We start from the raw sequence: 53167 nt of genomic DNA on the forward strand, positions 1-53167 counted from the left end.
GCTGGGCGGTCTCGTGTTGGTCGCCGGGTTCACTGAACCACTGGAAACATTGCCGGAACTCGATGGTTTCCTCGCAACTGACGTTGCCGTAGAGCGGGTGGCAACGAGCATTCGGGAACGAACAGTACTTCGCTCTGACACAGATCCTTTCGTGCCGCCGGAAGAATCCGATGACCTGGCCAGACGTCTAAGCGCACGTCTGCAGGTCTACCCGGGAGCAGGACACTTCATGGCAGAAAATGGCGTCACAAGGCTGCCGGCTCTGATTGACCTGATTCGGTCCAAGCCAGGGGCTTCCGGTAAAGAAGCCCCTAGACCGCACTGGTGGTCATGATGGGGCGTTGAGGCGGCGGATCTGCCCGGCCGGCAGCTGGATATGGATTGGCAGAACCATCTGGCCAATTCCGTGCCCCACGGGTTCATCGAGCCGGTATTTTTCGAGGGTTTGATCCACGTTCCGCCGTCCTGACGCCCAAAAACTTAACGGATGACTGCTCGTCGTGGCGCTCGGCATAGTGGCGTCAGCAAGACGGCAGCTAACTCCAAGGCTGGTTTTAGCCCGTTCGGCGAACATCCATTTTCCGGCAGGTAACCTGACAGCCCTAGTTGAAAGCCCAAAACCAGTGACGGCGCCGGCTGGCTTAACAGAATCTTCATTATCGGCGTTTGAGTGGGGCGAGTAGCCCCTTGCAACGCCGGCTTTCCACACCGTCCTCAAGAAACTGGTGCGATCACCTTATTTCTTGCCGTAGCTGCCGGGATTATTCTTTCGCCTGACGCTAGTCACTGATGGCCAAATGATATTGGACGGGGCTCTTCTCAGGGTGTGTTACTGGATGGGAAGGAACGCAAATATCTACCGACCAGGATGCCAATGATGCCCACGTTCACTGACACAGTGATAATCCCGTCTCAACTCCCGCGCATCGCATGGTCAAACGGCGCCGGCTATACGCGGCAAATTGCGATCGGCACACTGGAGGGTTCTAAAGCACCTCCGCACTACAGGTGGCGGTTGAGCCTGGCAGACCTGACACAACCGGCAGCTTTTTCGCTGCTGTCGGGAATCGATCGCGTGTTCACACTCGCCAGTGATGGGCCCATTACGATGACCTCGGACCGCCGCAGCTGTACGTTGCGGCTCGGCCAGACAATCGAGTTTGAGGGGGAATCGCCCATGGCTTTTGAGGGCAGCACGGGCGAGCCGCAACTGGGATTGAACCTCATGACACGCCGTGGCGTTTGCACTGGCTCCGTGCGGATTATGCGGCTAGATGGTCAGATGTTGCTCGACCCCGCTGCCGGGGTGGTAGCCGCTACCGTTCTGCAAGGGATGGGCGCCCTTTCTAACGGCCGGAGGTTGGATAGCCTGGCAACGCTGGTGCTTGATACTGAAGCCGTTCCATTAGAGAGCGAGGGTTGTTTGATGGCCATCACAACGGTGCAGGAAGCGTAGGGCTGCCGTCCAGACAACGAGTCATTTGTCCTCCTTGCACCAAGGCCAGCCCCGAGCCGTGCAGCAGCGGATGTGCCAAGAAAAAAAATAGTGATTTAGGACGAACGAACGGTCCGGGCTGCCGTTCTGCCGGAAAGCAGAGGCGGCAAATCAAAAAGGCTTTGTATGGCTCCCGGATGCCTAGGTCCCTCTCGATTAAGGAAAATGGCGTGTAGGCCTGCGTTTTGCGCTCCTTCGACGTCCACTCGATAGTTGTCGCCCACATATAGCGCCTGCGCTGGCGAGACCTGCATACTCATGCACGGCTTCAGGAAAGCCTCGGGCGCAGGCTTGGCGTAGCCGGTCACATCTGAACTAAAGACCTGACTGACGAACGGCCCAAGCCCTATTTTTCCGATCTTGGCCGATTGCTGATCCAGTATTCCGTTGGTGACAACGGCGACGGGTACCCCAGCGGCATGCAGGGTCCGCAGGGCAACGGCAGCATCAGGGAACGCAGTCCAGGCATCCTCGTAATTCTCAAGGAAGAGTGCGAACATCTCGTCAAGTTGGCGGGATTTTTTAGGTATGGACATCGTTGTCAGGGAAAGGAACTGACGAAGCCGCTCACGGCGGTGCTCCTGAAGTGAAAGTTGTTTCGCCAAGAAGCGGTCGAAAACGCGGTTCTCGATTTCGAACCATGCCCGCGTCAGTTCCTCCGAGCGATTCAGTCCCAACTGGCCGAGAAATGCGTGAACTGCAGCACGGCTGGAGGCTTGATGGTCAAACAAGGTGTTGTCCAAATCGAATAGCACAGCCCGGATTTCCACTTGCCCAGCGTAGCCGTTCTGTCCAGTCCGAATTGACGCTTCGAAGGTTGGTGTCCACTCACGGATACAGGGAATCAGTGGCCGTTCTGCGTTTCTCCAGGCACGAGCCGCCAAGTAACACCCCTACCGATCCCGACCATCGGGATCTGTGACGCGGTGACATGCGATTTGAACAGTCACTGGCCGACACGACTGCATTGAGGCGGCCGGTACCGGCCCAGTCGTCCGGGTCCTTGCCGAGATGTTGCCTTCGGTCCCGGCATCCTTCCGGTGACTCCTTGCGCATGCAACCGGGCTTCAGATGTTCCAGACGAGGATTCGTGAGCGTATCGGACGGCTTCTATACAGCGGAGTACAACGTCCTTTTCGAAAAAAGTCTTGCGTGATATGTGATCACATATTAAAGTGATCATATTGAAAGGTTTACCCAAGGCGCAGGCTTTGGACCACTCGCCGTCGATCCGGTGGAGCCAATATTCGCCAACAATCTAAGGAAGATCTGCCATGAAAAAGATGGCATCATCAAACGCCAAGCGCAGCGCGGCTCTCCTGGAGAAATCCACGGAACGTAGCGTCTCTCCCGTGCAGCAGGTTGGTTGCTGTGGAGCGTTTGCCCTTGACTGCCCATTTTGCTGGAGCTCTGACTGGGAGTCCCCGGCCCAGGACACCAAGTACTTCAACCTTTACTAAGTTCCGGTCCCGCCAGCCTCCATCCGGATGATGAGAACGCTTCCTGAAGGCGTGCCGGTTAGGGCGGCTGCAGACGCACTTTCCGCCTCCTACCTTGAAAGACTTAGGGCCCATGATCAACCTACTCCGATTGAACCTGCGAGAACTTGAGCAGCAGAAGTGGCAGCAGGCCATGTGGAGCACCATTGAACCCAAGGACGTCATTGCAGTAGCTCTCGAGGATGGCGTCGTGGCGGTGGGAACAGTGGACGAGTTCACAGCGGACCGCTCCGTGTTCTGGCTGAGGCTTTCTCGTTCTAATGAGCGCCGATGCTTTCTCACATCTGAAATGTACGGTGCTTGGTTTCCACCCCCTGCCCGGCACACGGCCGACTTAGACATTCCCGGGTCCGGCGCCCGTAGAGCTGGAAAGCCACTCAGCCACTAAGGGAAGCGCTTCGTATGTCGTTTGTGCGTTGAAACGGGCTATAACAGCAAGGCCATGCCGTCGTCCATCGCGGCGTGATGTGAAATGAGCAGGCCGCCGGGCACCCCGTGGCATAACCAGCAGACCTACGATCCCTGAAGAGAAGGCATGAACCGTAACCAAGTCACGACTCCCTGGGTATCCCCCTCAGTTACGACAGGCCATAGGGCTCTCAAAGACCGCACAGTGTTGGTCACCGGGGCAGGCCGGAACATCGGACGTGCCATTGCGCTCCGCTGCGGATCGGAGGGTGCCCGCGTTGCGGTCAATGACATCGATGCAGAAGCGGCGGCAGTTGTTGTTACTGAGTTGCGAAGAGCCGGTGTGGCCGCGTACCTTGCGGGCGGCGATATGTCGGAATTCGCCCAAGTGGACCGGATTTTTGACGAGACGGAGAATGCGCTCGGCATTGTCGACGTGCTGGTCAACAACGCCTACGCCCGCTCTGGCGAGACGGTCTGGCGAAACTTCCTTTCAGTAGAGCCGTCCGATTGGGAACTCTTTGTGGGCAAGAACATGAATATGTTCTACGGTTGCACCCAACGGGCAGCGCGGAGGCTGGCCGCGAACGGGCAGAAGGGCTCCATCGTCAATATCAGCTCCATCGGAGCCGAACGGGCCCACCGGAGGAGCATCCCCTACGACTCCGTCAAAGGTGCGATGGAATCATTTACGCGGGCCGTAGCCATAGATCTCGCCCCCTGGAACATCCGAATCAACGCCATACGTCCCGGGGCCATTGCCGTTGACGGGGAACCGACAATACCGGCACATGCAGAGGATCCCCGCGCTGCCCAAATTCCGCTAGGTCGTCGCGGCGTTCCCGAGGACGTTGCTGCTGCCGTTGTTTTCTTGGCATCTGCAGAATCTGCATATGTCACCGGGCAGGTCTTCAATGTCGACGGTGGCATGATGGCCCAGGCTAGAGCTCCCCAAGTCGAAGCCCAGCCGGTGATACACCCTGGAAATGCGTCGCCGATCCCTCCAACTCTGCTTCACTGATTGGCCTGCTCCCACGGCCGAAAGAACTGCCCTCCCCCGGACACCTCATGAGGGGAAGAAGCGTTTGCTCCTGCTCTTCATGCTTCCGCTGCCCAGGCCTCGTAGAGTTCGGTTATTTCGAACAGCCTCCGGCCTTGCCCTACGGTCTGCAGCCACAGGATCTTTCCGTCGTCCGTCACGGCGTCCACGTGTCCGCTGCAAATGTTCGACCCCTGGTGCCGGATTTCCACGCTGGCGCCGGGCAGGATGGTCCAGTCGGTGACGCGGCGCAGGTTCATGCTTGTGTCCTTTCACGAAAGGGGCCATGCACCCCGGGGTCAAGGGGTGCATGGCCAGGGATGGCACGGGGTTAGCCGCGGTTGTACATGACGTGTTTGGTGCGGGAGAAGTCTTCAAGGGCGTAGATGGAAAGGTCGCGGCCGTAGCCGGATCCCTTAAAGCCGCCCCACGGTACTTCGTTGGCGATGACCAGGTGCGAGTTGACCCAGACGGTGCCGAAGTCCAGCCGACGGGGAACGGACAGCGACCGGGAGGCGTTGCTGGTCCACACCGAGGCAGCCAGGCCGTACTCGGTCTCGTTGGACCGGGCAATGGCTTCCTCGTCGGTGCTGAAGGTTTCCACCGAAACCACCGGTCCGAAAATTTCTGTGCTTGCCACCTTTGCGCCGGCGTGGACGCCGGTCACCACGGTGGGTTCGATGAAGTAGCCCGGACCCGGCAAGGCCTTGCCGCCAACGGCGATGGTAAGGCCGTCGTTGCGGATGTCGTCCAGTGCAGCGAGTACCCGCTGGTAATGGTCCTTGGAGATCATCGAACCGATTTCGACGTCGCCGGCGCCGGGGGTGCCGACAGAGATCTCGCTGACCTCCCGAACCAGAAGCTCCGTAAACTTCTCCGCCACCGACTCGTGCACCAGGACGCGGCAGGCAGCGCCGCATTCCTGCCCGCCGTTCCAGAACCCGGCACTGCGGACACCCTTGGCAGCCGCCTCCAGGTCGGCGTCGTCGAACACGACGACCGGAGCTTTGCCGCCCAGTTCCAGGTGCACCCGCTTGACGGTGGACGCCGCGCTGGCGGCCACCTTCTGGCCGCTGCCCACGCTTCCGGTGATGGCCACGAGGTCAACGTCCGTGTGCTCCGACAGACGGTGGCCCACCACCCGGCCGGCTCCCGTGACGATGTTCAGGACACCTGCCGGGACGTCGGCGGCGACGAGCTCAGCGAGCTTAAGCGTGGTCAACGGCGTCTGCTCGGACGGCTTGAGCACCAGGGTGTTGCCTGCGGCAAGGATGGGAGCGATCTTCCAGGCTGCCATCAGCAGCGGATAGTTCCACGGGGTGATGACACCCACCACGCCCACCGGTTCTCGGAAGATCACTGAGGTGTGGTTCTCGGCATAGTCGTCCGCGCCGAGGGTGGTGAAGGCGCGGGCGGCACCGGCGGAGAACCGGAACGTGTCGATGGCGCTTGAGATGTCGTCCTCGGCCACGGCTGCCGGCTTGCCGGTGTTGGCCGACTCCAGCGTTTCCAGGAGTACCCGGTTTTCCTCGATGATGTCCGCGATGCGGAGGAGGACGGCGGAACGGTCCTTGGGCGTCGTTGCCGCCCATCCCGCCTTGGCCGCTACGGCAGCCCCGACGGCGGCATCCACGTCGGTCACGGAGCCACCGGGTACCTGGGTAAGGACTTCCTCGGTGGCCGGGTTCACCACGTCGACCTTTGCGTCGGTTGCGGGAGCCACGAAGGCACCGTTGATGAACTGGCCAAAGGGCGGAAGGGAGGGTGCCAGCGGGCTCTCTGCCCGGAGGACGGTGAACTGTGCGGTTTCTGTTGCAGTCATGATTTTCCTTTTGTCCTGTCTTGGCTATGCGTTGTCCGTTATTTGGCGGCCGGGACGGGTTTCTCGCTGGGCTCTTCCCAGAAGTCCGCGCCTTCGATGCCCAGGGTCTTCGGGTTGAAGGTGGGGTCCAGGCCCAGTTTTCGCTGGCGTTCGTAGTCCTTGTAGATCTTGCGGACGAGCGGGAACAGGAAAACCAGGCAGATCAGGTTGACCCAGGCGATCAGGCCGAGCCCTATGTCGCCTGCGGCCCACACGACCTGGGCGTTCACCACGGATCCGAAGAATACGATTGCCATGGTTCCCACCTTGAGGATGGTCTTCCAGGCGTGCCCGGGCTTTCCGTCCAGAAGGTAGAGGAGGTTCGAGTTCGCGACGTAGAAGTAGGCAAGGAGGCAGGTGAATCCGAAGAGGAGCACGGCGACGGCCACAAACCCGGCGCCCCATCCGGGGATCAGGGTGTCGATGGATTCCTGGACCCAGTTTGCGCCGACCGGGACTCCCGGGAGGTTGTTGACCAGGTAGCCGCCTGAACCGTCGGAGACGTTGTACTTGCCGGATACCACCATCATGAGGCCGGTGGCCATGCAGATCAGCAGCACATCGATGTAGATGCTGAATGTCTGGACCAGGCCCTGCTTGCCGGGGTGGGAGGTGCGGGCTGCGGCAGCCGCGAACGTTGCTTCACCCAGGCCGTTGGAGGATGCAAAGACTGCACGGCGCACGCCCCAGGCGACGGCAGCGCCAGCGATGCCGCCCAAGACGGGGTGGATACCGAGCGCAGATTGGAAGATGAGGGCCACGGCGGCAGGGATGCTGCCGATGTTGATGCCGATGACGGCGAGGGCCAGGAGCAGGTAGCCGATCGCCAGGACCGGGACCAGGGCCTGGGTGACCTTCACCAGGCGGGTGGTCCCACCGAAAATGACCAGGGCGATGAGGATGGTGACAAAGACGGCGGGGATCCAGCTGTCCAGCCCGAATGCCAGCTTGGCGCTGGCCGCGATGGTGTTGACCTGCAGGCCGGGAAAGACGAACCCGTAGCCAATGACACCGAGTACGGCGACGAGGGCGCCCACCTTGGGCAGCTTCAGACCGTACTTGATGTAGTAGGGCATGCCGCCGACATCCTCGTTCGCGCTGCGCCGGTCCTCGTCCTGGACCTGGCGCTTGAACGTCTGGGACAGGGCAGCTTCGGCGTAGCCCACGGTGCATCCCACCAGGCCGGTGACGGCCATCCAGACCAGTGCACCCGGCCCGCCGGCGCCGACGGCCGTGGCAACGCCGGCAATGCTGCCCACTCCCACGCGGCTGGCCAGGGCCAGCACCAGGGCCTGGAAGGATGACAGGCCGCCTTCGCCGCCTTCGCTGTCCTTCAGCTGCCGGAGCATGTCCGGAATGCGGCGGAACTGGATGCCCTTGGTGGCGATGGAGTAGGCCACGCCGAGGCCCAGGACCACGTAGGCCATGGGCGCCCAGATGACGTCCGAGACATGTGACAGGAAGGCTCCGAAATCGGTACCCATGCTTTAACCGACGGTCTGGTACAGGGCGGCCAGGGCCTGCTCAACGCGGGCCCGGTCCTCGGCACCCAGGTCTGCCGTGGGGCGCCGCGGGGAACCTGCGGGGATGCCCTGCAGTCCAAGGCCGGTCTTGACGGCGGGGATGAACGGGACGGAGAGGAGGGCGTCGATGACCGGATAGACCTTCTTCCACTGGCTAAGTGCGCCGGCGAGGTCGCCTTCGGCGATGTTGCGGCTGACGGCGACGATCTCGTTGGGGACAACGTTCGCCGTGCCGGCCATCACGCCGGCCGCACCTTCGACTAGGGCGCTGTAGAGGTAGACGTCCCAGCCGATGAAGGTTCCGATGACGTCGCTGTGGTGGTGAATGAGCTGCAGTGCCTGTTCCCAGTTGGCGCTGGAGTCCTTGATGTAGCGGATGTTCTCCACTTCCTCGGCCAGGGCCCGGACCGTGGCCGGATCCAGGTTGACGCCGGTGACGGGCGGGATGTTGTAGAGCATCACCGGGATCGTGACGGAGTTGGCGACGTCCTTGATGTAGGTGACCGTCTCCTCCAGGCTCAGCGGCTCGTAGTACGGAGTGATCAGCATGAGCACGTCCGCGCCCAGCTTCTCGGCGGCCTGCGAGAGCCGGATGGCCTCGGCCGTGGTGGTGGCTCCGGTGTTGGCGATCACGGGGACGCGACCCTTGGCCTGCTGGATGACGGTTTCGATCAGGAGCAGGCGCTCCTCGGAGGACAGGGCACCGACCTCGCCGGTGGAGCCTGCGGCGACGACGCCGTCGACGCCGGCGTCGATGGAGCGGTCCACAATGCGGCGGAGGGTTTCGACGTCGATGGTCTCGTCCTGGTCGAAGGGGGTGGAGAGTGCGGTCAGGACGCCGCGGAGGTTGGTGGTCATGGGGGTTTCCTCTTCTAGGAATGTGGGGTTTTGGGTCAGATAGTCGCTGATCAGGCGACGATGGACAGGCCAGAGGCCGGCGGGGCCTGGCGGTGCGTGGCGAGCCGGCTGGCGGCTTCCTGGGCCGCGGAGAACCCTGTGGTGATGGAGCTTTCGGTGTACAGGGTTCCGAGGTAGTCGCCGGCCAGGAAAACGCGGTCGGCTCCGCGCATCAGCGTGGACTGGATCTTGGCCCGGCCGGGGAAGCAGTAGGGGGAGGCATTCTTCCAGCGGTCGATCTTGGCCTCGACGACGCTGTCGGCGAAGCCGTGTCCCAGCACCTGGTCGAGGTCCGTGAGGTGGGTCTTAATGACGTCTTCCTCGCTCTTTTCCAGCAGGGCGCGGCCCAGGCTTGCGGGCGAGAACGTCATGAAGCTGCCGCCGGGCTTGCGCAGGGACTCCGTGCCGCGGACGATGCTCGCCTGGTTCAGGGCGATCGCGAAGGAGCGCTTGGGGGCGGCGATGGCGTAGATGTCGTCCCAGGGACGCGCTGAGGTTTCGTTGGTCAGGAAGGCGGTGCTGACGTGCGGACCGTACTTGATCTGGCTGAGCGCGCCACGCAGGTCCTCGGGCAGGTCCACGCCGACCTTGTGGGAGACGTCGGCGGTGGTGGCCAGGACCACCGTGCGGGCCTCCTCTTCCCGGTCGATGCCGTCCTGCCGGTACCGGACCACGACAGAGTCCTTCTTGTGCACTACTTCGTACACAAAGGCCCCAAGCTGGACGCGGTCACCAAGTGCCGCTGCGATGGATTCCGTAAGGGTGGACGGGCCGCCCACGATGCCCTGGCTCAGTCCCTGCCCGAACCCAAGAACCAGGCTGAAGTAGCCGATGCCTGCGCCTGCCGAGATTTCGTCCATATCTCCGGCGGACCGTGTGACAGTTGTCTTGAACAGCGCGGCCGCGTCCTCGGAGAGGTTTCCAATGAAGTCATGAAAGGAAGTGTTGTTCTCGAAGTCGTAGATGCGCTGCTGCCGCATGGCGCCGGACTCCCCCGGACGCTTCCGGACCACGCCGGTGTACTTGGCGACTCCGCTGACCACCTTCATGCCGGCCTTAAGCGTATGGATGCGGGAAGAAAGCGACATCGGGATGCGGAAAGGGTAGGTGGCGATGTGCCCCTTCTTGATGAACTTTCCGTTCATGGACAGGGCCTGCAGGGAACCGGGGATCTGGACGGCCATGACCCCCACCTCACTCAGCAAGGCATCCGTGGAGGAGCCAGCACCGGCGAAGACGTGCCCGCCCCAGTTCAGCCAGTAATCACCCCGGCGTTCTGAGCGGATTCGTCCACCAACCCGGCTGCCGGACTCCAGGACCACCGTGTCCCAGTGCCGCAGCCGCCAGGCTGCTGAAAGGCCGGCGAGTCCAGCACCGACGATGACAACATCTTTCATGAGTTTGAACTTCCTTTGAGGGACCAATGCCCCGGTCACTGCAGATCAGCAGCGGTAGAGGTGACGGATCAAAATGACGCGCTGGTTTCTAGCAAGGACATCAAGACCCTTCGGAGGCCACGTCCTGCCACGGGCCTCATGTGCCTGGCGTCACAAACAAAGATACATCATTGTATGATTAATGCAATAGGTAAGGCGTTCAGAGGCCGGACGCTAAATATGTAAAGCTTTAAGGAAATAATTGATTCTGGTCGTCGGCCAGGCTTGGGCATGGAAATTTAGGGAAGGTCCAATGGAGAGCGCGGCAATTTCATCGCGGGCCCTGGATCTGCTGCTGCTGTTGCGGGGAAGTGAACCGGATGGTTTGGGCCGCGCAGACCAAGTGTCGTATCAGATTGAGACGGCGATCCTGATGGGGATCCTGACCGAAGGCGACAGGCTCCCCACCGAGTCCGCCCTTGCCTCTGAGCTTGGTATCTCCCCCATCACCCTGCGCCAGTCCCTTGCCGCGCTCCGGACCAAGGGCTTGATCGAAACCAGCCGCGGCCGCAGCGGCGGCAGCGTCATCCGACGGCAGATCGAACTCACAGATTCGGAACTGCGGCACAAACTACGAGACACCAGCACCGAAGCCCTGCGGGATCTGGGCGACCTGAGAATAGCGGTCGCGTCGATGTCCGCCCGACTGGCCGCCGCCCGGGCCGACCGGCAGAACGTTCAGCATCTAGAGGATTTGGCAAGACGCCATCGCGAAACCACCGATGAAAGAGCGCGTCGGCGAGTGGACAGCCGGTTCCACGTGGCCATCAGCGTTGGCGCACAATCCAGTCGGCTGACCTCGGCAACCCTGCAACTGGAGGCCGAACTGATGACACTCTGGTGGAGCGTTCCCGCCGACGCCGGCCGCAAGGACATAGCGGTGGACCAACACCGGGCGATCGTTCAGGCAATCAGCGACCGGGATGACGACGCGGCAGCCAGCGCCGCCGAACAGCACAGCCGCAGTGACATGGAATTTCTAATTGAGCAGCATCTGCGGTTAACGATGCAACCCGACGAAGGAGCCTGACATGGAGCCCCTCACGGAAATCCTTGAGCGGACCGCTAAGGCTCTCTCCACCAGCATCAACGCGGTTTTCACGGATCTGGAAAAGATCGGTGGCGCCGTCTCGGCGGCCGCGGATGCGGCTGCGCAGACTCCCCGGCGCAGCGACTTCCTGTTCCTGAAGCAGGAACTCGCCAGCTTCATCAGGCTGCATACCGAACTCATTGTCGGCGCCGGGATCGCCTACGCCCCGGGGAGCCTGCGTGAGGCACCGAACTGGCTGGAATGGTGGCGGGCACAGCCCAAAGGCGAGCCAAAGTTCGTCACCCACGATCTCAACCCGGAGTCACTGAATTACTACGACTACACAAGCCGGGAGTGGTTTACGCTGCCTTCCTCCACCGGGCAGCCGGTTGCGGTGGGGCCCTATGTAGATTTTGGCGGAATTAACTCCAGCATCATTACGCTGTGCGTCCCTGCCCCCACTGCCCAGGGGACACACATCCTCGGATGCGATCTTCCACTGGCAAAGCTTGAAGGCATCTTCCTGCGGACGCTACAAATCCGTCAGCCTGCGGTCGTCCTCATTGGCCCTAACGGCAGAGTTATTTCCTCCAACCACGCCACCATTGCAACAGGCACCCTGTTGCCCGCGCAGGACGTAGCGCGGGCCGCTGTCGCACTGGACGTCACTGCGGGCAATCCCAGCCGTCTCCCATGGAAGTTAATAAGCCTCGATCGGTAGGCGTGCTGTCCCCGAAGCCCCTAAGACTGGCAGAGCCGCCGGTTTGCTACGGCTGAATCTGACACCGGCTAGCACGGAAAAAGCGACAAAGCATTCGAGGACCACGGGTCCCCGAACGCTTTGCCGCTCCTAATTCCAGCTCGAACCTGCCATAGGGCTATCTAAGCGGGCGATCTGAAGTTGCTAGTCAGCGTCGTAGGTGTTGGCTATGTAAACGTCGCAGGGTGCATTGTGCGCCACGCTGTTGGCCACGCTGCCCAGGACGCGTCCAATGCCTTGCATCCTGCGGTTGCCCACAACGATAACGCGGGCCTCCTTGCGGATAGCTTCCCGGATCAGGGCATCTGCCGGCCGCCCTGAAGCCGCGGAGTAGGTGATTTTGATGTCCCCGCCCAGGGTGTCTGCCACGGTTTTGGCAACGTGTTCGGCCTTGTCGGCGTCGGATACGAGCCATTTGTCGCTACCGGTTCCGAATAGCTCCGACCGGTCACCGTCGAACGCTGACACCACGTGGAGAGTTGCGCCAAGGGCGGCGGCAAGGTCCCTGGCTGACTCCGCTGCTTTTCTGGCCGTCGCACTGCCGTCAACACCTACAACAATGATTCCGCTCATGTGTGTATGCTCCTTTGCTTGGTTTGAGGCACCGTTCAGATTTACGCTGCCTCGCGTCATTCGTTTTATTGCTTCAGCCCCGAAGTCCTCAGGGCTCCTGCGCGTTCCCGCAGTCATCAAGAGCTTGAAAATCCCGCAAAATGACGGGCCCTGGTCGCATCCCGGCGGCGACGTGCCTAGACCGCGGCGGGAAGGCGGTCACCCACCGTCGGAGCGGCGCCCGCTGCCATGTCTATATCGACCGGTTCCAGGGCAGGAGCTGCTGCAGGCGCGCGGTCGATAGTGGCGGCCCACCGCTCGCCCAGGTGGGCAATCTCGACGGCGGTGCCCACCGATGCAATTTCAGGGTCTACCCATGCAAAAGCGAGGAAGTAGCCTGTTGCGGGTTCCTCCGCCGCGCTGCTCACGTAACCGGCCACCATGCCGTCCTTCGAGACCGGCTCGCCCGGCACGACGGCGTGAAGATTGCTGTCCATCCGAAGCCGCACCAGGAGCCGGTGGCCGGGGCGGGCAGCCCCACCGCCGGCAGCCGCGGAGAGCCCCGCCTCGGCAGCGTTGTCCTGCGGGCCGTAGTCGGCACCAAAAGCGGGGATGCCGTTGGCAATTGCAAGGGCGGTAACGGCTTCATCACCCACCGGGGCGATCCCGTGCCCTGCTCCCGCTTCCAGGAGGAGGTCCCAGAGGTACAGGCCATGCTCGGTGGCGGCGTACAGTGTCCAGCCGCCAACACCGGTGGTAGTTTCCTCAATGGCACGGACCGGGACGCCGCCGATATCGAGCACCGGCGCCTGCGAGGATCCGGCCGCGGGCAGGGCGCCGCGTGTCACTGAGGCAAGGACCGCAACGGCCTTTGGTCCGATCAGCGCCAGGCCGGTAGTGGCAGAGGAGACATCGGAGACTGTGACAGAGTAGGGTGTTTCCCGCCGAAAGTGCCAGATGTCTTCGGGGCTGCTGCCCACTATCAGGTAGGCGTCCTTCGCCGTCCGCACCAGAGTCACGTCGGCGGCAATACCGCCGGAGGGGCTCGCCACCAGCGCGGGGGTCCCCTCGTTGACCTTGAGGAAAGCGCCCGCGCCGGTGATTTCCTGCAGGTGCTGCGCCGCGCCGTCACCCCTTACCTCGAACACGCTGGCCGCTCCCCTGTCGGCCAGCCCGACGCCGCTGGCCGCCTTGCGCGCCTCTGCCGAGATGCTGGGTGACCAGCCGTAGGTGCCCCAGGCGTCCCGGGCCACGGACAGCGCGGATCCGTCCGGGGCGCCGTACCAACGTGGCCGCTCCCAGCCGCCCTGGGCTGAGCCGAACTCAGCCTTCAACGCTTCCTGGCGGGCGTAGAACGGGGTGGTGGCGAACTTGCGCAGGGAATTGCTCTGCTTCCGCGGGTGGGCGATGTCGTAGACCTCGTCGTAGTTTTCGCCGGCTTTTGCGAGGCTGACGGTCCGGGTCAGGTGAGTCTGGTCAAAGCGGCGGAAGTCAAGGCCGGTGGTGTCCACTCCGGGGTCCCCAGTAACAATCCAGTCGGCCAGGACGCCGGCGACGCCTGCGGATTGGGTCAGCCAGACGGACTCACCCAGCCACAGCCCGCGGATGCCCGGAACCTCGCCCAGGAGAGGATTGCCGTCGGGGGTGAAGGAGAAGATGCCGTTGTAGCCGTCGTCAGGCTCGCACGCGTTCGTGTCCGGGAACAGGTGCTGGAGCGCTTTCCAGCCGTCTTGAAGATCGGGCCAGGTGAGCGGGTGGATGGCGGGCTCGACGCGGGTCTGAGCAAACTCTTCGGGGGAGGCGATCTCTTCCTGTTCCACGGGGATGACGCGGTGTTCGTAGCTGCCCCACAGGAGCCGCTCGCCGTACTGGCGGAAGTAGGAGCCGGTTGCCTGGTGCCGCACCATGGGCAGGCTGACTTCCTCCTCCTCACTGGAGCCGGCAAGCGACGGGACAGCACTCGTTGAGGAGGAGCAGTGCTCCATTGGCACCATGGGCAGTTCCAGACCAAGCATCTTGCCCAGACCGGGGCCCCACAGGCCGGCGCATACGACGACGACATCGGCCTCGAGCACCGACGTCCCCTCGGGCAGCCGCTCACCCTTGGAAGGGTTGCCTGGCACAGGCGGCGTGGGGCGGACGTCGACGCCCGTGACCCGGCCGCCCTCGATCCGGAAGCCCGTCACCTGCGTGTGGCCGTAGAACTTTGCGCCGTTCGAGATGGCGCGGCGGGCCTGCCACTCAACGGCGCGGACGGCCTTAACGACGCCATCCGTCGGCGTGTGCAAGCCGCCCAACACAACGGACGCGTCCAGACCGGGGAACAGTTCAGCGCACTCCTCCGGCGCGACCAGTCTCGCCGGGACGCCCCACGACTGGGCAAGGTTGTGCCGGCGGTGCAGGTACTCCATCCGTTCCTCATCGCAGGCCAGTTCCAGGCCACCCACCCGTTTGAGGATCCACTGCCCGTCCAGTGTCAGCCCGTCCAGCTTGTCCAGCGTCCTTCGTGCGAGCTCAGTCATGACCGGAGAACCGGTGGTCTGGAAGGCGAAGCCGGGTGCATGGGAGCTGGAACCGCCAGTCCGGTACAGCGGCCCCTGGTCCACCACGGTCACCGACGCCATACCCTGGCGGGTAAGGTCGTCGGCCAGAGCGGCACCGACCACCCCGGCGCCAATGATGAGGATGCGGGTGTCTGCGTCAATTCGGGCGGAGGCCACGTTATCTCCCTTGCGGTCAGAGACGTCCACGTCTCGTATGGAAATTGTCAGGTCGGTTCCGGTGTCGCAGTGACACCCTTTCCGGCCAAGCAATGATGGGACATGCTGAGGCTGCAGCGTCCCGAAGCTGTCGGCTGAATCACACTATAGATGAGATATGTGATCACAACCAGCCCCGTGCGGGTTGTGATGCGAAATCCAGAAAAAGTTGCAGAAAGGCGGTAGGGCAGCGCCCTATCGAGACTGCCCTACAAGCGGGTGTTTGCTTCGGACTTCGCTGGCTACATCAAGGCCGGTTCCCCAGAAGCTCCCGCCACAACTCCTCCTGCAAGTTCTTTCCGCAGGAGCAGCGCCACTCTGCCGGCCTCTTGGTACGCGCCGTGGGAACCGGCTGTTTCGGCGGTGTAGTCTCCGGCGAAATGAAGGTTTCCGATGCTGCGCTGGAGTTCGGGCAACGCTTCATTGCGCTTGGGAGACAGCACGGAGAAGCAGTGCTGCCAGGTTCCAGCCACGGCTCCAACGATCCTGCCCCGAAGCTCAGGGGCGACACACAGGAAGTCCTCCACCCACTCCTGGATCTGTTGCTCGTCGTTTTCGATGCCTGGGATAAAGCCTGCGGAGTTCCCGTAGCAGGTGAACCTGGCAATGCCATCGTCGGGAACGGCGCCCGGCTGCGGATTGATGATGCAGTCGAACTTTCGTCCCACCGTGGAGACGAAGGACCATTTTCCAAATTCGGGGAGGCCCCTGATGTCCGCGGCGATGCTCACTGTGGTGCTGCCCGGAGTCTCAGCTGCCTGCAGGGCATCACGCTTCCAGCCGGGCAGGCCGCTGCATAGGGCAGGCACCTGCGGCGCCGGAACTGTCATCACCACGTGCCGGGCGAGCAGCACGCGCTCCCGGCCGTTGTCCTCGACCGTTACCTGCAGGAGCCCGCGCTCCTGAACCACGGAGCGGACACGCACCCCGGTTTGGACCGTCGTCGAGTGCCCTAACTTTCCTGCCAGTGCATACGGAAGAGCCTGCATCCCGTTTACGGGGTACAGCCGGTTGTTTTGTTCGTGGGCAATGTAGCTGGCAAGGTAACGCAGGGCGTACTTGGCCGACAGCTGGGCAGCATCGCCTACGGATCCGCCACGGACGGCGGCTTCGATGACACTCCGGGCCGGCTGGGGAAGACCTTCGAGCCTGGCAGCGACGGTTTCCTGTTCCAGGCCGGCGGCCTTGTCCGTGATGGCGCCGTTGGACACTGCCTCCCGGTATTCGCTGACGAGCCCGTCCATGAAAGCGACCAGCGCAGTCTTGGACTCCTCGGGCAGCGGCAACTGGCTGACAACGCCGAGGGTAGATGGCGCAACGGAAGTGACACCGTCTATATGCACGCCATACGTTTCCGGATGAAATGGTGTGGTTTCCAGTCCAAGTTCCCGGGCAAGGGCTTCGGCGCGGGTCCCTTGGTAGATAAACATTGCACCAGTGTTGACGGCTGCACCAGCAAGCTGAACGCTTCGCGTCCGGCCGCCGATCTCCTCTTCGGCCTCCAACACCTGGACGTGCAGGTTGAGATCGCGGAGGTCGTATGCGACGACCAGGCCGGCGGGGCCGGCACCAACCACAACGATGTCTAATATTTCGCTCATGCCTGGCGCAACTTTCTGCTTGAGTTTGCGGCGCGCGGCACACTGGTACCGCGGAAGGAAGTCCGCTCAGGCTACGACTGAGATGTGTGATCACACAATAGGTTCGAGAGATATTTCTCCCCTGAGACAGCGCACAAATTCACCAGCTGCCGGCGACAGAGATAGGGGCCGTGCCACGTGGAGTTCCGTCTGGGGCCGGCCGGCCAGCGGTCGCGTGGTCACACCGGGCATCTGGAACCGCTCCACGGATGCAGGCAGCACGGACATGCCCAGCCCCGCGGCCACCAGGCCAAGGACCGTTTCCTGGTGGATGGCCTGCTGCACGACGGCGGGAGGCACCGCGAGCGGCTCGAATACCCGCAGCACCCGGGACACGAAGCCTGGCATCAGGCGGTACGGGAAAAGGATCATGGGCTCGCCCTCAAGGTCCTCCGGCCGGACCTCCTCCTGCCCGGCAAGGGGGTGCGTTTCCGGAAGGACTACCACCAGGTCCTCGGTGCTGAGCAGTTCGAGGTGAAGGCCGGGCACGTCCCCCGGGTCCCGGACCAGACCCACGTCGAGCTCGCCGTCGAGCAGTTGTTCAATCTGTTCGCCGCTGGTGAGCGGGTTCAGCACCAGGTCCACCCGCGGCCGGTGCTGGCGGAAGGCGCGGATCGCCTCCGGGACCGTGGTGTAGCTCGCGGAGCTGACGAAGCCCACCTTGATCCTGCCACTCTTGCCCGCCGCGACGTCGGCAACATCACCGGCGGCGCTGTCCAGATCGGTGACCGCGGCGGAGACGCGATCCCGGAACGCCTGGCCGGCTGGCGTCAGGGTGACGCGGCGGGTGGTGCGCTCGAACAACTGGACGCCAAGCTCACGTTCCAGGCCCTTGATGGCGACGGTCAGGGGCGGCTGGGTGATGTGCAGGACTTCGGCCGCCCTGCCGAAGTGCAGCTCGTCCGCGACGACGAGGAAATACCGCAGCTGCCGGAGCTCCATGGGAATTCTTTCGATTGACGCCAATAATTGCTAGTCAAATGATATTGGACCTAGGGCATTTGTGCGTGCGTAACTGGATACAACAAAGTCCCTCACCACCAGAAAGCACAAGGAGCGATCATGGATTCGATCGAGTACGCCGTCGTTGGGGCAGGGCTGTCCGGAGCCGCGACCGCCTGGCACCTCGCCGCGCGCGGCCACGGGGTTGCCCTGCTGGAACGCACCACTCCCGCCAACGACGCCGGAAGTTCCCACGGCTCGGCCCGGATCTTCCGCTATGCCTACCCCGAGGAGTTTTACACCGGCCTGGTCCAGGAGGCCAAGGCTGGCTGGGACGAGCTGGCGCGCCTCAGCGGCAAGCAGCTCATCACCCCTACGGGGGCCGTGGACTACGGTGCGATCCGGCAGCCGGAGCGCCTTGCTGCTGTGTTGGCCGCCCGCGGTATCGAGCACGAACTCCTCACCCCCGCGGAAGCGAGCCGCCGCTGGCCGCAGATCGCCTTCGACACGCCCGTGCTGTGGCACCCGGACGCCGGCGTGATCGACGCCCACGAATCCGTCGCCGCCATGGTCGACCAGGCAGTGGTTAAGGGCGCGGCACTGCACACCAGCTGGGCTGTTGCCTCCATCACCGGCTCAGCCGGCGCCTATGTCCTGACCTCGGAGGACGGACGGACCCTGCGCGCCGCGAACGTCATCGTCGCCGCCGGCGGCTGGCTGCCCCAGCTGCTCGGATCGCTCGCGCTGCCGTCATCCTTCCTTGCCGGCATGCCGCCCATCCAAGTGCGCCAGGAACAGGCCTACCACTTTCCCTACGCCGACGGCACAGACCGCTCAACGTGGCCCACCTTCATCCACAAGCGCGAGGGCTGGCAAGCTTACGGCCTTCCCGGCGGCCGCGACGCCGGCTTCCGCGGACAAAAGGTCGCCGAATACAACGGCGGAAAAATCCTGCCCTCCGCCGCCGAACAGGACGGCCGGATCAGCCCGGACAACCGCCAGCGGGTCATCGACTACGTCGCACAATACCTCCCCGGCCTGGTGCCCGAACCCTACGCCGAAACCACCTGCCTGTTCACCAACACACCCACCGAGGACTTCATCCTGGACCGGGCCGAGGGCATCACCATCCTCTCCCCCTGCTCCGGCCACGGCGCCAAATTCGCCCCGCTGATCGGGCAACTTGCGGCAGACCTCGCCACAGGGGCAGGACCCGTCCCGGACCAGTTCCGGCTCGCGGCCCAGGCCCACGGCGCAGCGGCGGCCCACTGATGACCAGTACTAACACCACCCGTCTGGCCCCCGCTGCCACGGTTACGGGGCTGATGTCTGAAATCGCAAAGGTGGGGGCTGACTCGCTCCGCGGCGGGTACACCCGCCCGGTGTACTCCACCGCCGAACTGGACCTGCGCAGCTGGTTCATCGAGCAGGCCCGGAAGCGGGGCCTGTCCGTGGAAACGGACCGCAACGGCGCCATCTGGGCCTGGTGGGACGTGCCTGGCGGGGACCGCAGCAACAGCCTGGTCACCGGCAGCCACCTTGACTCCGTCCCCGGCGGCGGGCCCTTCGACGGTCCGCTCGGCGTCGCCTCCGCCCTGGTCGCCGTGGACATCCTCAAAGCCCGGATCGCAACCCCGCCGCGCCCGCTCGCCGTCGTGGTGTTCCCCGAAGAGGAAGGCTCCCGCTTCGGCGTTGCCTGCCTCGGCTCCCGGCTCATGACCGGCGCCATCGACCCGGACAAAGCCCGGAACCTGCGGGACCCCGACGGCTCAACCTTCGCCGACGTTGCACGCGCCAACGGACTTGACCCCCGCCACGTCGGCAAAGACGAACAACTCTTGGGCCAGATCGGCGCCTTCGTGGAACTGCACGTCGAACAGGGCCGCGGACTGATCGACCTGGACCAGCCCGTAGCCATCGCCTCGTCCATCCTGGGGCACGGACGCTGGCGCCTAAGCGTCCACGGCCAGGGCAACCACGCCGGCACCACCCTCATGGCCGACCGGCACGACCCTATGGTCTCAGCCTCCCGCATGGTCGTAGCCGTCCGCGACATCGCCCGGAAACAGCCCCACGCCCGGGCCACAGTCGGCAGGCTGCAGCCCGTCCCCGGCGGAACCAACGTCATCGCCTCCCGCGTGGACTTCTGGCTGGACGTCCGCCATCCCAACGACGCCGTCACCGCAGCCCTCGTGGAAAGCATCCACCTCCAAGCCCAGGTCATCGCCGCCGAGGAAGGTTGCCGCGTCGAGCTCCGCGAAGAATCGCTGAGCCCCACCGTCCACTTCGACCCCGCGCTGCAAAAGAAACTCCAGCTCGTCCTGCCGGACGCCCCCGTCCTGGACACTGGGGCAGGGCACGACGCCGGCGTCCTGGCACCCTACGTGCCCACCGCGATGGTCTTCGTCCGCAACCCCAGCGGCGTATCCCACTCCCCCGAAGAACACGTAGAAGACGAAGATGCCGAAACCGGGGCCCAAACCTTGGCGGACGCCCTCCACGGGCTCATGGCCTAACGACATATAGCCTGCACCCGCGCCGGTTTGACGGCGCGGGTGCTTTCCTGTGGCCGCAAGGCTACCCAACAACTTCCCTGCCAGACAGAAAAATCACGGACTCCGGGCGCCGCATTGTCGACGGAGACACCGCTGTCAAAGACGACATCGGCACAGGAGTTCTTCGAAGAAAAGGACAAACACGTGAATCCGGCCGCATCAGACCTTTACGCCGTGGATGGCGCCAGTGACGCTGCCACCTCCAATGTGTGGCGAACGCGCGAGGACCTCTGGGAGTACCTCACCCATACTGCGGAGAAAATTGGCGGTGACCTTTCTGCAGAGACGAACCTGCGGCTTACCGGGGACATCATCGAGGTCCTTGACCGCTTGGCACTTGTGGAGGGGCACTGGGCCCATCCCGGGCTCGCCGCCGTCGACGAACTTAGGGCCTTCGCAATTGCTGGTGACGTCGCAGGCCTGGGCGAGGCAGTGGAACGGATCAAGCACCGCCGTCGCCTGCCCGCACCGGCGGCGGGAGCAGCGCTTTCCGAAGGGGAAGCCGGATCGAACGGCAGACCCCGGTTCGAAGTCCTGCTGGTGGACGACTGCACGGCGGCTGACGGAGCAGCATTCGTCCACGAAATGTTGCGGCAGCGCCGCCCTCAGGATCCTTTCGTCTACGAGATCAACATCGTCCCCAGCTACGAGGACGCCGTGGCCGCCCTCTTGCTCAACACGGACATCCAGGCTTGTGTCATCCGGCCGGGTTTCAAAACCCGCTCGCGCCGTCCCCTGGAGCAGGATATCCGTGATTTCCTTGCTGCCAGCGCCACACGGGACCTCCAAAATGGGCGGGTGCTCGACCCTGCCAGGCCTATTCAGCGGATTCTTCGGCTTGCCGAGAAGGCAGCCGAGTTGCGCCCGAGCCTGGACTTGTACTTGGTGGCAGGGGTGTCAATCGAAAAGCTGGGCGGCTCCCTCACCAGTCGTTTCAGCAGAATTTTTCTCCGGGCAGACAGCCTGGAACTTCACCTGTCCATCCTCCGCGGCGTCGGTGAACGCTATGAGTCCCCCTTCTTCACAGCGATCCAGAACCACAGCCGCCGGCCGGGCGGGGTGTTTCACGCGTTACCGGTGTCCCGGGGCGGTTCCGTCTCCAACTCCAAGTGGATCAAGGACATGGAGGAGTTTTACGGACTGAATCTGCTGCTCGCTGAAACCTCTGCCACCTCCGGGGGGCTGGACTCGCTCCTGGATCCGCACGGCTCCATCCGGGAGGCCCAGCGCCTGGCGGCTCGGGCGTTTGGTGCACGGCAAACGTTCTTCGTCACCAACGGCACGTCCACCGCCAACAAGATCGTCCATCAGGCCATGCTGGCTCCCGGCGATGTGGTCCTGGTTGACCGGAACTGCCACAAGTCCCATCACTATGCGCTGCTGTTGGCGGGTGCCAAAGTGGCCTACCTTGAGGCGTACCCGATGAATGAGTTCTCCCTGTACGGGGGCGTCCCGCTGTCATCCATCAAGAAGATGCTGCTGGACTACCGCGCGGCCGGGCGCCTTCATGAGGTCAAGATGTTGGCGTTGACCAACTGCACCTTCGACGGAATCGTCTACGACGTTGAGCGCGTGATGGAAGAATGCCTGGCCATAAAGCCCGACCTTATCTTCCTGTGGGATGAGGCCTGGTTTGCCTTTGCCGGATTCCACCCGATCTACCGGCGCCGCACGGCCATGGCGGCTACCCAGGCGCTGGAAGAGCGCTTCCGCAGTTCGGCGGCCCAGGAGAAGTTCGCGGCGCAGGCCGTGGAGCTCTTCGAAGCCGAATCCGGTAAGCCGAAGGATGATGCCGTCTGGCTCAGCACCCGGTTGGTCCCTGACCCTCAAAAGGCCCGGCTTCGGGTCTACGCCACACAGTCCACCCACAAGACCCTTACCTCGCTGCGCCAAGGTTCGATGATTCACGTCTACGACCAGGACTTTGCAGGGCTCAGCGAGGAGGCGTTCCGGGAAGCGTACATGACGCACACCTCCACCTCCCCCAACTACCAAATCCTTGCGTCGCTGGATGTCGGGCGGCGGCAGGCCGAGCTGGAAGGGTGCGAACTGGTACAGAAGCAGGCGGATCTGGCTACCAGCGTGGCCAGTGCGATCGACCAGCATCCCCTGCTACGGAAATACTTCCGCATCCTCAACACCTCAGACCTGATTCCACAGGAGTTTCGTTCCACCATGTCGCCGATGCCGCTTATGGACGGGCTGGCGGCAATGGACGAGGCTTGGCACAACGACGAGTTCGTTGTGGACCCCAGCCGGCTGACAATGTACATCGGCGCCACCGGAGTAGATGGCGACACCTTCAGGCACCACTACCTGATGGATGGCCACGGGATCCAGGTCAATAAAACCTCTCGAAACAGCGTCCTGTTCATGACGAATATCGGCACCTCGAGAAGTTCCGTCGCGTACCTGATCGAGGTGCTGGTCAAGCTGGCCGAGGCCTTCGAATCTGCGGCGGAGACCCGGAGCCCGCGGGCCAAAATGGCACACAGCCTGATGGTCTCCCGGCTCACCAAGGGCGCACCACCGTTGCCGGACTTCAGCAGCTTCGCCACCCGATTCCGGACCGACGACGTCCTGCCGGACGGCTGTATCAGGACGGCCTACTTCGAGACCTACAGGCCTGACGCCTGCGAATACCTCACGGACCACGGCGTACGGCAACGGATTAAATCAGGACAGGAGGTGGTCTCGGCAGCATTCGTTACGCCATACCCGCCCGGATTTCCGGTCCTCGTTCCCGGGCAGCTTATCTCGGCCAACGTTCTGGACTTCATGGCCGCGCTGGATACCCGGGAGATTCACGGCTACGACAAGGACCACGGCTACCGAGTGCTGCGGACCGGGAAAACCGGCTAACAGGCAGGAAAACATGAAGGGGCGGCTGGATCAAAAACTCCAGCCGCCCCTTCATTTTGTTTTATTCTGTCCGGCCGCGGGTCAAAGCGCGCTCGGTGCGCCCGGCTCGCCGACGGCGGGATCCAGCCCGTACTTTTCGAGGATCTTCTTGATGGTCCCGTCTTCCCGGAGCTTCTCGATGTCCTCATCCAAGGCCTTGCCAAGGGCCTCATTGTCGAGGCTGGACGGCAGCATGACCTGGCCGACCGCGGCGAACTCGGGAACGTTCGGGTTCGGAGTCACGTCAATTACTTGGGCGCCTTCAATGGGGGCGTCCTCGAACCGGCCCTTGGCGGACGCGGCTGAGGCAACAATGGCGTCGATGCGGCCTGCCTTAAGGTCACCGTAGATGGACTCGTCGTCCTGGTAGATCTTGAAGTTGTCGCCCAGCCACTGCTGCAGGCTGTTGTTGTAAAGGTTGCCGGCCACCGAACCGACCACTTTGCCTTCCAGGTCGTCGCTCTTGATGCCCTTAGTGGAGATGATTGCCTGGGGATCGTTCCACAGCGGCGTGCTCATGTAGACGATCTTTGCCCGTTCCTTGGTGCGCAGCCAGCTGCCCGATCCGATGTCGACGCGCTTGGACTGCACGTTCGGGATGACCGCCCCGGCGCCGCCGGAGGTGCTGACCGTGAGCTTGAGGCATTCCATCTTGGCGATCTCATTGATCAGGTCGCCCTCCAGGCCGGTAAGATTATCGCCCTCCACTTTCGTGGCGGGGTAGTAGTCGTAGCTGGCCACTGTGAGCTCACCTTCGGTGACGGTCTGGAGGCCCTCATGTGCCGGGGTACAGTCGGCAGCGGTGCCGGCGGTGTCGCTGCCGCCGCAGGCGGTGAGGGAGATGGCGAGCAGCCCGGCGGCGGTGCCGGCTGAAAGCGTGCGCATCAGGATGCGGGAATTCCTGGTCATGGTTGTTCCTTTGCTGTGGTGGTAGGGCTGACCGCCCCAGAGTTAGTGGGACGGGCTGCCCCGGTGGGTGGGGTGGAGCGTAGGTTCAGTTGCGTTGCAGGTGGCGGCCGAGGCGCTGTTCAAGCACACGGACGGCGCCGAGGAAAATGAGGGTGAGGGTTCCGTAGATGACTGCGGTGAGGGTGTAAACACTGAGGTATTCGAAGGTGATGGATCCGATTTCGAAGGCTTTGGACATCAGTTCGGGTACGGCGATCACGAATGCGAGTGCGCTGCCCTGGAAGACGAGGACGGCGAGGCCTGCCAGGGGCGGGGTGGAGATCCGAAGGGCTTGGGGCAGGATGATGAGCCGGAACCCTGCCCAGCCGCGAAGCCCGGAGGTCAGGGCTGCTTCTTTCTGGCCCAGTGGTACGGCGGCGATCCCGGCGCGGAAGTATTCGGAGGCGTAGGCTCCGGTGTTCCAGGACAGGGCGATGATCGCTGTGGTCATCGATGTCAGGGTGATCCCGGCGTCGGGGAGGCTGAAATACAGCAGGTAGAGCAGCACCAGTGCCGGCAGGCCGCGGCCGATCTCAACGAAGAAGAACGAGATCCATTGCAGGGGGACGAGTTTCGAGGCTGCCATCACGGCGAACAGCAGGCCGAGCGGAAAGCCGAAGAACAGTGCCAGTCCTGTGAGCTGGAGGCTGATCATCAGGCCCGGGACCAGGTTTGGCATCCATCCGAGCCATTGGGTGAACATATCCATCACGCCACTCCGATCTTTTTGCGCAGCGTCAGGTCTACCCGTCTGGCGACGACGGCGACGATGAGGCTGATCACGATGTACAGGGCACCAGCAACCACGAACGAGAGCAGGCCCTCGTGCGTTTGCTTCGCAGCCTGCTGGGCGTAATAGGTGATCTCACGAACGCCGATGGTGGAGGCCAGGGCGGAGTCCTTCAGCAGGCCGATGCCGTACGTGGCGATAGCAGGAAGTGCAACGCGGAAGGCCTGCGGGGTGATGATGTGCCCGACGGTGGTGACCGTGCTCAGACCGAGTGCGTGGGCGGCTTCGCGCTGGCCCTCGGGGATGCTGAGGAGCCCGGAGCGGTAGATTTCGGCCATGAATGCCGAGGCGATGATGGAGAACCCGATGATCGCAGCCTGGATCGTGGTCAGCCGCAGCGCGAACTGGGGCAAGCCGAAATAGATCAGGAACAGCCACGTGATGGGCGGGATGACCCGAATCACGTTGATGTACAAGGTGGCGGCGGTCCGGACGATCGCGAAGGGCGAGCGGGCAGCCCCGACGAGCACCAGGCCGATGATGCCTCCGAAGAGGAGAGAGGCGCCAGTGACGTAGAGCGTGAGGCCGACGCCGCGGGCTATAGCGGGCAGGAGTTCTGCAATCATCGGATGCTCACCTGTCCAGGACTGCTTTGAGGAACTGGCGGGTGCGTTCGTTCTGGGGGTCCGACATGACCTGTTCGCTCGGGCCGATTTCCAGGACTCCGCCGTTGCCCATCACCATGATGCGGTCCGAGACATCCCGTGCGAAGTGCATTTCGTGGGTGACCACGAGCATGGTCATGCCCTCGTCGGCGAGATCGCGCATGACCGCGAGGACCTCCAGGCCAATCTCGGGATCCAAGGCAGACGTTGGTTCGTCGAAGAGCATGACTTTCGGTGAAAGAGCCAGCGCACGGGCGATGGCGATGCGCTGCTGCTGCCCTCCAGAGAGGCGGGCGGGATAGGCCTTGGCCTTGTCAGGCAGCCCGACCCGCTTCAACAACTTTTCCGCGACCTCCTGCGCCTGCTCCTTGCTCGCACCCAATACTTTGCGCTGCGGCAACGTGATGTTCTCCATCACGGTCAGGTGCGGGAACAGGTTGAAGCTCTGGAAAACCATCCCGGTGACGCGCCGCAGGTGGTCAAGGCTCGCCTTGTCCGGCAGCTTGCCGCCAGCTACAACGCGGGCCCCGCCGATTTCGATGGTGCCCTCTGTGGGGGTCTCGAGGTAGTTGAGGCATCGCAGGAACGTGCTCTTGCCCGCCCCCGACGGCCCGATGATCGAGACGACCTCGCCTTCGTTCATCGCCAGATTCACGTCCGACAACACACGGCTCGCGCCGTAACTCTTACCAAGCCCAGATACTGCGACCTCACCCGAAAGGGCGGTCGCGGGAGCTTTCGTGCCAAAACTTAGGCCCATTTTCGTTTTCCTTCAGGTAGCGGACTCATATAACCCTGAAATGGGTCCGCGCAAGGTTGGATGATCTGCAAGGGCCGGGCGGAAGCCCGGCGTCTGTACAAGCTGAGGGATGTCCCCTCAGAACATTGCATCGGCCCTTGGAGGAGCCGGAGCGTATGTGGTTGACGTCACATGCAAACTGTAATCTGTGATCACATATCAGGTCAATGGGTTTGTGTAACACGGCCGTATATTCATTCCAACCGTGCGGAGTGGCCGAATGGCTAGTCCGTCTCAGGCCCGGTGCAGTAGAAGCAGCCGTCGGCACACACGTCACCCTCGTCGGACGGGGCGACAGTCGCGGGCATTGTATTCATGGGGCAGTCCTTTCGAATGGGAGAGAAAATTCTCGCTCGCATCTTGTGTGATTTGTGATCACAACATAGTGTGGTCTACACAACACTCGCAAGGGGGTTGGGCAAAAAAGATCGCCGGACCTAATCCAGGGGACGGCCGGGAACCGCGGTTAGTCCGCGGCGACTTTTAGGAAGTACACAATGCCGAACAGACTGCTCCTGCATGTCGCAGAGAACAAGAAGCTTGAAGCCATTGCCACGCGCAACCGGCTGACCCGCCCCATCGTGGACCGGTATGTAGCAGGCCGCGGGCTCGATGAGGCCTGGACCGCCACAAAGGCTCTCAACGGGGCCGGTATCGATGTGAGCCTTGACCTGCTGGGCGAATCCGTCCACCAGCTGGCCCAGTCGAAGGCCGCCACCCAGGAGTACCAGGGGGCGATCGAAAAGATTCAGGAGCATGCTCCCGGCTCCACCGTGTCGGTCAAGCTCTCCCAGCTCGGGATCATGATCGACCCCCAGGAGTGCGCCAACAACCTGAAAACCCTTCTCGATGCCGCCGATAAGCACGGGGCAACGGTGGAGGTGGACATGGAACACAGCTCCGTGGGCAGGGAGACCCTGGCCATCTTCAAGAGCATTCTGCCGGACCACCCCAAGACCCGCGTCGCTATCCAGGCGAACATGCGGCAGACCCCCGAAGACCTGTTGTCCTTTACGGACATCAAGCCCCGCATCCGGCTGGTCAAGGGCGCCTTCGACGAATCCTCCTCGGCGGCCCTCTGCGATGCCAGTGAGGTGACTGAACAGTACAAGTACCTGTCGCGCTGGGCGCTGCAGCACCTTCCGGACCCGGCGTTTGGAACCCACGATGACACCTGCATTGATGTCATCAAGGAAACGGCGGCGCAGCTTGGACTGGGAAAACGGGATTTTGAGTTCCAGATGCTCTACGGCGTCCGCAGGAAACTGCAGGATGAACTGGTGCGCGACGGTTACCGCGTCCGTGTTTACCTCCCCTACGGAACGCAGTGGTATCCCTACCTCATGCGGCGCATGGCGGAGAAGCCGGCAAACCTCCTGCTCTTCCTCCGCTCCCTCGTTGGCGGATGAGTCAGCTTCCGGGCTAGCCTGTAATGTGATCAAATATCACTAACCCATTGCAGTTCCCGAAAGGCAGACAGCATGAGCCAACAGGTCGCCAATCCCGTGACGCCAACTCTCGTGGCCGACCAGGTCTACGAGGTTCTGGAAAAAGCGATCCTGACCGGCTCGCTGCAATCGGGGTCACCGCTGCGGGTCCGGGGACTGGCCGCCATGGTGGGCACGAGCGTCATGCCGGTCCGGGAGGCAATCCGCCGGCTGGAAGAAGCCGGCCTGGCAACCCGCATCCCCCACAAGGGTGCAATGGTCCGGACCTTCACGGTTACGGAACTGATCCACATCTACGACGTCAGGACGATTCTTGAGGTTCAGGCCGCCACCCAGGGAGCCCCCAAAGTCACCGCACGGGACCTCCAGAACATGGCGACCGCCTGTAGCAGAATGCAGGAGGCGGTCGCGGACGGACGAATTGTCGACGCCCTTGATTTGGACGAGGAAGTAATTGGAACCCTCTACCGGGCCTCAGGGAACCCGGTCCTGATCAGCACCATCGAACAGCTATGGCTCCAGTGCCGGCCCTATAAGGTCATTGGCGCAACGGAGGCAGTGGCGAAGAACGACAACACTCTCTGGACCCCGCAGCCCGCACTGGTCCAGGCCCTTACAGACGGCGACACCGCCGCCGCAACCACCATCACCGCAGACTCACTGGCCAGCGCCCTGCGCAGGCTGGAACTTCGGCTGGAAACCCAATAACCAACCCCGCGGGCCTCGGGCCCCGGCAACAAGCAACAGGAGACAACAGGACAATGTCACCCCAGACCGTCAGCGTCACTGGCAACTTCAGGGTCCCCACGCCCTTCAACGAACCGTCCCGCGAGTTCCGCCCCGGCTCCCCGGAAGCAGCCTCCGTCAAGAAAAAGATCGCCGAAGTCACCGCCACGGTGCGCGACCTTCCGCACGTCATCAACGGCGTACGGTCAATGACCGGCGAACTGCGCGACGTCACCGCCCCGCACCGCCACGCCCAGGTGCTGGCCCGCATCCCCACCGCCGATGAAGCAGTGGTGCAGTCGGCGATCGAGGCCGCCCTGGCCGCCCAGCACGACTGGTCCCGGACACCTTGGTGGGAACGGGCCGCCATCTTCCTGCGCGCCGGAGAGCTCGCCGCTGGAAAGTACCGTGACGAACTGGTAGCCACCACCATCCTTGGCCAGTCCAAGACCTTCCACCAGGCCGAGATCGACGCCGCCAGCGAGGTAGCCGATTTCTTCCGCTACAACGCCCACCTGGCCCAGCAGATCTTCGCCGACCAGCCCGCCTCCCTGCAGGGTGAAGGCAACTCGCTGGACCAGCGCGGCCTCGAAGGCTTCGTCCTGGCCATCACACCCTTCAACTTCACCGCCATCGGCAGCAACCTGCCCACCACCCCGGCCCTGATGGGCAACACAGTGGTGTGGAAGTGCTCCGAAAAGTCGGCACTGAGCAACGACGTTCTGATGCGGATGTTCGAGGAAGCCGGGCTTCCACCAGGCGTTATCAACCTGGTGCACGGCTCGGGCCGCGCCATTTCCGACCAGGCTATGAGCCACCCGGACTTTGCTGGCCTGAACTTCACCGGCTCCACCGAGGTCTTCCGCAGCCTCTGGAAGAAGGCCGGGGATAACATCGAAAACTACCGCTCCTTCCCCCGCCTGGTCGGTGAAACCGGCGGCAAGAACGCGGTGGTGGCACACCCGTCAGCAGACCCGGATGCCCTCCGGGCGGCCCTGATCCGCAGTTCCTTCGAGTACTCGGGCCAGAAGTGCTCCGCTTCCTCACGCGCTTACATCCCCCGCAGCATCTGGACACAGATCAAGGACGAACTGGTCGAAACCACCAAGTCGCTCCGCTTGGGCGATCCTGCCGAGCACGAGACCTTCACCAGCGCCGTTATCGACGAAACCTCGTTCCGCAAGCTCGACGAGGCGATCGGGAAGGCCAAGGCCCTCCCGAGCCATACCCTCCTGGCTGGCGGTAACGTCCACGGTGAAGAGGGCTGGTTCGTCGAGCCCACGATCTTCGAGACGACCGATCCCCACGCCTTCACTATGAGCGAGGAATTCTTCGGTCCCATCCTGACGGTCTACGTATACGAGGACGCCGATTGGGATTCCGTGCTGGATCTGGTGGACAAGACCAGCTACTACGCGCTCACCCAGTCGATCTTCGCCAACGACCGACGCGCGGTCTCGCACGCATTGGATAAGCTGCGCAACTCCTCGGGGATGACATACATCAACGACAAGCCCACCGGCGCCCTCATGGGCCAGGTCTCATTCGGCGGCGGCCGGGCCTCCGGCACCAACGACAAGACCGGTTCCCGCCTGGCCCTGCAGCGCTGGCTCAGCGGCCGGTTCATCCACGAGAACTTCTCGCCCTCCAGCGAATGGCGCCAGCCGTACCTCGCCCAGTAAAACCTACCCATTAACAAGGCCCGGCAACGCCAGGCCTCCAGAGCGGCCGGGTGCGCATCCGCGCACTTGGCCTTCCAACCGCCGTCGGACTCCTCGCAACGTACCCGAACGGCACCCAACAGCCGCCGCCTGGACCTCCAGACGGCGGCTGTTGCCCTCCTCGGCCTGACACAGTGGAAGTTTTCCGATGAAGAAACGAAATATGTCCCGGACGGCATCCGGGCCTGCAACGGCAGCAAGGCCACAAAAGAAGCGGGACGAACGAGGGACCGCGATGTCCATCCTGCTCCTGTTCGCCCGCCACCGTAGCCTCAGCAGCTCCCAAATCTGCGGCCTTCTCCGGCTGCCGGCGTCAACGGTCCACCGGCATCTGCAGACCCTGCTGCAGTCCGGGTTCCTTGTCGAAAGCCAGATCATGGGACGCTACTCAGCCGGACCGGAGGTGATCCGCCTGGCCGACAACTACCGCAAGGAAGCTCTTGCCCAAGGTGCAGTGGCCCAGCGGCTGGAACAACTTTCCAGGGAAACCGGGGAGCTGGCCGCATTCCTGGTGCAGAGCGGTGATGAAGCCCTCTGCGTGGAATCGGTTGAGAGCGAACACATCCTCAGCTGCAGCTACGCTGCCGGAAGGTCGCGCCCACTCCTTCACGGCGCCAGCGCACGTGCCATTCTCGCCCACCTTCCGCAAGAGGAGGCCGAGGCGATCCTCGCCAGCCATTTTCTTATCTGGGAAGAAGAAGCCGCCATCCGCGCCGACCTCGAAGCCATCAGGGAGCGCGGCTACGCCACCAGCTCCGGCGCCCTGGCACCGGGAATCTGGGGCGTCAGCGCCCCCGTCTTCACCGGAGACGGGAACTTGGCCGGCGTCGTCACCACCATGGTCCCCCTCGAACGGGCACCAGAAGATGCCCGGGATGGGTTCATTGAACACACCTGCCGGGCCGCTGCAGAGCTTGGGCAGGTGGCAGTACCGGCCTAGCCAATAGTTGCGCAGCAAGTAGGAGTTGCCCCCGGATCGTCAATGAAACGGGGACAACTCCTTTTTCGCGTCCGGGAATTGCCTGTACCCGAGATCCTGGCCTGGCGGGCAATCCGAGGGCGCGACCCATAGGATCGTTTCCATGCCAGGAAAAAAAGGTGAAGCTGCTCAACAACCGGAAACGCTAAAGGCCATGCCGGAGACGGCCCCGGCATCCGCTCCGGCTTTCTCCATCACCCCCACCCTCGTCGCCGACCAGGTTTATGAGGCACTCCGCACCGCGATCCTGACGGGCAAACTGGCCGGCGGGTCCCCGCTGCGGGTACGGGATGTCGCAGCGATGGTTGGCACAAGTGTCATGCCGGTGCGGGAGGCCATACGCCGGCTCGAAGAGACGGGCCTGGCTACACGCGTCGCCGCCCACCGGGGCGCGGTGGTCCGTGAGTTTACCGTGGGCGAGCTGATCCACATCTATGAGGTCCGCGCCATCCTGGAGATCGAAGCAGCAGGCCGGGGAGCTGTCAATGTCACGGACGCTGACGTCGCCCGGATGGATGCTGCCTGCACCAGGATGCAGAAAGCCGTAGCGGACGGCAGGGTGTGGGATGCGCTGGATGACGACGAGGATCTACTCCGGACCCTTTACTCTGCCAGCGGGAATCCGGTCCTCCTGGACGTCATAGAAAACCTGTGGCTGCAGTGCCGCCCCTACAAGGTCATCGGTGCCACCGAAGCCATTGAGCACCAGGATGCCAGTCTCTGGACACCCCAGCCAGCCATACTGGCGGCGGCACGTTCCCGAGACGCGAAAGCGGCTGCCAAACTTACCAAGCAGTCCCTGGCAAGTGCACGCAAGCGACTGGAGAAGCGGCTCGAGGCCCAATGAACGCCGCAGCCCGCTGAACAACCGGTTTAAGCCAAAGGAACGGGCGCCGCAGCTGCGGCGCCCGTTCCTTGCGATTGCTGAAGCCGTCAGTGCGAGTATCCGGCCGCCGTTTCCGTCAGGCTCTTGCCCTTGGTCTCTGGCGCCAGCCACTGCGAGAGGGCGGCGCCAACGAGGGTGAGCCCGGCGGCCATCAGCATGGTGACCTGCGCGCCGTAAGCCTCCATCGACCAAGGCAACAAGAATGTGCCGGCACCGGCTCCCACGCGGCTGACGGCGGTGGCAAAACCGGTTCCGATGCCGCGGATTTCGGTGGGAAAGACTTCGCCCGGGTAGACGCCGGTCAGCGTGTTGTACCCGGCATTGAAGAAGGAGAAAGCAAGGAAGCAGGCCAGTACCACCCACGCCGGTGCGCCGGCCCACAAGCCGATGACCAGCAGAAGCACGAAACACAGCCACTGCGGCGGGACGGTCAGGGCACGCCGGCCCAGCCGGTCGATCAGGACCACAGTAAGGACAACCCCGGCGGTTGCCACAGCCGAGAGGCCCACGCCGCCGGCGAGCCCCTGGCTAAGTCCATAGCCTTCCAGGACACTTTCTGCAAAGGTAGCGATGGCGAAGTAGGGGGTCACTGCGCAGAGCCAGAACATGGAGCAGAACAGGGTGGCACGCCAGTACTGGCGGGAGAACAGCATGCTGAACCTGCCCTGGGGCCGGTCGTGCTCATGCTCCACGTCGTTCAGGTCGCCCGCGTTCTCCAAGTACTTGTGTGCCACGGCCCGGGCTTCGTCACGGCGGCCCTTGCTCCACAGCCAGCGTGGAGATTCCGGCAGGCCAAAGCGGGCGAAGAAAAGGATGACAGCCGGAATGGTGCTGGAGCCGAGGATAATCCGCCAGTCCATCGAAGTGGTTGTGGTGAGCAGATACCCAACGATGAAAGCAAACATGAAGCCGACGTAGAAGGCGACCAGGGTCAGTCCCATCAACCGCCCGCGGAGCCGTGCCGGAGAAAATTCAGACATCAGCGGCCAACCCACGGAGTACTCGACACCGATCGCAACGCCCATCAGCAAGCGGACCAGGAACAGTTGCCACGGTTCGTGGACGAAGAACTGGAGGACCGAAGCGAGGACGAAAATCCCCATGTCGATCATGAACAGCGGCTTGCGCCCGAATTTGTCGCCTAGCCACCCGCCAACCGGCGATCCAACCAGGATGCCCAGCAGCGATGACGCCACAATCAAGCCCTCCCACAACGGAGTGAAGCTCAGCTCGATGGTGATGGCGCCGATCACGGTGCCGATGATTCCGAGGATGTAGCCATCCAGGAACATGCCCCCCACCAGGACGGCGGTCAGCTTGGTCAGGAAACGGCGTTTGAAGGCCGCGGTTGGGGCGTCGTCTGTTGCAGGTCTTGCATTTTTCAGGGAAGGCACCGGTGGCTCCTTGTGCTCTGGGATGGTGTCATGGGCCCCTCGTTCATCCTTGAGGGAGGTTCGCCCGGAAGGGTCCGGGCTTGCGAAGTTTCGCGGGCCTTCAGCTTGTCGCTTCACTCATGTGGCTCCGATCACCATCAAATGTAATCTGTGATCACATCTAGGTCAATGTGGGGGTGTAACGCTCATGTAAATTAATCCCTAGCATCCCACCACCGAGATCCGGCGTCTGCCCCCAGATCGCGCCCTTTTTCGAGTGCGTCCTACCTCACCGAAAGGCGGTCTCTGCGACGGCATGAGCGCAGTCGGATATCTCGCCGCCTCGATTCTTCCCAGGACGGCGTCAGCCGGTTCGGCGGTTGCCCTTCCTATTCTTGCCGTGCAGCAACTGGACAACGTGGGCATTGGTGGAGCCCTGGTGGCCGCCTCATTGGGACCGAGCGTACTGGCAGCCCCGGCAGCGGGTGCTGCGCTGGACAGGGCGCGGCGCCCCGGGATTCTGGTTGCCGCAGCAGGCCTGCTGACCGCGGCAGCCCTCGCGGTCACAGCATTTTTGGGGCAGGCTCCGTTGCCGCTGATCGTCATATCCCTGGCACTTGCCGGAGCAGCGTCCCCGTTTTACATGGGCGGCCTCTCCAGTTTTGTATCCGGTTCCATTCCGGACGTGCGCAGGGCCTTTGCCTATGATTCCCTCTCCTACAACTTTTCCGCGGTTGCGGGGCCGGCTTTCGTCGCAGTGATGGCAACCTTCCTTCCGGCGGCGGCGGCAGTGGGAGCCTTATCGATCGCGGCAGTAGTGGGAGCGCTCATCGTCGGCGGGATTGGCCTCAAGCCGCACCGGGCAACCGAAGTGTCGCCTTGGCATGCGATCAAGGCCGGACTGCACCGGATCTTCCGCCACCGCCCGCTGGCGGTGGTTACTGCTTCATCCACCCTCACGCAACTTGGCCAGGGCGGCCTGGCGATTGCCGCTGTCGCCCTTTCGATCGAAAGGACCGGCACGCCAGGCGAAGGGGCGGTAATTGTGACGGCATTTGCCATCGGCAGCCTGCTGGGCGCATTGCTCGAAACCATCCGGCCAAGCCGGCGGCCGCCGCACAGGGTCATGATGGTCGGGTTCTTTGTCACCGGCCTGTTCACTGTGGCTGCCGCACTCAACCTCGGCATAACCTGGACGGTCCTTGCCATCGGCACTTCCGGCGTTTGCACGGCAGCCAGCGCCGCGGCCATGCTCACGCTGCGCAGCCGCCTCAGCCCACCTCACCTCCGATCCCAGATTTTCACCGTGGGAGCCGGTCTCAGGACCAGCGCCTCCGCGGCCGGCGCTGGCCTCGCCGCGTCGGCCACTGGACTAGGAGGCGCGGTGGCGGTGGCGGCGATCGGAATCATTTGGATCCTGTCCGCGGCAACAATAAGGACTTATCCTGAGGAAACTTCTTGACCTCGAATGTGATCACAGATTACATTTCTTGTGAGGGTGACCACATCTTTCACCGCGCCGGCTTTTATGCACCTGTGAAGGTGGCCGGGAGCGCCCGGATCGGGGCCCACCCTGGACCGGGAGCTCCCATGAGAGGAACGTAAGACCAATGAGCACCATAGAACGCGAAGAACTGCTTTCCCTGTGCGACCGGGCGCTGCTGACAGCAGGTGCGGGCCAGGAGAACGCGAGGGTCCTCGCAGAAGCAACCGTCGAGGCGGAGCAGGTGGGCAACCGCGCGGTAGGCGTGGCACACCTTTTCGACTACCTCGACGGCTACCGGAAGGGCCGCATCGCAGCCGATGCCCAGCCAAGTGTCCGCCGCCCGGCGCCTGCTGTCATCGATGTCGACGCCGGCAACGGCCTCGCGCAGGCAGCCTACGAAGCTGCGTTCCAGGACTTCACGGACGCCATCAGCCAAGCCGGTGTGGCGGCGCTCTGGATCCGCCGGTCCTACACGTGCGGAGAGCTCGGCTACTATCCACGCCGACTGGCGCAACAGGGCTTCGTCGCTGTGGCTTCCGCAAACAGCCCGGCCCTGATGTCCATTGGCGGATCCCCTAAGCGCGTTTTGGGGACAAACCCCCTGGCCTATGGAATTCCCCGCCCGGGCAATTTGCCCCTGGTCATCGACCAGGCCTCGTCTTCCACGGCCTTCGTCAACATTCGGCGCGCAGCCGAGGCTGGGGACCCGATTCCGGAAGGCTGGGCACTTAACACCGAAGGCAAGCCAACAACGGACCCCAATGAAGCCGTCCAGGGAACCCTTTTGCCCTTCGGCAGCCACCGCGGCGGCAACGTTGCCCTGCTCATCGAAATACTGGCTACCCTGTCCGGAGCATCCTTCTCCGTAGACGCCGCCCCCTTCGACAGCGGCACTGTGTCCCCTGATATCGGAGTGTTCGTGCTGGGGATCGATCCGGGCAACTTCACCGGTTCAATCGAACGCCTCGCCAAACAGTTCGGAACGTTGAAGGACGAGCACCAGGTCCGGCTCCCCGCACTGGAACTCACCGAACTTCCAGACCACGTCAAGGTGGATCCGGATGTCCTTCAGCGCCTGCGGGAAGCCGCAGGCGCCTCCTGACTAAAGACTTACAAATACATACCGGCTGTGCCTCAATGATGCAGCGCATGGCCACGACACAGACAGGAAGATTTTCAAAATGTCCTTTAAGCGGATGATCCAGGCCGTGGAGACCCACTCCGGGGAACCAATGCGCGTAATCACGGGCGGAGTACCGCACATCCCCGGCAATAGCGTTTACGAGCAGATGAAGTGGCTCGAGCACAACGATGACCAGATCCGGATGCTAATGCTCCGTGAGCCGCGCGGCTATCCCCCGCTGTGCTGCAACCTGATCGTTCCGCCCAAGCACCCTGAGGCGGCTGCCGGCTTCATCATCATGGAACAGGTGGAATACCCCGTAATGAGCGGCGGGAATACCATCGCCGTCGCCACCGTCCTGTTGGAAACCGGCATGATTCCCATGCAGGAACCCTTCACGGAGTTCAAGCTCGAGGCCCCCGCCGGCCTCATCGACATCAAGGCACGGTGCGAAAACGGCAAAGTCAAGGAAGTAACGTTCCAGAACGTGCCTTCCTTCGCCGTCTACCTGGACGCTGAGATCGACGTGCCGGAACTGGGCAAAGTGACAGTCGACGTGGCCTGGGGCGGCATGTTCTACGTCATCGCCGACGCAGCACAGTTCCCGTCCCTGGAACTGGTCCCGGACCGCGGCCGAGACATCACCCGCATCTCCTCCCTCATCCTCCGCGCCGCGCAGGACCAGCTGCCGGTAGAGCACCCGGACTACCCCGGAATCGGCATCACCATCTCGCAGCTCTCCGGTGTGACGGACAACCCGAACGCTGACCGCAGGAACGCCGTCACCGTGGCCAGCGGACCGGTGGACTTCAACAATCCGGCAACCTGGACCGGCGGCGTGGACCGCTGCCCCTGCGGAACAGGCACCTGCGCAAAGATGGCCGCCCTGCACGCCAAGGGCGAGCTTCCCCTCAACCAGCCGTTCCGGCACGAAGGTGTCCTGGGCACCGTCTACACCGGGGAACTGGTCGAAGAAGTGGAAATTGCGGGTCGCACTGGCGTGGTTCCGAAAATCAGCGGCCAGGCTTGGATCACCGGATTCAGCAACTGGGTCCTTGACCCCGAGGATCCCTTCCCCAACGGCTACACCCTCGGCGATATCTGGGCACCCGCGGCCAAAGAGAACGCTGCTGCCGATGACGCACCCGTCAGCGCAAGTGACACTGACCGCACCCAGGTGGAAGCACCAGTCTAATAACCGCTCATCCGTAGGAAGGGAACCCTCTCCCGCCGCTGTCCGGGGCGGGCTTGATCTGATTCCCTGCTGGGACCCGCGTTCGAGGCAGAAGGCCGAGGATGAGGCCCGGTGGCAGAAGCGTTTTCAGCAGGTGAAGGACCTCCGGGAAGCTGGTGGTGACTGGCCGCGTCATCAGAAGACCCCGGATGGTACCGAACGCGTCCTGGGGGTGTGGCTGCACGGCCAGCGGATCAGCTACAGCCATGGGAAGCTGGCCCCGGAGAACGGAATCGCGGCTGAACGACGTCCTGCCGGGTGGCGCGAAGGCAGGCGCCGCACCGGCGGCCGACGACGGAAACCGCAAATCCCGGTGACAGGTAGACCGCAAAGACAAGGGGACCTGTGTTCCTGCAGCCCCTCGCCTGTAGTCCCTGGGTTGCCTGCTGGGGCCGCTCTTGGACCTTTCGACTCCGACGGCTGCCCCTGCAGAGGTCTTTCTGGCCTTGGCAGCACCTTTACCGATTGTGCCGGCTCGGGTGTGCCTTCACTGCGTTCCGCGGCTGCCCGCCGTCGAACTAGCGCTTCGTTAGCGCCGGTAGTGGCCAGGGATGCGGCGAACGCGTCTTGGCGTTCCGCTGATCCGTAGTCCGCAGCGGATGTGCTTCCGGCTTTCAGACCCTGGTCTTTGAGCTGGCTACTGTCGCTGCCGGTGACACGGTTCTCGATCGCGCGGCCGACGCCTTCAAGACTGGCGAAGAGTTCCTTTTCAGCCCGTTCGTACCGCTTTCAGTCCGTTCGTACCGCTGTTCCAGTGAAATCCATTGGGAGCCTTTGAATCCGCCCTCGGCCAGCAGCTTGGCTTCGTGCTTTCTTTGGCTGCTTTGACTAACTCGGGATCTTTGAAGTGGGAGTCGTTGGCGCCGTGGACGTTGGCGTGGTTTCTCTGCGCAGCTGCCGGGCGGCTTGTGCATGCAGCAGATTCAGCGGTTTCCAATCGGCTTCGCGCCGTCCTGCTGGGGCGGTGCAGGAGCGTCTGAGGATTCCCAGAAGGACGCACCCTTGATGCCAGCCATTGCCGGGTTAAAAACAGGGTCAAGACCAAGTTTTTTCTGGCGTTCATAGTCCCGAAGAGCACGCACGGCGATAGGGCAGAGAAAGGCAATGGCGATCATGTTGAACCAAGCGATGAGGCCGTAACCGATGTCCCCGAGTGTCCAGGCAAGTTCCGTGCTGCGGACAGTGCCGAGGTAGACGGACAGCAGCACACCGACCTGGACAATGCGTGCGAGGATGCCCCGGGAGGTACCTGTCAGGTACACAATGTTCGTCACGCCGTAGTAGAAATACGACAGGATTGAGGTAAAGGCGAAAAAGAAGATGGCCACGGCCACAATGCCGGCACCGAAGTTTACCCCAGGGAGGATCGTATCCACGGCGACCTGGGTAAACTCTGCACCTGGTTTCACTCCAGGGAGGTTCTCGACAATCGCGGCCCGGCCTTCAGGCAGTATGTTGTACGCGCCGGTGGACAGGATCATGACGCCGGTTGCTGTGCAGACCAGCACGGTGTCGATGTACACGGAGAATGACTGGACCAGCCCTTGCTTGACCGGGTGGGAAACCGAAGCCGCTGCACCGGCAAAGCCGCCTTCTCCTACCCCGGCAACATTGGAATACAGGGAGCGCCTGACGCCCCAGGACACGGCCGCGCCGATCATGCCGCCGTAAAGAGCGTCGGCCCCGAACGCGGAGGCCAGCACCAGCCGGATGACTTCCGGGATGGCATGAAAATTCACGACCAGGACGACGAGGGCAAGCAGCACGTAGACGGCGGCCATCGCCGGCACGGCCTTTTCAGCAAACGCGGCGATGCGCCGGGTTCCAACAAAGACAACTAAAGCAGTGAGGACGACCAGGATCAGGCCGGAAATCCATGTTGGAATACCGAAGGCTGTATCCAGCGAGGTCACGATGGTGGAGGACTGCACTCCCGGGATCAGGAAGGTATAGCAAATGACCGCCACGACAGCGGCAGTGACCGCAAGCCATTTGAGGCGAAGACCTTTCTCGATGTACCAGGGAATACCGCCCCGGTACTCGCCGTCCGACTTAACCTTGTAGATCTGGCCGAGCGTGGCCTCGATGAATGCACTGGATGCGGTAAGTGCGGCGGTGGCGATCATCCAAAACACCGCACCAGGACCGCCGAAAGCGATGGCGGTTGCAACGCCTGCGATATTTCCAACGCCAACCCGTCCGCCCAGAGCCATCGCAAATGCCTGGAAAGACGACGTGCCGGTCTTCGAACTGGCCCGCCCGAAGAGGCACTTGACCATTCCCTTAAAGTGCCGCACCTGCACGGCCCGCGTCGCAATCGTGTAAGCCAGCCCGCTGATGAGAGTGACGCATACGAGCGGGTCCCAGATGAAGTCGTAGATAGTGCTGAGGAGGTTTTCCAAGTGATGCTCCTTCTGCATAAGAGACATCCATGTCCCTTGAGCAAAGCTCTATGCCCTGCGGTGTGATCTGTTGGCCAATTCGTGGGGTGCTTTTAGAGCAAATCCGGCGGGCGGCCCGGTCAGCTCCTGCATCACCCGCCGTTTGCCAGATTGTCAGACAATACGAAAAAGCCCAGGGTGTGACTTGGGCCATGTCAAGGTGTAACGTGCTGCCCACGCCTCGGTCCGGACTGAGAGCTTTCGCTGCCAGGGCCGAAGCCCTGATGGCCGGGCATCGATACCGGCCTGAGAAGGAACTGCCGCCGGCAGTTGCCGCACCTCAGTGCCACTGGAGTCTGATTCGAGCGTCACCTCTGAACCATTGGATTCTTCCGGGATCAGACGCCTGGCAGATGAAATCCCCGCCTTGGCTGATGCCCAGGCGGGGCTTCATCAGTTTGATCCTTTGGCTTCGTCCCCCAGCGCAGAACCGGAGGCTGTTCGAAAAAGCTGAGTTCTACGAGGCCTGGGCAACAGAGGAGCGGACAGGCTTCCACTATGAGATTACAAAAGCTCTCGGAGGGCCCTCTTTGTCTAAGTAGGGCGCACCCCAACCGGACAAACGGGTCCGCGTGCCGTGACCTCCGTCTGTTACGAACTAAAAACCTTGCCTGACAGGATTCAGGTGGGATGCGCCGGTGAATGGTCAGCGAATTGGGTTGAGCTCCGTCACGGTGTCCGTTTCAGCTGCGGCATGACTGCCAGTCAGGCAAGGGTGGGGAGAGCCCTAGCCCAGCTGGGTGTGGCGCGTACTAATTATGCCGATCAGAGCGACAGCGCGAGGATGGTCCAGCCCGTGCTGTGCCTCTCCCCCGGTTCGAGGATCACGAGGTCCTCACCGGTGTTGAAGGCCTCCGGCGGGCATGTCATGGGCTCGACGGCAAGCCCGAGCCGGGTGCGCTCTGGTTGTCTCGGAAGGTCTGCTGTGTGGATCTGCACCCAGGGGCAGCTCGAGTCCCATACCATCGCTGTGCCGGTCCCGTGCGCGGGATCGATGACGCGGACTATGGCGCGCCCGTCGCGATCCAAGGTGAGGTTCGTGAAGGCGTGGTCGATTTGCGTGTCACCGATGGCACGGGCCGAGCGGAAGTCGAAGGGAGTACCGGCGACTGATTCCTTGGCCACGGGCAGGAGACGGTCGGGAGTTACTGTCAGGACCGTTGAGGCGGGCAGCTCGAGCACCCACTCGTCGAGCGGCGACGGCCCGGCCACGAGGTACGGGTGGGGGCAGACGCCGTAGGGAGCGCGCCGGGCGCCGACATTACATGCTGCTACGTCTGTCCTGAAGCCCTGCCCGTCGAGGCTGAACCGCGCTTGGAGGTAGAGCTTGAAGGGGTAGCCTTCCGTGGGCTCAATGGTGCATGCGAGGGTAAGGGTGCTCCCGGTGTGCTCCACCAGTGTCCAAGGGACATCGAACACGAGCCCGTGCAGCGCAGCGGCCCGGTCTGGCTCGTTAATTGCAAGCTGGTAGTTCGCCCCGTCGAACATGTAGCGCCCGTCGGCGATGCGGTTGGGCCAGGGAGCCACGAAGGCGCCACGGTAGTTGGGCATCTCTTCGTCGGAGCCGAAGCCCACTACGAGCGGCCGCCCCTGGTAAATCAGTTCGCGGACGGTGGCCCCGAAGCCGAGGACGACGGCCGTGTAGCCGCCGCCCTCGATCCTGTATTCGCGGTGGTTCATGCGAGGGAAACGGCCGTCCATGACACGGGAGGAAGGGTAATAGTGACTGCACCACCGTCCAGGGTGGCGGAGGTGTTGGCCTTCATGGTCACGCGCTCGGGCTCCTGGAGGGTGTTCTTCGCATATACGTCCGTATCGAACAGCGACTGCGCCTCGACAGAGCTGAACCCGTTGAGTGCCGCGATATCGATGGTTACGGTGGTCTCCTCGGTTTGTGAGCGGTTGACGAGGAAGACGGCGGTCGCACCCGTTTCGTCGTCGTGCGTGGCCACAGCGTCGACGAGCGGCACAGTACCGTACTCGCTGGTCTCGTACGTCCCGGCGTCGAGCTTGAGTTCAAGTACCGAGCCCTGCGCGAGCTTCGACGTGATCGAGAACGGGAAAAACGTCGTCTGGCGCCATGCCGGGCCGCCCGGCTCCGTCATAATGGGCGCAATAACATTGACGAGCTGCGCCAGTGACGCGGAGGTGACGCGGTCAGCGTGCTTCAGCAGCGAGATCATGAGGTTACCGAACACGACGGCGTCCGCCACCGAGTAGCAGTCCTCGAGCAGGCGCGGAGCCACCGGCCAATTGTCCAGGCCCTCAATCTTGTCGACGTTCTCGAAGCGGCTGATGTACCAGACGTTCCACTCGTCGAAGGAGATGTTGATCGTCTTCGAGCTCCCGCGTACGGCCTTCACATGATCGGCCGTGGCCACGACGGACTCGATGAAGTGGTCCATGTCGACGGCGGATGCGAGGAAGGACCCGAGGTCGCCGTTCTTCTCCTCGTAGTAAGCGTGGCAGGAGATGTAGTCGACGACGTCGTAGGTGTGGGTGAGCACCACGCGTTCCCACTCGCCGAAGGTTGGCATGTGGGCGCTGGAGGAACCGCAGGCCACGAGTTCGATCGACGGGTCCAACTGGCGCATGGCCCGCCCCGTAATGGCCGCGAGCTTACCGTAGTCCTCGGCGGAGCGGTGCCCGATCTGCCAGGGGCCGTCCATCTCATTGCCCAGGCACCAGATCTTGACGCCGAACGGGTCGGGGCGTCCGTTGGCCATGCGCTGGTTGGCGAGCGTCGTTCCCTTGGGCAGGTTGGAGTACTCAAGAAGCTGGAGCGCTTCGGTCGTGCCCCTCGTTCCGAGGTTAACGGCCATCATGAGATCGCTGTCCACCTTCTGCAGCCAGGAGGCAAACTCGTGCATGCCCACCTGGTTCGTTTCGGTGGAATGCCAGGCGAGATCCAGGCGGGTCGGGCGCTCCTCGCGCGGTCCCACGCTGTCTTCCCAGCAGAACCCGGAGACGAAGTTGCCGCCGGGATAGCGGATGGTGGAGACACCCATCTCCTTCACGAGTTCGATGACGTCCTGGCGGAACCCTTCGTTATCGGCGCTCTCGTGGCCGGGCTCGTAGATGCCGTCGTAGACGTGGCGGCCAAGGTGTTCGACGAACCCGCCGAAGATGTTGCGGTTGATTCGCCCGACCGTGAAGTGGGGGTCGAGCGTGAGGCGTGCGTTTTGCATCAAACTACTTTCTGTACGTGGTGGCGTGGGCCGGCAGCGGTTTGGAGGTTATTTGAGCGAGCCCAGCGACAACCCGCCCTGCCAGTACTTCTGGAGGGAGAGGAACGCGATGATCAGCGGGATGATCGAGAGGAAGGCACCAGTGGTGATCAGGTTCCATAGGGCCTCGCCGCCGCTGCCGGCGTTGGACAGGGCCTGCCATCCGTTGAGCCCCACCGTGACGGGGAGCAACAGAGGGTCACTGAGCACCGCCAGCGGCAGGAAGAAGTTGTTCCAGGTCCCGACGACGGACAACAGCAGTACCGTCACGATCGCCGGGCGCAGAAGGGGCAGTGCAATCTGGACGAACGTGCGGAACTCTCCCGCGCCGTCAATCCGGGCGGCGTCGAGTAATTCATCCGGAACCGCTTCCTGGGCGAAGACCCTCATGAGGTACACACCGAACGGACTGAGCAGCGAGGGCAGGATCACGGCCCAGATGGTGTTCACCAGCCCCACCGAGCTCAGGAGCACGAAGGTCGGGATGACCAGGGCCGTCAGGGGCACCATGACTGCACCCAGCAGGAGCCCAAAGAAGGGCCCCCGCCCGCGGAAGTTGTACTTGGCGAAGCCGTAGCCTGCAAACACGGCGAGGATGGTTGCCCCGACGCCACCCGAAATGGCGTAGAGGAATGAGTTCCCGAGCCAACGCCAGTAGATGCCGTCCTGGCGTTCGAACAAGCCTTGGATGTTGCTGAAGAAGTGGAACTCGTCGTCGAACCAAAGGGGTCCGCCCGAGCCGCCGAAGAGGCCGGCGGTGTCCTTGGTGCTGGCGACAGTCAACCACCAAATGGGGGTGATGAAGTAGATAACGAGGATAAGCAGGAAGATATGCGAGCCGATGCGGGGGCCGCCATTGCGGGCCCTGTTGCGGCCTGCAGCGCTGCGGCCTTTCCGGCCGCCCTCGAGTTGGGGGGTTTCGGTGACGAGTGCCATGGCTTATTTCAGTCCGCTCTGCTTGCGGGTCAGGAAGAGGAAGAGGAAGGAGAAAACGAACACGACGATGCCGAGCGCGAAGGAGATGGCGGAGGCATAGTTGAACTGGCTGTAGGAGAAGGCCAGCGAGAAGGCATACATATTGGGGGTATACGACGTCGGAATGGCACCCTGCGCCACACCACGGAGCACTTGCGGTTCAGTGAAGAACTGCAGGGTGCCGATGAGAGCAAAGATGACCACCATCACGAGTGAGGAAGAGATCATGGGGACCTTAATCCGCCATGCGATCTGCCGGTCGGAGGCGCCGTCGAGCACGGCTGCCTCGTAGATGCCGGGATCGATACCGCGCAGTGCGGCATAGATGATGATCATGTAGTAGCCGGCCCACTGCCACGTCACGATGTTGACGAGGCTGCCGAAAATACTGTCCTGCGCCAGGAACTCCGGCGCGGCCATGCCGAAAATGCCGAAGATGGAGCCGGCCGGCCCGAAGCGGGGGCTGTACAGGAAGCCCCACATGAGGGCGCCGATGACCACGGGAACCGCGTACGGGACGAAGATCATCAAACGGGAGAACTTGGACGCCCAGGTGGCAAGGTTGTCGAGGACGAGGGCTGCGAGCAGGGCTACGATCATTTGCGCGGGAATCATGATCAATGCGAACTTCGCTACCGTCGCCAGTCCCTGCAGGAAGATCGGGTCGGAGAACGCCTTGAGGTAGTTGTCCGCGCCGACGAACTTGGTGCCAGTGGCCAAGGTGCTCGTGAAAAGGCTCATCCTGAAGGCGTAGACCAGGGGGAGGATGAGGAAGGTCAGGAAGATTGCCGCGAAGGGCGCAACGAAGACCCATCCCCAGCGCTGCCGGCGCCGGTAGTTCTTGTCGGGGCGGTGCTTTGCGGGGGCCGGTGTCCCGGCCTGCGGGGCCGAACTCGGCGCGGTGGTCGTAGCCATGATGGTCTTTCCTCAAGCAATGGGACGGATGGCGCGGTGGAGGTGTCCACGAGGGCCGGACGGGTGGGTGCCCGCGATGGACGCGGGCACCTACCCCAGGCGGTTACTTCAGGGTGAATCCCTGCTCGGTCGCGTACTGCTCGAGGGACGCCTGAAGATCGTCGAGGGCCTTGCCCGCGTCCTTCTCGCCCTGGACCATCGAGTAGAGCTGCACGGTCAACTGGTCGTAGGCGTAGTTCTGGAACGGACTGAAGGTCGCGCCCTGGTAGCCCTCAGCAGCCTTGAGGAAGACGTCCTTGTTGATCTGCTGCCCGCCGAAGAACGGGTATTCCTTGTTGGCAAATTCCTCGGAATCGAGGACCGGCGCGTACGACGGGAAGAGCGCTCCCTTGTCAACGCCGAGGTTCATAGCCTCCTTGTTACCGAAGATGCCCATGGCCACCTTCGCTGCAAGTTTCTTGTCCTTAGCCTGCTTGGTCACTGCGAAGGTGGAACCGCCCCAGTTGACGTGGACGGGGTTGGCCGCGTCCCACTGCGGGAGTGGTGCTGCACGCCAGACTGCGTCCGGGTCGGCGTCGGACAGGCCTTGAAGGTAGCCGGGGCCCCAGGCTGCGGCGAGATAGACAGCGTATGAGCCGTCGACGAGTTTGGTGTTGTAGTCCGCGGTAAAAGCGTCATCGGTGGCAACGAGCCCCTTCTTGACGAGTCCGTCCCAGTACTCAAGGACGTCCTTGGCACCCTGGTCGTTAACCTTGATCCCGATTTCCTGCGGGTTGACGGAATCGTATTCGAACGGAACCGAACCAGCCTGCGCGAAAAGTGCCTGGTTGAACGCACGTCCGTTGGTCGGGAAGTCAGCGATGACAGCACCGTTGCCGGACTCCTTCAACTTTTGGGCTGCGGCTTCGAACTCTTTCCAGGTTGTCGGTACCTGGATGCCCGCCGCGTCGAAGATATCCTGGCGGTAGAGCATCCCCATGGGGCCGCCGTCGACCGGGATGGCATACACGGCGTCACCGCTTGAGGCATCCTCCCAGGCGCCTTCGGCGTACTGGTCCTTGACGTCATTGGCGCCGAACTCGGTGAGGTCCACAAGCGCGTCGCGGATGGTAAAGCTGGCGAGCACCTCCGACTCGAGCTGGATCACGTCGGGGGCGCCGGAACCGGATTCGATCGAGGTCGAGAACTTCGTGTACTCATCGTTGCCCTGGCCAGCGTTGGTCCAGCAGATCTGCACGTCGCTGTTGGTTTTGTTGAAGTTGTCGACAACCTCGTTGAACGCGGGGTACCAGGCCCAAACGGTGACTTGGGGTGCCTCCGCGTTAACTATGGTGTTGGTACAGGACGCGGCCGCCGAGCCGCCTCCCCCGCCGCTTCCGTTTCCTCCGGAGCAGCCTGTCAGTACTACGGCAGTGGCGGCTACGATGCCAGCCGATGCCAGGAACTTGGCTTTCATATCTCTTGCTTCCTCTCGCGGTGGCATTCCACCGTGGTCCGCCCGTAGGCGGCCGGTCCGGGCGATGCTTGAAGGAGGATCGCCGGGCACCAAGTGCTGTGCCGCTCGATCTTCCTTGATCCGGGTCCGTCATCCTGCAAGTACGCCTCGCGGCGAGGCTTTCGCAAGTGCCTGGTCGGTTATTGCATCGTTGTAAGTAAACGTTGTAGAAAAAGCATGCCGAGTGAGGCCCGTCACTGTCAAGCTGTTGTTCGAAAAATTTTGCTCCTCAGCGTTTTCAGCTGGTGGGCAGCTGCGAGGACTCGCGCTCAATGACTTGGAACCGCGCCTCGAACTCCCGGGGAGCCGCATCATGTCCTGAGATCCGCTCCTGCAGGATACGCACGGCCGTCTCGGCGATTTCGCCCCTACCCGGATCGATAGTCGACAGCGTGGGTAACGAATACCTGCCCTCGTCGAGATCGTCAAAACCGATGACAGCGACGTCGTCGGGAATTCGAAGGCCTGCCTCCTGCAGCACGCGCATGGCACCGAGTGCCAACGTGTCATTCAAGCCGAACATCGCGTCGAACTTGACGCCGGTCTTGAGCAATTCCCGCATTGAGGTGGCGCCGTTGGAGCGGTGCCATAAAGTGGTGTAAGCCACGAGCCTGGGGTCGAACGGGATGCCGGCTTCCTCCAGCGCCTCCTGGTAACCGCGCAGGCGGAGCCCGGCAGAACCAATGACCTCCCCTTCGTGTCCTCCGACGACGGCGATGCGTTTCCGGCCTTTCGAGATCAGGTGTGCCGTTGCGGCCCGTGCCGACTCCACGTTGCTCATGGTCACGTGATCGGTGGGACCACCGAAAATCCGCTCGCCGAGGAGGACGAGCGGGAAGTTGACGTTGAGGTGGTGGGCGTCTTCGTTGGACACACCTAATGGGCTGAACAACAACCCGTCAGTCATCTGCAGCCGCGGGCTGGCGAGTATCTCGAGTTCGCGGGCGCGGTCGCCGCCGGTTTGTTCGATCAGGACCTTGAGGCCGCGCCCTTCGGCGGCCTTGATGATGGAATCCGCCAGCTCGGCGAAATAGCTGAGCGAGAGTTCGGGAACAGCGAGTCCAATCACGCCGGTCTTGCCCGAGCGCAAGCTCCGAGCCGACAGATTGGGGCTATAGCCTAGGCTGGCGATAGCCTCCATAACCCGCTGCTTGGTGTCCGCGCGGATGTACTGGTAATCGTTGATTACATTGGACACAGTCTTAATCGAGACTCCGGCCGCCAGCGCAACGTCCTTAATTGTGACCGCCATGCCGCTCCCCGGTATATCCCCGCCGTGATGCCCGATACGTCACGTGCAATTTAGTCTATAACGTTGTAGGACGCCGGGCATCATTAAAAGGTATCGGCCGCCACAAGCGAGCTGGGTGGTTAGATGATGCCATAACGGCGCCTAAGTTGAAACCGGGTTTCACCGGGAACGGGACGCTAAATCCCGTCCCGGTGGCGCAGGGGTGCACTAGCCGGAGTTTCGGTGGCGGGCATACTCCCTCAAAGGGATATGCGCGGTCACAGTCCTCCTGCCAGCCTGTAGTAGGCAGCGTTCCAGTTCTTTTTTGAACTGGCGGATGGCGGTGCCTTCGTCGATGGTGAGGAGCCCGGTTTTGTTGATTTCGGTGAAGTCTTCGAACACTTCCATGCCCACTTGGGTGGAGGCACGGTGTGGTGCGCGGCGCCGGCGGCGAGCCAGGCGGCGGCGGAGGTGACGAAGTCCGGCTTGGGCTGCCACAGCGCCCGGGCGACGGGCAGGTTGGGCAGTGGATGGTCCATGGGGACCACGTCGACGGCGTTGGCCGCCAGGCGGAAGCGGTCCCGCATATCTGACAGCGCGACCACCACGCCGGGGGAGGCATCGGCGTCGAAGACCAAGCCAGACCATCAAGCCGATCCTGGATCCAGACAACAACGACGAGTCTGTGGTCACAACCCCTAACATGGGCGGACTGGTTATCCCGAGCAATAAACAGGAGCCGCTTGCAAGAGTTCCCGACCGATCCGCTCGCCTGCGAGCAGTGCCCGGAAGCTTCTCCTCTTGAACAAGTGTTCAATCGGCCTATTGAACACTTGTTCAAAATGCACTAATCTCATCGTATGACCCGCGCCACACACTCCAACTATCAGCGGAACGCTGCCTTGGAGGTTTCTTGCCGCAACTGGCCGGATGTAGAAAATATGCCGCGGAGACCCCGCGCAGTAGTGGCAACGTAGATCATCAATTTGTCCTCGTCTTTGTCAGGCTTTCATCTCGCGGACCCGATCTGTAAGTAAACCCCGCCAGTCCAACCCCCCGCAGATCGGACGGCTCCGGTTCCGCCTGTAAGCCAAGCGACCGGTCGGTGCCATCGTGTGGCGGTTGCACATCAAAAGATGTGTCAGGAGTTGCTGCACCAACACGCTGGTACAGCGGACGCATCACTTTTGGCCTCCCGCTCAGACCACCGGATTGCCTGAGTCCTTGGACGAATAAGACGTCGTCAACTTTTGGAAGAGAACACGGCCCCGCAGGTCAGCGGCTGGTTGCTGACCATTCAAGGAGAACTACATGCATACAGACAACATTGAAAACCTCAAAGATTGCGGGTTTGATTACGTCGTGGTAGGCGGCGGGTCCGCGGGCGCCGCGGTGGCCGCCCGGCTGAGCGAGGACCCGGAGGTGACCGTGGCCCTCGTCGAGGCGGGCCCGGATGACCGCAACCTGCCCGAAATCCTGCAGTTGGACCGCTGGATGGAACTGCTGGAATCCGGCTACGACTGGGACTACCCGATCGAACCGCAGGAAAACGGCAACTCGTGTATGCGGCACGCTCGCGCCAAGGTAATGGGCGGCTGCTCCAGCCACAACTCCTGTATCGCTTTCTGGGCACCACGGGAAGACCTGGACGAATGGGAATCCAAGTACGGAGTCACGGGCTGGAACGCCGATAACGCCTGGCCGCTGTACAAGCGGCTGGAAACCAACGAGGACGCCGGCCCGGACGCACCCCACCACGGCGACTCCGGCCCCGTGCACCTGATGAACGTGCCCCCGGCCGATCCTGCCGGCGTCGCGCTCCTGGACGCCTGCGAACAGTCCGGCATCCCCCGCGCCAGATTCAACACCGGCACCACCGTGGTCAACGGCGCCAACTTCTTCCAGATCAACCGCCGCGCAGACGGAACCCGCTCCTCCAGCTCCGTCTCCTACATCCACCCCATCATCGACCGCGACAACTTCACGCTGCTGACCGGCCTGCGGGCCCGCCAGCTGGTGTTCGACGCGGACAAGCGCTGCATCGGGGTGGATGTGGTTGACTCGGCGTTCGGCCGGACCCACAGGCTCTCCGCCAGCTGCGAGGTCATCGTGTCCACCGGCGCCATCGACACGCCCAAGCTGCTGATGCTCTCCGGCATCGGCCCGGCAAAACACCCGCCGGACACGGCATCGAGGTGCTGGTGGACTCTCCCGGCGTGGGCGAGAACCTGCAGGACCACCCCGAAGGCGTGGTCCAGTTCGAAGCGAAGCAACCCATGGTGCAAACCTCGACGCAATGGTGGGAAATCGGTATCTTCACCCCCACGGAGGAGGGCCTGGACCGCCCGGACCTGATGATGCACTACGGATCTGTCCCGTTCGATATGAACACCCTGCGGCACGGCTACCCCACAACGGTGAACGGCTTCAGCCTCACCCCCAACGTCACCCACGCCCGCTCCCGCGGCACCGTCCGCCTCCGCAGCCGGGACTTCCGCGACAAGCCCATGGTGGATCCGCGCTACTTCACGGACCCTGAGGGCCACGACATGCGCGTGATGGTGGCGGGCATCCGCAAGGCGCGGGAAATTGCCGCGCAGCCTGCCATGGCAGAGTGGACCGGCCGCGAACTATCGCCCGGCATCGAGGCACAGACTGACGAGGAACTGCAGGACTACATCCGCAAAACGCACAACACCGTCTACCACCCCGTCGGCACAGTCCGCATGGGGCCAGTGGACGACGACATGTCCCCGCTCGATCCCGAACTGAGGGTCAAAGGCGTCACCGGCCTGCGTGTTGCAGACGCCTCTGTTATGCCTGAACACGTCACCGTTAACCCCAACATCACCGTGATGATGATCGGGGAACGCTGCGCCGACCTTATCCGCTCCAACCGAAGCGGCGAAACAATGACCCTGGAGACGGAGCTCAGCGCGTCCCTCGCCTGACCGGCAGCACCAACGACCAAATTAGACCGTATTCAGGCGCCCGATGGAGTAGGCACCCAACTCCTCCACCGACGCCTTTCCCATGTCTTAATCACCCGATGAAGCCATGATTGATGAACCTAAAAAGGAGAAATAATGACCGCCACCGTTGAGCAAATCGGCGACGCCGGAAAAACGCAGGATGTGGTCAGGGGCCTGTACGTTGACGGCGCCTGGCAGGAGGCGTCCGACGGCGGCACAACTGTCGTGCGCTGCCCTGCGGACGGCAGCGAGGTCGCCGTTGTCGCCTCGGCAACGGTGGAGGATGCCGAGCGGGCAATCGCCAGTGCACGGGCAGCCTTCGACGACGGTCCCTGGCGGCGGCTTTCCGACATCGAGCGGGGGGCGGTCATGCTCCGCGTTGCGGACCTGCTGGAGCGAGACAAGGCCGCCTACGCACTGGCCGAGGCCCTGGACACCGGCAAGCGCCTCGTCGAGGCCGAATACGACATTGACGACATTGCCGCCTGCTTCCGCTACTACGGGAAGATCGCTGGGCTCGATGCCGGCAGGGTCATCGACACGGGCCGGAAGGATGCCATCAGCCGCGTGGTCTACGAACCACTCGGCGTCTGTGCCCTGATCGCGCCATGGAACTACCCGCTTCTCCAGGCCGCCTGGAAGGTGGCCCCGGCACTCGCCGCGGGAAACTCCTTCGTACTCAAGCCCAGTGAACTCACTCCGTCGACGTCCATCCTGCTCATGGAGACCCTTGCAGAGGCGGGGGTACCCGCCGGCGTCGCAAACCTCGTCACAGGAAAGGGATCGAAGGTGGGCGGCCCGCTCAGCTCGGACCCGCGCGTCGACCTCGTCTCCCTCACCGGCAGCCTGGCCACCGGCCAGACAATCATGGCCGCCGCCGCGGAAACCGTGAAGCGCGTCGCCTTCGAACTCGGCGGAAAAAACCCCAACGTCGTCTTTGCCGACGCGGACTGGGACGCCGCCGTCGACAACGCCCTGACCGCCGTGTTCCTGCACTCTGGCCAGGTCTGCTCGGCAGGAGCACGGCTCGTCGTGGAAGAGTCCATCGCGGAACGGTTCGTGGCTGAGGTGGTGGAACGGGCGAAAAAGATCCGGATGGGCGGGCCGTTCGATCCCGACGCCGAGACCGGGCCGCTGATCTCCGCCAAACACCGCGACCAGGTCCACGCCTACGTCCAGGCCGGCATCGCCGAAGGTGCCGAACTGTTGTGCGGCGGCTACATCCCGGACGAGGGCCCACTTGCCGACGGCTTCTTTTACCCGCCCACGGTGCTGGGCAACTGCCACTCCGGCATGAGCGTGCTGCGGGAGGAGTCATTCGGCCCGGTGCTGACCGTGGAAACATTCCGGACCGAGGACGAGGCCGTGGCCATCGCCAACGACACGGAGTACGGTCTGGCAGGCGCGGTGTGGACCTCGGACGGGTCAAAGGCGCAACGTGTTGCGGGGGGCCTCCGGCACGGAACAGTATGGATCAACGACTATCACCCGTACGTCCCGCAGGCGGAATGGGGCGGTTTCGGCAAGTCCGGCATCGGCCGCGAGCTTTGCCACGCCGGACTGAACGAGTACCGCGAAGCAAAACACATCTGGCAGAACATCCAGCCCGCACCCAGCGGCTGGTTCGGTTCGGCTCCGCAGGAACCGGGGGTTGCCGCTGCCGAGTAGGCACCAAACAGCAACGGGGGAACGGCCGGGGCGCCGCGCACGGCGGCGCCTGGCCGGTTGCATCACCTGCGTCCAATGGCGGCCGCGGGGCATCACCATCGTGCTTTTCTCATCTAGGAGTTCGGATGTTGGAACCCAGCAAGAGTACTGATTCAAGTGGCATGGACGAGTTCGGCTATGCCCAGACCCTGGACCGCAGCATCGGCAAGTTTGCCAGCTTCGCGGCCGGCGTCAGCTATATCTCCATCCTCACCGGCGTCTTTCAATTGTTCTACTTTGGTTTCTCCATGGCCGGGCCGGCCTACGCATGGTCTTGGCCCATCGTCTTCGCCGGCCAGCTCATGGTGGCCCTCTGTTTCGCCGAGCTGGCCGGCCGGTATCCGGTGGCCGGATCGGTCTACAACTGGGCCAAACAGCTTTCGTCGGGGACGTTCGCGTGGCTGGCGGGCTGGCTGCTGCTCATTTCCTCGATCGTGGCGCTCGGGGCCGTGGCCTTGGCACTCCAGCTCACCCTGCCCCAGATCTGGTCCGGTTTCCAGATCATCGGAGACGGCACCGGGACATACGATTTCGCCCTTAACGGCGTGCTGCTCGCCAGCATCATGATCTCCATCTCCACGCTCATCAACGCGTTCGGCGTGAAGCTGATGACCAAGATCAACAGCATCGGCGTCTTCGTGGAGCTCGCCGCCGCCGTGCTCCTCATCCTTGCCCTTGCCTGGCACGTGGTGCGGGGCCCGGAAGTCCTCTTCAGCACCGAGGGCTACGGCATGGACCACGACCTTGGCTTCTTCGGGGTGTTCCTGATCGGCGCCATGGCTTCCGGGT

General features: G+C 62.9%; 41 protein-coding genes and 2 pseudogenes. 20 read left to right on the top strand and 23 right to left on the bottom strand.

All coding sequences use genetic code 11. The annotated features are described in order from the left end of the window. Nucleotides 1-334, top strand: a 334-nt coding sequence (locus AC5RU7_RS18730) for an alpha/beta hydrolase (protein ID WP_494053500.1), incomplete at its 5' end; no start/stop codon positions are given. Between the two features lie 540 nt (nucleotides 335-874). Beyond that, the gene (locus tag AC5RU7_RS18735) at nucleotides 875-1456 is read left to right on the top strand and encodes a HutD/Ves family protein (RefSeq protein ID WP_494053501.1); all 582 of its coding nucleotides are present in this window, start codon (nucleotides 875-877) and stop codon (nucleotides 1454-1456) included. Nucleotides 1457-1551: 95 nt separating this feature from the next. Here the strand turns inward: AC5RU7_RS18735 and AC5RU7_RS18740 are convergent, their stop codons facing one another. Continuing rightward, complete coding sequence (locus tag AC5RU7_RS18740; RefSeq protein WP_494053502.1) at nucleotides 1552-2265, bottom strand: HAD family hydrolase; 714 nt, start codon at nucleotides 2263-2265, stop codon at nucleotides 1552-1554. A gap of 1342 nt (nucleotides 2266-3607) precedes the next feature. Between AC5RU7_RS18740 and AC5RU7_RS18745 the strand changes: the two genes are divergently transcribed. After that, nucleotides 3608-4423, top strand: coding sequence for an SDR family NAD(P)-dependent oxidoreductase (locus AC5RU7_RS18745; protein ID WP_494053503.1), 816 nt, complete (start codon nucleotides 3608-3610; stop codon nucleotides 4421-4423). Between the two features lie 77 nt (nucleotides 4424-4500). On the opposite strand, the gene AC5RU7_RS18750 is transcribed toward AC5RU7_RS18745, so the two are convergent. From AC5RU7_RS18750 to AC5RU7_RS18770, 5 genes are all read right to left on the bottom strand, one after another. Continuing rightward, nucleotides 4501-4701 carry a hypothetical protein gene (locus tag AC5RU7_RS18750; RefSeq protein WP_494053504.1) on the bottom strand — a complete coding sequence of 67 codons (201 nt, stop codon included), beginning with the start codon at nucleotides 4699-4701 and terminating at the stop codon, nucleotides 4501-4503. 71 nt (nucleotides 4702-4772) lie between these two features. Further along, nucleotides 4773-6263, bottom strand: a complete 1491-nt coding sequence (locus AC5RU7_RS18755) for an aldehyde dehydrogenase family protein (RefSeq protein ID WP_494053505.1) — start codon at nucleotides 6261-6263, stop codon at nucleotides 4773-4775. 38 nt (nucleotides 6264-6301) lie between these two features. Further along, nucleotides 6302-7786: an alanine/glycine:cation symporter family protein gene (locus tag AC5RU7_RS18760; RefSeq protein ID WP_494053506.1), complete on the bottom strand. Its 1485-nt coding sequence runs from the start codon at nucleotides 7784-7786 to the stop codon at nucleotides 6302-6304. Nucleotides 7787-7789: 3 nt separating this feature from the next. Further along, the gene (dapA, locus tag AC5RU7_RS18765) at nucleotides 7790-8683 is read right to left on the bottom strand and encodes a 4-hydroxy-tetrahydrodipicolinate synthase (RefSeq protein WP_494053507.1); all 894 of its coding nucleotides are present in this window, start codon (nucleotides 8681-8683) and stop codon (nucleotides 7790-7792) included. 50 nt (nucleotides 8684-8733) lie between these two features. Then, entirely contained in the window at nucleotides 8734-10119 is a 1386-nt protein-coding gene (locus tag AC5RU7_RS18770) for a protoporphyrinogen/coproporphyrinogen oxidase (RefSeq protein WP_494053508.1), read from the bottom strand. A gap of 292 nt (nucleotides 10120-10411) precedes the next feature. Here AC5RU7_RS18770 and AC5RU7_RS18775 point away from each other — a divergent pair, with 292 nt between their 5' ends. Next, nucleotides 10412-11188, top strand: coding sequence for a FadR/GntR family transcriptional regulator (locus AC5RU7_RS18775; protein WP_494053509.1), 777 nt, complete (start codon nucleotides 10412-10414; stop codon nucleotides 11186-11188). Nucleotide 11189: 1 nt separating this feature from the next. Continuing rightward, complete coding sequence (locus AC5RU7_RS18780) at nucleotides 11190-11909, top strand: PDC sensor domain-containing protein (protein WP_494053510.1); 720 nt, start codon at nucleotides 11190-11192, stop codon at nucleotides 11907-11909. Nucleotides 11910-12092: 183 nt separating this feature from the next. Here the strand turns inward: AC5RU7_RS18780 and AC5RU7_RS18785 are convergent, their stop codons facing one another. The 4 genes from AC5RU7_RS18785 to AC5RU7_RS18800 all read right to left on the bottom strand — a co-directional run bounded on the left by AC5RU7_RS18785 (nucleotide 12093) and on the right by AC5RU7_RS18800 (nucleotide 17841). Further along, nucleotides 12093-12521 carry a universal stress protein gene (locus tag AC5RU7_RS18785; protein WP_494053511.1) on the bottom strand — a complete coding sequence of 143 codons (429 nt, stop codon included), beginning with the start codon at nucleotides 12519-12521 and terminating at the stop codon, nucleotides 12093-12095. A 176-nt stretch (nucleotides 12522-12697) separates the two neighbouring features. Continuing rightward, nucleotides 12698-15250 (bottom strand): FAD-dependent oxidoreductase, encoded by a 2553-nt coding sequence (locus tag AC5RU7_RS18790; protein ID WP_494053512.1) that lies wholly within the window; start codon nucleotides 15248-15250, stop codon nucleotides 12698-12700. A gap of 251 nt (nucleotides 15251-15501) precedes the next feature. Further along, a complete protein-coding gene (locus AC5RU7_RS18795) occupies nucleotides 15502-16860 on the bottom strand; it encodes a flavin monoamine oxidase family protein (protein WP_494053513.1) in 1359 nt (452 codons plus the stop codon). A 90-nt stretch (nucleotides 16861-16950) separates the two neighbouring features. Beyond that, nucleotides 16951-17841, bottom strand: coding sequence for a LysR family transcriptional regulator (locus tag AC5RU7_RS18800; RefSeq protein ID WP_494053514.1), 891 nt, complete (start codon nucleotides 17839-17841; stop codon nucleotides 16951-16953). 120 nt (nucleotides 17842-17961) lie between these two features. Here AC5RU7_RS18800 and AC5RU7_RS18805 point away from each other — a divergent pair, with 120 nt between their 5' ends. The 3 genes from AC5RU7_RS18805 (at nucleotide 17962) to AC5RU7_RS18815 (ending at nucleotide 23258) form a co-directional block, all read left to right on the top strand. Next, a complete protein-coding gene (locus tag AC5RU7_RS18805; RefSeq protein WP_494053515.1) occupies nucleotides 17962-19113 on the top strand; it encodes an FAD-dependent oxidoreductase in 1152 nt (383 codons plus the stop codon). Beyond that, nucleotides 19113-20357 (top strand): allantoate amidohydrolase, encoded by a 1245-nt coding sequence (locus AC5RU7_RS18810; protein WP_494053516.1) that lies wholly within the window; start codon nucleotides 19113-19115, stop codon nucleotides 20355-20357. Before AC5RU7_RS18805 ends, AC5RU7_RS18810 begins: the two co-directional genes overlap by 1 nt. A 183-nt stretch (nucleotides 20358-20540) precedes the next feature. After that, complete coding sequence (locus tag AC5RU7_RS18815) at nucleotides 20541-23258, top strand: aminotransferase class I/II-fold pyridoxal phosphate-dependent enzyme (RefSeq protein WP_494053517.1); 2718 nt, start codon at nucleotides 20541-20543, stop codon at nucleotides 23256-23258. A gap of 81 nt (nucleotides 23259-23339) precedes the next feature. Here AC5RU7_RS18815 and AC5RU7_RS18820 read toward each other — a convergent pair whose 3' ends face one another. The 4 genes from AC5RU7_RS18820 to AC5RU7_RS18835 all read right to left on the bottom strand — a co-directional run bounded on the left by AC5RU7_RS18820 (nucleotide 23340) and on the right by AC5RU7_RS18835 (nucleotide 26400). Continuing rightward, nucleotides 23340-24206 (bottom strand): substrate-binding periplasmic protein, encoded by an 867-nt coding sequence (locus tag AC5RU7_RS18820; RefSeq protein WP_494053518.1) that lies wholly within the window; start codon nucleotides 24204-24206, stop codon nucleotides 23340-23342. Nucleotides 24207-24291: 85 nt separating this feature from the next. Further along, nucleotides 24292-24924 (bottom strand): amino acid ABC transporter permease, encoded by a 633-nt coding sequence (locus AC5RU7_RS18825; protein ID WP_494053519.1) that lies wholly within the window; start codon nucleotides 24922-24924, stop codon nucleotides 24292-24294. 29 nt (nucleotides 24925-24953) lie between these two features. Next, nucleotides 24954-25601, bottom strand: a complete 648-nt coding sequence (locus AC5RU7_RS18830) for an amino acid ABC transporter permease (protein ID WP_494053520.1) — start codon at nucleotides 25599-25601, stop codon at nucleotides 24954-24956. A 7-nt stretch (nucleotides 25602-25608) separates the two neighbouring features. Beyond that, nucleotides 25609-26400 carry an amino acid ABC transporter ATP-binding protein gene (locus AC5RU7_RS18835; RefSeq protein WP_494053521.1) on the bottom strand — a complete coding sequence of 264 codons (792 nt, stop codon included), beginning with the start codon at nucleotides 26398-26400 and terminating at the stop codon, nucleotides 25609-25611. Between the two features lie 536 nt (nucleotides 26401-26936). On the opposite strand from AC5RU7_RS18835, the gene AC5RU7_RS18840 reads away from it, so the two are divergent. From AC5RU7_RS18840 to AC5RU7_RS18860, 5 genes are all read left to right on the top strand, one after another. Then, a complete protein-coding gene (locus AC5RU7_RS18840) occupies nucleotides 26937-27848 on the top strand; it encodes a proline dehydrogenase family protein (protein WP_494053522.1) in 912 nt (303 codons plus the stop codon). Nucleotides 27849-27920: 72 nt separating this feature from the next. After that, complete coding sequence (locus tag AC5RU7_RS18845; RefSeq protein ID WP_494053523.1) at nucleotides 27921-28595, top strand: GntR family transcriptional regulator; 675 nt, start codon at nucleotides 27921-27923, stop codon at nucleotides 28593-28595. Nucleotides 28596-28648: 53 nt separating this feature from the next. After that, nucleotides 28649-30295, top strand: coding sequence for an L-glutamate gamma-semialdehyde dehydrogenase (pruA, locus tag AC5RU7_RS18850; RefSeq protein ID WP_494053524.1), 1647 nt, complete (start codon nucleotides 28649-28651; stop codon nucleotides 30293-30295). A gap of 274 nt (nucleotides 30296-30569) precedes the next feature. Further along, entirely contained in the window at nucleotides 30570-31274 is a 705-nt protein-coding gene (locus tag AC5RU7_RS18855) for an IclR family transcriptional regulator (RefSeq protein ID WP_494053525.1), read from the top strand. A gap of 142 nt (nucleotides 31275-31416) precedes the next feature. Further along, a complete protein-coding gene (locus tag AC5RU7_RS18860) occupies nucleotides 31417-32160 on the top strand; it encodes a GntR family transcriptional regulator (RefSeq protein ID WP_494053526.1) in 744 nt (247 codons plus the stop codon). A gap of 86 nt (nucleotides 32161-32246) precedes the next feature. On the opposite strand, the gene AC5RU7_RS18865 is transcribed toward AC5RU7_RS18860, so the two are convergent. Beyond that, nucleotides 32247-33593, bottom strand: coding sequence for an MFS transporter (locus tag AC5RU7_RS18865; protein WP_494053527.1), 1347 nt, complete (start codon nucleotides 33591-33593; stop codon nucleotides 32247-32249). Between the two features lie 295 nt (nucleotides 33594-33888). On the opposite strand from AC5RU7_RS18865, the gene AC5RU7_RS18870 reads away from it, so the two are divergent. The 4 genes from AC5RU7_RS18870 (at nucleotide 33889) to AC5RU7_RS18885 (ending at nucleotide 38004) form a co-directional block, all read left to right on the top strand. Continuing rightward, nucleotides 33889-35034 carry an MFS transporter gene (locus AC5RU7_RS18870; protein ID WP_494053528.1) on the top strand — a complete coding sequence of 382 codons (1146 nt, stop codon included), beginning with the start codon at nucleotides 33889-33891 and terminating at the stop codon, nucleotides 35032-35034. A 148-nt stretch (nucleotides 35035-35182) separates the two neighbouring features. Then, nucleotides 35183-36160, top strand: a complete 978-nt coding sequence (locus AC5RU7_RS18875) for an Ldh family oxidoreductase (RefSeq protein ID WP_494053529.1) — start codon at nucleotides 35183-35185, stop codon at nucleotides 36158-36160. Between the two features lie 79 nt (nucleotides 36161-36239). Then, nucleotides 36240-37376 carry a proline racemase family protein gene (locus tag AC5RU7_RS18880; RefSeq protein WP_494053530.1) on the top strand — a complete coding sequence of 379 codons (1137 nt, stop codon included), beginning with the start codon at nucleotides 36240-36242 and terminating at the stop codon, nucleotides 37374-37376. Further along, complete coding sequence (locus AC5RU7_RS18885) at nucleotides 37318-38004, top strand: helicase associated domain-containing protein (RefSeq protein WP_494053531.1); 687 nt, start codon at nucleotides 37318-37320, stop codon at nucleotides 38002-38004. Before AC5RU7_RS18880 ends, AC5RU7_RS18885 begins: the two co-directional genes overlap by 59 nt. A gap of 334 nt (nucleotides 38005-38338) precedes the next feature. On the opposite strand, the gene AC5RU7_RS18890 is transcribed toward AC5RU7_RS18885, so the two are convergent. From AC5RU7_RS18890 to AC5RU7_RS18925, 8 genes and pseudogenes are all read right to left on the bottom strand, one after another. After that, nucleotides 38339-39844 carry an alanine/glycine:cation symporter family protein gene (locus tag AC5RU7_RS18890; RefSeq protein WP_494053532.1) on the bottom strand — a complete coding sequence of 502 codons (1506 nt, stop codon included), beginning with the start codon at nucleotides 39842-39844 and terminating at the stop codon, nucleotides 38339-38341. Between the two features lie 777 nt (nucleotides 39845-40621). Then, a complete protein-coding gene (locus AC5RU7_RS18895; RefSeq protein WP_494053533.1) occupies nucleotides 40622-41536 on the bottom strand; it encodes an aldose 1-epimerase family protein in 915 nt (304 codons plus the stop codon). Then, a complete protein-coding gene (gene arfA, locus AC5RU7_RS18900) occupies nucleotides 41533-43044 on the bottom strand; it encodes an arabinosylfuranosidase ArfA (RefSeq protein WP_494053534.1) in 1512 nt (503 codons plus the stop codon). Before arfA ends, AC5RU7_RS18895 begins: the two co-directional genes overlap by 4 nt. A gap of 48 nt (nucleotides 43045-43092) precedes the next feature. Continuing rightward, nucleotides 43093-44019, bottom strand: a complete 927-nt coding sequence (locus AC5RU7_RS18905; protein ID WP_494053535.1) for a carbohydrate ABC transporter permease — start codon at nucleotides 44017-44019, stop codon at nucleotides 43093-43095. A 3-nt stretch (nucleotides 44020-44022) separates the two neighbouring features. Continuing rightward, a complete protein-coding gene (locus AC5RU7_RS18910; protein WP_494053536.1) occupies nucleotides 44023-44973 on the bottom strand; it encodes a carbohydrate ABC transporter permease in 951 nt (316 codons plus the stop codon). Nucleotides 44974-45076: 103 nt separating this feature from the next. Then, the gene (locus AC5RU7_RS18915; RefSeq protein ID WP_494053537.1) at nucleotides 45077-46429 is read right to left on the bottom strand and encodes an ABC transporter substrate-binding protein; all 1353 of its coding nucleotides are present in this window, start codon (nucleotides 46427-46429) and stop codon (nucleotides 45077-45079) included. A 277-nt stretch (nucleotides 46430-46706) separates the two neighbouring features. Next, complete coding sequence (locus AC5RU7_RS18920; protein ID WP_494053538.1) at nucleotides 46707-47720, bottom strand: LacI family DNA-binding transcriptional regulator; 1014 nt, start codon at nucleotides 47718-47720, stop codon at nucleotides 46707-46709. Between the two features lie 257 nt (nucleotides 47721-47977). Then, nucleotides 47978-48337, bottom strand: a pseudogene (locus AC5RU7_RS18925) (L-arabinose isomerase); the annotation flags it as partial. A gap of 673 nt (nucleotides 48338-49010) precedes the next feature. On the opposite strand from AC5RU7_RS18925, the pseudogene AC5RU7_RS18930 reads away from it, so the two are divergent. The 3 genes and pseudogenes from AC5RU7_RS18930 to AC5RU7_RS18940 form a co-directional block, all read left to right on the top strand. Then, nucleotides 49011-50650, top strand: a pseudogene (locus tag AC5RU7_RS18930) (GMC family oxidoreductase). A 135-nt stretch (nucleotides 50651-50785) separates the two neighbouring features. Beyond that, nucleotides 50786-52339, top strand: a complete 1554-nt coding sequence (locus AC5RU7_RS18935; protein ID WP_494053539.1) for an aldehyde dehydrogenase family protein — start codon at nucleotides 50786-50788, stop codon at nucleotides 52337-52339. Nucleotides 52340-52464: 125 nt separating this feature from the next. Then, on the top strand, nucleotides 52465-53167 hold a 703-nt coding region (locus tag AC5RU7_RS18940; RefSeq protein ID WP_494053540.1), incomplete at its 3' end, for an APC family permease.

It is taken from the genome of Arthrobacter sp. K410C (assembly GCF_059090105.1).

Excerpts from the sequence above, each read along its gene's own strand:
- AC5RU7_RS18855 (WP_494053525.1), top strand. The coding sequence starts at position 30,570 with ATGTCCATCCTGCTCCTGTTCGCCCGCCACCGTAGCCTCAGCAGCTCC.
- arfA (WP_494053534.1), bottom strand. The coding sequence starts at position 43,044 with ATGCAAAACGCACGCCTCACGCTCGACCCCCACTTCACGGTCGGGCGA.
- AC5RU7_RS18885 (WP_494053531.1), top strand. The coding sequence starts at position 37,318 with ATGACGCACCCGTCAGCGCAAGTGACACTGACCGCACCCAGGTGGAAG.
- AC5RU7_RS18875 (WP_494053529.1), top strand. The coding sequence starts at position 35,183 with ATGAGCACCATAGAACGCGAAGAACTGCTTTCCCTGTGCGACCGGGCG.
- AC5RU7_RS18770 (WP_494053508.1), bottom strand. The coding sequence starts at position 10,119 with ATGAAAGATGTTGTCATCGTCGGTGCTGGACTCGCCGGCCTTTCAGCA.
- AC5RU7_RS18935 (WP_494053539.1), top strand. The coding sequence starts at position 50,786 with ATGACCGCCACCGTTGAGCAAATCGGCGACGCCGGAAAAACGCAGGAT.
- AC5RU7_RS18810 (WP_494053516.1), top strand. The coding sequence starts at position 19,113 with ATGACCAGTACTAACACCACCCGTCTGGCCCCCGCTGCCACGGTTACG.
- AC5RU7_RS18870 (WP_494053528.1), top strand. The coding sequence starts at position 33,889 with ATGAGCGCAGTCGGATATCTCGCCGCCTCGATTCTTCCCAGGACGGCG.
- AC5RU7_RS18795 (WP_494053513.1), bottom strand. The coding sequence starts at position 16,860 with ATGAGCGAAATATTAGACATCGTTGTGGTTGGTGCCGGCCCCGCCGGC.
- dapA (WP_494053507.1), bottom strand. The coding sequence starts at position 8,683 with ATGACCACCAACCTCCGCGGCGTCCTGACCGCACTCTCCACCCCCTTC.
- AC5RU7_RS18755 (WP_494053505.1), bottom strand. The coding sequence starts at position 6,263 with ATGACTGCAACAGAAACCGCACAGTTCACCGTCCTCCGGGCAGAGAGC.
- AC5RU7_RS18895 (WP_494053533.1), bottom strand. The coding sequence starts at position 41,536 with ATGAACCACCGCGAATACAGGATCGAGGGCGGCGGCTACACGGCCGTC.
- AC5RU7_RS18880 (WP_494053530.1), top strand. The coding sequence starts at position 36,240 with ATGTCCTTTAAGCGGATGATCCAGGCCGTGGAGACCCACTCCGGGGAA.
- pruA (WP_494053524.1), top strand. The coding sequence starts at position 28,649 with ATGTCACCCCAGACCGTCAGCGTCACTGGCAACTTCAGGGTCCCCACG.
- AC5RU7_RS18760 (WP_494053506.1), bottom strand. The coding sequence starts at position 7,786 with ATGGGTACCGATTTCGGAGCCTTCCTGTCACATGTCTCGGACGTCATC.
- AC5RU7_RS18735 (WP_494053501.1), top strand. The coding sequence starts at position 875 with ATGATGCCCACGTTCACTGACACAGTGATAATCCCGTCTCAACTCCCG.
- AC5RU7_RS18830 (WP_494053520.1), bottom strand. The coding sequence starts at position 25,601 with ATGATTGCAGAACTCCTGCCCGCTATAGCCCGCGGCGTCGGCCTCACG.
- AC5RU7_RS18780 (WP_494053510.1), top strand. The coding sequence starts at position 11,190 with ATGGAGCCCCTCACGGAAATCCTTGAGCGGACCGCTAAGGCTCTCTCC.
- AC5RU7_RS18775 (WP_494053509.1), top strand. The coding sequence starts at position 10,412 with ATGGAGAGCGCGGCAATTTCATCGCGGGCCCTGGATCTGCTGCTGCTG.
- AC5RU7_RS18785 (WP_494053511.1), bottom strand. The coding sequence starts at position 12,521 with ATGAGCGGAATCATTGTTGTAGGTGTTGACGGCAGTGCGACGGCCAGA.
- AC5RU7_RS18835 (WP_494053521.1), bottom strand. The coding sequence starts at position 26,400 with ATGGGCCTAAGTTTTGGCACGAAAGCTCCCGCGACCGCCCTTTCGGGT.
- AC5RU7_RS18805 (WP_494053515.1), top strand. The coding sequence starts at position 17,962 with ATGGATTCGATCGAGTACGCCGTCGTTGGGGCAGGGCTGTCCGGAGCC.
- AC5RU7_RS18845 (WP_494053523.1), top strand. The coding sequence starts at position 27,921 with ATGAGCCAACAGGTCGCCAATCCCGTGACGCCAACTCTCGTGGCCGAC.
- AC5RU7_RS18825 (WP_494053519.1), bottom strand. The coding sequence starts at position 24,924 with ATGCCAAACCTGGTCCCGGGCCTGATGATCAGCCTCCAGCTCACAGGA.
- AC5RU7_RS18905 (WP_494053535.1), bottom strand. The coding sequence starts at position 44,019 with ATGGCACTCGTCACCGAAACCCCCCAACTCGAGGGCGGCCGGAAAGGC.
- AC5RU7_RS18920 (WP_494053538.1), bottom strand. The coding sequence starts at position 47,720 with ATGGCGGTCACAATTAAGGACGTTGCGCTGGCGGCCGGAGTCTCGATT.
- AC5RU7_RS18840 (WP_494053522.1), top strand. The coding sequence starts at position 26,937 with ATGCCGAACAGACTGCTCCTGCATGTCGCAGAGAACAAGAAGCTTGAA.
- AC5RU7_RS18915 (WP_494053537.1), bottom strand. The coding sequence starts at position 46,429 with ATGAAAGCCAAGTTCCTGGCATCGGCTGGCATCGTAGCCGCCACTGCC.
- AC5RU7_RS18750 (WP_494053504.1), bottom strand. The coding sequence starts at position 4,701 with ATGAACCTGCGCCGCGTCACCGACTGGACCATCCTGCCCGGCGCCAGC.
- AC5RU7_RS18890 (WP_494053532.1), bottom strand. The coding sequence starts at position 39,844 with ATGTCTCTTATGCAGAAGGAGCATCACTTGGAAAACCTCCTCAGCACT.
- AC5RU7_RS18800 (WP_494053514.1), bottom strand. The coding sequence starts at position 17,841 with ATGGAGCTCCGGCAGCTGCGGTATTTCCTCGTCGTCGCGGACGAGCTG.
- AC5RU7_RS18820 (WP_494053518.1), bottom strand. The coding sequence starts at position 24,206 with ATGACCAGGAATTCCCGCATCCTGATGCGCACGCTTTCAGCCGGCACC.
- AC5RU7_RS18860 (WP_494053526.1), top strand. The coding sequence starts at position 31,417 with ATGCCAGGAAAAAAAGGTGAAGCTGCTCAACAACCGGAAACGCTAAAG.
- AC5RU7_RS18910 (WP_494053536.1), bottom strand. The coding sequence starts at position 44,973 with ATGGCTACGACCACCGCGCCGAGTTCGGCCCCGCAGGCCGGGACACCG.